The sequence below is a fragment of the Streptomyces sennicomposti genome (genome assembly GCF_019890635.1).
Lineage (GTDB): Bacteria > Actinomycetota > Actinomycetes > Streptomycetales > Streptomycetaceae > Streptomyces > Streptomyces sennicomposti.
In genome coordinates, this window is record NZ_JAIOAB010000035.1 from 1 (window position 1) to 57274 (window position 57274).

General features: G+C 74.2%; 49 protein-coding genes and 1 riboswitch (1 of these 50 cut by a window edge). Of the genes, 30 read left to right on the forward strand and 19 right to left on the reverse strand.

Annotated elements, in window-relative coordinates; all coding sequences use genetic code 11:
- The first annotated feature begins 301 nt into the window (after positions 1–301).
- Positions 302–1090 carry a carbon-nitrogen hydrolase family protein gene (locus K7787_RS19670; protein WP_009187578.1) on the forward strand — a complete coding sequence of 263 codons (789 nt, stop codon included), beginning with the start codon at positions 302–304 and terminating at the stop codon, positions 1088–1090.
- Positions 1091–1140: 50 nt separating this feature from the next.
- Positions 1141–2838: a flavin monoamine oxidase family protein gene (locus tag K7787_RS19675; protein WP_019983900.1), complete on the forward strand. Its 1698-nt coding sequence runs from the start codon at positions 1141–1143 to the stop codon at positions 2836–2838.
- Between the two features lie 16 nt (positions 2839–2854).
- Here the strand turns inward: K7787_RS19675 and K7787_RS19680 are convergent, their stop codons facing one another.
- The 3 genes from K7787_RS19680 to K7787_RS19690 form a co-directional block, all read right to left on the reverse strand.
- Positions 2855–3784, reverse strand: a complete 930-nt coding sequence (locus K7787_RS19680; RefSeq protein ID WP_223002385.1) for an LLM class F420-dependent oxidoreductase — start codon at positions 3782–3784, stop codon at positions 2855–2857.
- A gap of 111 nt (positions 3785–3895) precedes the next feature.
- Positions 3896–4591 (reverse strand): DUF5995 family protein, encoded by a 696-nt coding sequence (locus K7787_RS19685; RefSeq protein WP_169435819.1) that lies wholly within the window; start codon positions 4589–4591, stop codon positions 3896–3898.
- A gap of 149 nt (positions 4592–4740) precedes the next feature.
- The gene (locus K7787_RS19690; RefSeq protein ID WP_164391938.1) at positions 4741–6123 is read right to left on the reverse strand and encodes a uracil-xanthine permease family protein; all 1383 of its coding nucleotides are present in this window, start codon (positions 6121–6123) and stop codon (positions 4741–4743) included.
- 144 nt (positions 6124–6267) lie between these two features.
- Here K7787_RS19690 and K7787_RS19695 point away from each other — a divergent pair, with 144 nt between their 5' ends.
- The gene (locus tag K7787_RS19695) at positions 6268–6726 is read left to right on the forward strand and encodes a thioesterase family protein (protein WP_164391940.1); all 459 of its coding nucleotides are present in this window, start codon (positions 6268–6270) and stop codon (positions 6724–6726) included.
- Here the strand turns inward: K7787_RS19695 and K7787_RS19700 are convergent.
- Complete coding sequence (locus tag K7787_RS19700; protein WP_223002386.1) at positions 6686–7897, reverse strand: MFS transporter; 1212 nt, start codon at positions 7895–7897, stop codon at positions 6686–6688. The two genes, K7787_RS19695 and K7787_RS19700, sit on opposite strands and share 41 nt — an antisense overlap.
- Positions 7898–8040: 143 nt before the next feature.
- Here K7787_RS19700 and K7787_RS19705 point away from each other — a divergent pair, with 143 nt between their 5' ends.
- Entirely contained in the window at positions 8041–9240 is a 1200-nt protein-coding gene (locus K7787_RS19705) for an ROK family transcriptional regulator (RefSeq protein ID WP_223002387.1), read from the forward strand.
- Positions 9241–9778: 538 nt separating this feature from the next.
- Here K7787_RS19705 and K7787_RS19710 read toward each other — a convergent pair.
- The gene (locus tag K7787_RS19710; RefSeq protein ID WP_223002388.1) at positions 9779–10534 is read right to left on the reverse strand and encodes an SDR family oxidoreductase; all 756 of its coding nucleotides are present in this window, start codon (positions 10532–10534) and stop codon (positions 9779–9781) included.
- Between the two features lie 384 nt (positions 10535–10918).
- Positions 10919–11049: riboswitch (FMN riboswitch) on the forward strand.
- 154 nt (positions 11050–11203) lie between these two features.
- On the opposite strand from K7787_RS19710, the gene K7787_RS19715 reads away from it, so the two are divergent.
- The 9 genes from K7787_RS19715 (at position 11204) to K7787_RS19755 (ending at position 18616) form a co-directional block, all read left to right on the forward strand.
- The gene (locus K7787_RS19715; protein ID WP_169435814.1) at positions 11204–11833 is read left to right on the forward strand and encodes a riboflavin synthase; all 630 of its coding nucleotides are present in this window, start codon (positions 11204–11206) and stop codon (positions 11831–11833) included.
- The gene (locus K7787_RS19720; RefSeq protein WP_223002389.1) at positions 11830–12474 is read left to right on the forward strand and encodes a nicotinamide mononucleotide transporter family protein; all 645 of its coding nucleotides are present in this window, start codon (positions 11830–11832) and stop codon (positions 12472–12474) included. Before K7787_RS19715 ends, K7787_RS19720 begins: the two co-directional genes overlap by 4 nt.
- Positions 12471–13760: a bifunctional 3,4-dihydroxy-2-butanone-4-phosphate synthase/GTP cyclohydrolase II gene (locus K7787_RS19725; protein ID WP_009187567.1), complete on the forward strand. Its 1290-nt coding sequence runs from the start codon at positions 12471–12473 to the stop codon at positions 13758–13760. The genes K7787_RS19720 and K7787_RS19725 overlap by 4 nt, the downstream gene beginning before the upstream one ends.
- A 21-nt stretch (positions 13761–13781) precedes the next feature.
- Positions 13782–14267, forward strand: a complete 486-nt coding sequence (gene ribH / locus K7787_RS19730; RefSeq protein WP_009187566.1) for a 6,7-dimethyl-8-ribityllumazine synthase — start codon at positions 13782–13784, stop codon at positions 14265–14267.
- Between the two features lie 34 nt (positions 14268–14301).
- A complete protein-coding gene (locus tag K7787_RS19735; RefSeq protein ID WP_019983911.1) occupies positions 14302–14574 on the forward strand; it encodes a phosphoribosyl-ATP diphosphatase in 273 nt (90 codons plus the stop codon).
- Between the two features lie 48 nt (positions 14575–14622).
- Positions 14623–15471, forward strand: a complete 849-nt coding sequence (gene hisG / locus K7787_RS19740; RefSeq protein WP_009187564.1) for an ATP phosphoribosyltransferase — start codon at positions 14623–14625, stop codon at positions 15469–15471.
- A gap of 13 nt (positions 15472–15484) precedes the next feature.
- Positions 15485–15952 carry a PH domain-containing protein gene (locus K7787_RS19745; protein WP_009187563.1) on the forward strand — a complete coding sequence of 156 codons (468 nt, stop codon included), beginning with the start codon at positions 15485–15487 and terminating at the stop codon, positions 15950–15952.
- Positions 15953–16184: 232 nt separating this feature from the next.
- Positions 16185–17531 carry a hemolysin family protein gene (locus K7787_RS19750; protein ID WP_009187562.1) on the forward strand — a complete coding sequence of 449 codons (1347 nt, stop codon included), beginning with the start codon at positions 16185–16187 and terminating at the stop codon, positions 17529–17531.
- The gene (locus K7787_RS19755) at positions 17528–18616 is read left to right on the forward strand and encodes a hemolysin family protein (RefSeq protein WP_223002390.1); all 1089 of its coding nucleotides are present in this window, start codon (positions 17528–17530) and stop codon (positions 18614–18616) included. The genes K7787_RS19750 and K7787_RS19755 overlap by 4 nt, the downstream gene beginning before the upstream one ends.
- Before the next feature lie 97 nt (positions 18617–18713).
- Here K7787_RS19755 and K7787_RS19760 read toward each other — a convergent pair whose 3' ends face one another.
- Together K7787_RS19760 and K7787_RS19765 are read right to left on the reverse strand one after the other, a co-directional pair.
- Entirely contained in the window at positions 18714–20585 is a 1872-nt protein-coding gene (locus tag K7787_RS19760) for an AAA family ATPase (RefSeq protein WP_223002391.1), read from the reverse strand.
- Between the two features lie 570 nt (positions 20586–21155).
- On the reverse strand, positions 21156–21731 hold the full coding sequence (locus tag K7787_RS19765) for a uridine kinase family protein (RefSeq protein ID WP_043260582.1): 576 nt from the start codon (positions 21729–21731) through the stop codon (positions 21156–21158).
- 251 nt (positions 21732–21982) lie between these two features.
- Between K7787_RS19765 and K7787_RS19770 the strand changes: the two genes are divergently transcribed.
- The 6 genes from K7787_RS19770 (at position 21983) to K7787_RS19795 (ending at position 29277) form a co-directional block, all read left to right on the forward strand.
- Positions 21983–22933, forward strand: coding sequence for a hypothetical protein (locus K7787_RS19770; RefSeq protein WP_169437523.1), 951 nt, complete (start codon positions 21983–21985; stop codon positions 22931–22933).
- Positions 22934–23177: 244 nt separating this feature from the next.
- Entirely contained in the window at positions 23178–24632 is a 1455-nt protein-coding gene (locus K7787_RS19775) for an amino acid permease (protein ID WP_231573951.1), read from the forward strand.
- A 297-nt stretch (positions 24633–24929) separates the two neighbouring features.
- A complete protein-coding gene (locus K7787_RS19780) occupies positions 24930–26327 on the forward strand; it encodes a C39 family peptidase (protein WP_223002392.1) in 1398 nt (465 codons plus the stop codon).
- A gap of 157 nt (positions 26328–26484) precedes the next feature.
- Positions 26485–26634, forward strand: coding sequence for an SCO1431 family membrane protein (locus K7787_RS19785; RefSeq protein WP_019983919.1), 150 nt, complete (start codon positions 26485–26487; stop codon positions 26632–26634).
- Positions 26635–26697: 63 nt separating this feature from the next.
- Positions 26698–27396 (forward strand): TetR/AcrR family transcriptional regulator, encoded by a 699-nt coding sequence (locus K7787_RS19790; protein WP_282107275.1) that lies wholly within the window; start codon positions 26698–26700, stop codon positions 27394–27396.
- Between the two features lie 708 nt (positions 27397–28104).
- Positions 28105–29277 carry an acyl-CoA dehydrogenase family protein gene (locus tag K7787_RS19795; RefSeq protein ID WP_019983921.1) on the forward strand — a complete coding sequence of 391 codons (1173 nt, stop codon included), beginning with the start codon at positions 28105–28107 and terminating at the stop codon, positions 29275–29277.
- Between the two features lie 395 nt (positions 29278–29672).
- Here K7787_RS19795 and K7787_RS19800 read toward each other — a convergent pair whose 3' ends face one another.
- A complete protein-coding gene (locus tag K7787_RS19800; protein WP_223002393.1) occupies positions 29673–30110 on the reverse strand; it encodes a hypothetical protein in 438 nt (145 codons plus the stop codon).
- 269 nt (positions 30111–30379) lie between these two features.
- Here K7787_RS19800 and K7787_RS19805 point away from each other — a divergent pair, with 269 nt between their 5' ends.
- The 4 genes from K7787_RS19805 (at position 30380) to fxsA (ending at position 34570) form a co-directional block, all read left to right on the forward strand.
- The gene (locus tag K7787_RS19805; RefSeq protein ID WP_019983923.1) at positions 30380–30820 is read left to right on the forward strand and encodes an Lrp/AsnC family transcriptional regulator; all 441 of its coding nucleotides are present in this window, start codon (positions 30380–30382) and stop codon (positions 30818–30820) included.
- 157 nt (positions 30821–30977) lie between these two features.
- A complete protein-coding gene (locus K7787_RS19810) occupies positions 30978–32582 on the forward strand; it encodes an amidohydrolase (RefSeq protein WP_223002394.1) in 1605 nt (534 codons plus the stop codon).
- Between the two features lie 544 nt (positions 32583–33126).
- Positions 33127–33936, forward strand: coding sequence for a polyprenol monophosphomannose synthase (locus tag K7787_RS19815; RefSeq protein WP_009187550.1), 810 nt, complete (start codon positions 33127–33129; stop codon positions 33934–33936).
- 70 nt (positions 33937–34006) lie between these two features.
- Positions 34007–34570, forward strand: coding sequence for an FxsA family membrane protein (gene fxsA, locus K7787_RS19820; RefSeq protein ID WP_009187549.1), 564 nt, complete (start codon positions 34007–34009; stop codon positions 34568–34570).
- Positions 34571–34675: 105 nt separating this feature from the next.
- Here fxsA and K7787_RS19825 read toward each other — a convergent pair whose 3' ends face one another.
- From K7787_RS19825 to yczE, 4 genes are all read right to left on the reverse strand, one after another.
- Positions 34676–35050 (reverse strand): RNA polymerase-binding protein RbpA, encoded by a 375-nt coding sequence (locus K7787_RS19825; protein WP_009187548.1) that lies wholly within the window; start codon positions 35048–35050, stop codon positions 34676–34678.
- Positions 35051–35329: 279 nt separating this feature from the next.
- Positions 35330–36679, reverse strand: a complete 1350-nt coding sequence (locus tag K7787_RS19830) for an MFS transporter (protein WP_223002395.1) — start codon at positions 36677–36679, stop codon at positions 35330–35332.
- 52 nt (positions 36680–36731) lie between these two features.
- A complete protein-coding gene (locus tag K7787_RS19835) occupies positions 36732–37499 on the reverse strand; it encodes a glycerophosphodiester phosphodiesterase family protein (RefSeq protein WP_223002396.1) in 768 nt (255 codons plus the stop codon).
- On the reverse strand, positions 37496–38224 hold the full coding sequence (yczE, locus tag K7787_RS19840) for a membrane protein YczE (RefSeq protein ID WP_247721091.1): 729 nt from the start codon (positions 38222–38224) through the stop codon (positions 37496–37498). Before yczE ends, K7787_RS19835 begins: the two co-directional genes overlap by 4 nt.
- A 34-nt stretch (positions 38225–38258) precedes the next feature.
- Here yczE and K7787_RS19845 point away from each other — a divergent pair, with 34 nt between their 5' ends.
- A complete protein-coding gene (locus K7787_RS19845; RefSeq protein WP_223002398.1) occupies positions 38259–39758 on the forward strand; it encodes an SCO1417 family PLP biosynthesis transcription factor in 1500 nt (499 codons plus the stop codon).
- Positions 39759–39841: 83 nt separating this feature from the next.
- Here the strand turns inward: K7787_RS19845 and K7787_RS19850 are convergent, their stop codons facing one another.
- Together K7787_RS19850 and K7787_RS19855 are read right to left on the reverse strand one after the other, a co-directional pair.
- On the reverse strand, positions 39842–41500 hold the full coding sequence (locus tag K7787_RS19850; RefSeq protein WP_223002399.1) for an ATP-binding cassette domain-containing protein: 1659 nt from the start codon (positions 41498–41500) through the stop codon (positions 39842–39844).
- Positions 41501–41579: 79 nt separating this feature from the next.
- A complete protein-coding gene (locus K7787_RS19855) occupies positions 41580–41774 on the reverse strand; it encodes a hypothetical protein (protein ID WP_019983932.1) in 195 nt (64 codons plus the stop codon).
- 377 nt (positions 41775–42151) lie between these two features.
- Between K7787_RS19855 and K7787_RS19860 the strand changes: the two genes are divergently transcribed.
- Both K7787_RS19860 and K7787_RS19865 read left to right on the forward strand, forming a co-directional pair.
- Positions 42152–42544 (forward strand): ankyrin repeat domain-containing protein, encoded by a 393-nt coding sequence (locus K7787_RS19860; protein WP_009187542.1) that lies wholly within the window; start codon positions 42152–42154, stop codon positions 42542–42544.
- A gap of 335 nt (positions 42545–42879) precedes the next feature.
- Positions 42880–44298: a HEAT repeat domain-containing protein gene (locus tag K7787_RS19865; RefSeq protein WP_223002400.1), complete on the forward strand. Its 1419-nt coding sequence runs from the start codon at positions 42880–42882 to the stop codon at positions 44296–44298.
- A 156-nt stretch (positions 44299–44454) separates the two neighbouring features.
- Here the strand turns inward: K7787_RS19865 and K7787_RS19870 are convergent, their stop codons facing one another.
- Genes K7787_RS19870 through K7787_RS19890 form a run of 5 tightly spaced genes read right to left on the reverse strand, consistent with a single transcriptional unit; the run spans position 44455 to position 48979 of the window.
- Positions 44455–45345, reverse strand: coding sequence for a 5-oxoprolinase subunit C family protein (locus tag K7787_RS19870; protein WP_223002401.1), 891 nt, complete (start codon positions 45343–45345; stop codon positions 44455–44457).
- The gene (gene pxpB / locus K7787_RS19875) at positions 45345–46004 is read right to left on the reverse strand and encodes a 5-oxoprolinase subunit PxpB (RefSeq protein WP_223002402.1); all 660 of its coding nucleotides are present in this window, start codon (positions 46002–46004) and stop codon (positions 45345–45347) included. Before pxpB ends, K7787_RS19870 begins: the two co-directional genes overlap by 1 nt.
- Entirely contained in the window at positions 46001–46759 is a 759-nt protein-coding gene (locus K7787_RS19880; protein WP_223002403.1) for a LamB/YcsF family protein, read from the reverse strand. Before K7787_RS19880 ends, pxpB begins: the two co-directional genes overlap by 4 nt.
- Before the next feature lie 22 nt (positions 46760–46781).
- Positions 46782–47663, reverse strand: a complete 882-nt coding sequence (locus K7787_RS19885; RefSeq protein WP_247721092.1) for a putative hydro-lyase — start codon at positions 47661–47663, stop codon at positions 46782–46784.
- Complete coding sequence (locus K7787_RS19890; RefSeq protein ID WP_223002404.1) at positions 47660–48979, reverse strand: MFS transporter; 1320 nt, start codon at positions 48977–48979, stop codon at positions 47660–47662. Before K7787_RS19890 ends, K7787_RS19885 begins: the two co-directional genes overlap by 4 nt.
- A gap of 131 nt (positions 48980–49110) precedes the next feature.
- Between K7787_RS19890 and K7787_RS19895 the strand changes: the two genes are divergently transcribed.
- From K7787_RS19895 to K7787_RS19910, 4 genes are all read left to right on the forward strand, one after another.
- Positions 49111–49806, forward strand: coding sequence for a GntR family transcriptional regulator (locus K7787_RS19895; protein WP_223002405.1), 696 nt, complete (start codon positions 49111–49113; stop codon positions 49804–49806).
- A 191-nt stretch (positions 49807–49997) separates the two neighbouring features.
- Entirely contained in the window at positions 49998–51527 is a 1530-nt protein-coding gene (locus tag K7787_RS19900) for a hypothetical protein (protein WP_223002406.1), read from the forward strand.
- A gap of 399 nt (positions 51528–51926) precedes the next feature.
- Positions 51927–52817: a hypothetical protein gene (locus K7787_RS19905; RefSeq protein ID WP_164392199.1), complete on the forward strand. Its 891-nt coding sequence runs from the start codon at positions 51927–51929 to the stop codon at positions 52815–52817.
- Between the two features lie 38 nt (positions 52818–52855).
- Positions 52856–57274 carry the 5' portion of a coiled-coil domain-containing protein gene (locus K7787_RS19910; protein ID WP_223002407.1) on the forward strand. Its footprint extends 396 nt past the window's final position, so the window shows 4419 of its 4815 coding nt (coding positions 1–4419); its start codon is at positions 52856–52858; the stop codon falls past the right edge of the window.

A 57274-nucleotide genomic window follows, 5' to 3' on the forward strand; every position in this document is an offset into this window, starting at 1 on the left:
GGGGCCCCTTTGGGGGGGGCGGGGGGGGGGGGGGGGGGGGGGCAGGGGGGGGGGGGGCGGGGGGGGGGCCCCGGGGGGGGGCCCCTTTCCGTGGCCGGGGGGGGGGGGGGGGGGGGCCAAAGCCCGCGCCGCGACCCCCCACCCGCACACCGAACTCACGACACGCAACGAATCGCCGTACACCCCCCACCCCACGCAACAAACCCCCCACTCCCACGCAACGCCGACCGCTTGTACCCCCCATCCACCCACCCGTACCGTCTAACCGCCCCCCGAGAAGACCCCTCACCGTGAGGAACCCATGCGCACCGCCCTGCTCCAGAGCTCCGGCCGCCCCGGCTCCGTCGCCGAGAACCTCAAGGTCCTCGACGACGCCGCCGCCCGCGCCGCCGCCGCGGGCGCAGCCCTCCTCCTCGCCCCCGAGATGTTCCTCACCGGCTACGCCATCGGCGACGACATCGCCCGCCTCGCCGAACCCGCCGACGGCGAGGCCGCCGACGCGATCGCCGAGCTGGCGATGCGGCACGGCCTCGCGGTCGCCTACGGCTACCCGGAGCGCGCCGGCGAGGCCGTCTTCAACTCCGCCCAGCTGATCTCCGCCGACGGCGCCCGCCTCGCCAACCACCGCAAGACCCACCTCTTCGGCGGCTTCGAGCAGCGCCACTTCACCCCGGGCGGGCAGCCGGTCGTCCAGGCCGAGCTGAACGGCCTGACCGTCGGCCTGCTGATCTGCTACGACGTGGAGTTCCCGGAGAACGTGCGCGGCCACGCCCTGGCCGGCACCGACCTCCTCCTCGTCCCGACGGCGCTGATGCACCCGTACCAGTTCGTCGCCGAATCCGTCGTACCGGTGCGCGCCTTCGAGAACCAGATGTACGTCGCGTACGCCAACCGCACCGGCCGCGAGGGCGAGTTCGAGTTCACCGGGCTGTCCGCGCTGGCCGGCCCCGACGGCGTCGCCCGCGCCCGCGCCGGCCGCGACGAGGAGCTGATCCTCGCCGACGTGGACCCGGCCTTCCTGGCCGCCTCCCGCGAGGCCAACCCGTACCTCACCGACCGCCGCCCCGGCCTGTACGGGTCCCTCGTCTGAACCTCCCCCAGCCCGCACCCCGTTCTTCCCGCGCAAGGAGTCCGCACCCCATGACGTCCACGGTGCCCAACGCCGTCGAGCACGCCGACGAGCAGCAGCCGCCGATCACCATGTTCGGCCCGGACTTCCCCTACGCCTACGACGACTTCCTCGCCCACCCGGCCGGCCTCGGCCAGATACCCGCGACCGAGTTCGGCGCCGAGGTGGCGGTCATCGGCGGCGGCCTGTCCGGCATCGTCGCCGCCTACGAGCTGATGAAGATGGGCCTGAAGCCCGTCGTCTACGAGGCCGACCGCATCGGCGGCCGGCTGCGCACCGTCGGTTTCGAGGGCTGCGACGAGTCGCTGACCGCCGAGATGGGCGCGATGCGCTTCCCGCCGTCCTCCACCGCCCTCCAGCACTACATCGACCTGGTCGGCCTCACCACCCGCCCCTTCCCCAACCCGCTGGCCGAGACCACCCCCTCGACCGTCGTGGACCTCAAGGGCGAGTCGCACTACGCCGAGACGATCGACGACCTGCCGCAGGTCTACCGGGACGTCGCCGACGCCTGGAACCGCTGCCTGGAGGAGGGCGCCGACTTCTCCGACATGAACCGCGCCATGCGCGAGCGGGACGTCCCGCGCATCCGCGAGATCTGGGCGAAGCTGGTCGAGAAGCTCGACAACCAGACCTTCTACGGCTTCCTCTGCGACTCCGAGGCGTTCAAGTCCTTCCGGCACCGCGAGATCTTCGGCCAGGTCGGCTTCGGCACCGGCGGCTGGGACACCGACTTCCCGAACTCCATCCTGGAGATCCTGCGCGTCGTCTACACCGAGGCCGACGACCACCACCGCGGCATCGTCGGCGGCTCCCAGCAACTGCCGCTGCGCCTGTGGGAGCGCGAGCCGGAGAAGATCGTCCACTGGCCCTACGGCACCTCGCTGAAGTCGCTGCACGTGGACGGCGAGCCGCGCCCGGCCGTGACCCGGCTGCACCGCACCGCGGGCAACCGGATCACCGTGACGGACGCGAGCGGCGACATCCGCACCTACCGGGCGGCGATCTTCACCGCGCAGTCCTGGATGCTGCTGTCCAAGATCCAGTGCGACGACGAGCTGTTCCCGATCGACCACTGGACGGCGATCGAGCGCACCCACTACATGGAGTCCAGCAAGCTGTTCGTGCCGGTGGACCGGCCGTTCTGGCTGGACAAGGACGAGGAGACCGGCCGGGACGTCATGTCGATGACGCTGACCGACCGGATGACCCGCGGCACGTACCTGCTGGACGACGGGCCGGACAAGCCCGCCGTCATCTGCCTCTCCTACACCTGGTGCGACGACAGCCTGAAGTGGCTGCCGCTGTCCGCGAACGAGCGGATGGAGGTCATGCTGAAGTCGCTCGGCGAGATCTATCCGAAGGTCGACATCAGGAAGCACATCATCGGCAACCCGGTGACGGTGTCCTGGGAGAACGAGCCCTACTTCATGGGCGCGTTCAAGGCCAACCTGCCCGGCCACTACCGCTACCAGCGGCGCCTGTTCACGCACTTCATGCAGGACCGGCTGCCCGAGGACAAGCGGGGCATCTTCCTGGCCGGCGACGACATCTCCTGGACTGCGGGCTGGGCCGAGGGCGCCGTGCAGACCGCGCTGAACGCGGTGTGGGGCGTGATGCACCACTTCGGCGGGAGCACCGACGCCACCAACCCCGGCCCGGGCGACGTCTACGACGAGATCGCCCCCGTCGAACTCCCCGAGGACTGACGCCGGCCGCGGGCGGTCACAGTCCGGCCGCCCGCGCCGTCGCGTACACCTCGGCGGCGACGTCCGTCAGTTCCCCGGCGTCGCGCGTCGTGCTCTGCAGATCGATCAGGACCTCCTCCAGGCCGAGTTCCGCGTAGGGCAGGACGTCCGCCACGATCTGCTCGGCGTCCCCGTGGAAGGGCCGCCGGCCGTCGCCCTCGTGGGCCTTGGCCGAGTAGCGGGCGTTGACCCGGAGCACGGTGCGGATCGGCTGCTGCCGGCCGCGCTCGGCGGCCAGGTCCTGGAGCGCGTGCCACTGGTCGGCGACCTGCTCCACACCGGAGGCGGTCGGCAGCCAGCCGTCGGCGTGCTCGACCAGCCGCTCGCGCGCCTTCCCGGTGCCGGCGGCCAGCAGGATCGGGATGGGCCGGGCGGGCTTGGGGCCGACCGCGGCCGAGTCGATCGTGGTGATCTCGCCCCTGTAGCGCACCGGGTCCGGGCCCCACACCGCGCGGCAGACGTCGATCACCTCGTCCAGCACCCGGCCGCGCTCCTTGATCGGCCGGATGCCCGAGGCCGCGTACTCGTCCAGGGACCAGCCGGTGCCGAAGCCGGCCAGCACCCGGCCGCCGCTGGCCGCGTCCAGCGAGGCGAGGGACTTGGCGAGCTGGAAGGGCTGGTGCAGCGGCGCGACGAGCACGCTGCTGCCGAGGCTCACCCGCTCGGTGGCCGCGGCGGCCAGGGTGAGCGTGACGAGCGGGTCGGCGACATGCCGGTACGCGTCGGGCCAGGGCAGGCCCTCGATGCCGTACAGGCCCTGGGTGGCGGGCTCCGGGAACAGGGCGCGCTCGTACACCCAGAGGCTGTCGTAGCCGATGCGCTCGGCGGCGCGGGCCACCTCGGGCACGTCCTTGCCGAGGTCGTACTGACGGTTCTGCGGGAGACCCAGTCCCAGCCGTGTCGCCATGCCGGTGTGCTCCTTCGTGATCGTCGGTGTCCACCGGACAACGTACAGTGATCACGCGGAGTTCCGAGGTGCCCGGCCGGATTTCCCGGCGGGTGCGCGAGGTCGGTGAAGTCAGTGCGGCAGCGGGGTGAGCATCATGCGCCCGGCGAAGCCGACCGCCGCGTCCAGCCGCTCGGTGAACTCCTCGGCCACGTCCGGCAGCCGGCGCAGCGCCCACAGCGCCCGCGCGGTCGACCAGGCGGCCTCCCGGGCCCGCTCCAGGCTCCAGGCGCCCAGCAGATGGGTCAGCGGATCGGCGAGCTGGAGCAGGTCGGGACCCGGCATCAGCTCCTCGCGGACCCGCTCCTCCAGCGCGGCCAGGAGATCGCCGACGCGGTCGAAGTCGCTCTCCAGGTCCGCCGGTTCGCACTCCAGGGCGTCGCAGGCGTCCACGACGGCGAGGGCCAGGTCGTGGCCGATGTGCGCGTTGACGCCGGCCAGCGCGAACTGCAGCGGGCGGACGCCGGGATGGCGGCGGAACTGGAACAACGGCCGCCAGCAGGCGGGCGGGCGGCGGCCGTCGGCCGCCGCGTCCACGGCGGCGAGGTACCGCTCGGCGAACCGCACGTCCAGCGTCGCGGCGGCGCGCGGATCGGCGAACCGCCCCGCGGCCAGACGGTGGTCGACGGCCTCGGTGACGGCGAGGTAGACGCGGTTGAAGACCGCGATCCCGTCCCGCTCCGGCAGCGCGCCGGCCAGCGCGCGCATCCGCGCGAGGGCCGCGTCCACGGTGTCCGGGCGGCGGGTGAGTCGTGCCGATTGCCCCATGGGGGCAGCGTCCCAGCCCCGCCCCGCCCGGACGCCCAACGGCCCCGCCGCTTCCCCAGAACGGGCGAATCCCCGCCCGTCCGGACACCGCCCGGCCGACCGGCCCTTCACGCGACCGGATCGGGCGGGCGGGGGGACGGAGCGGACCGCTAGGCCCGTTCCTCCGCGTCGTACGACGACGTGCCCTCGTCCAGCAGCGGCTCCTGCTTCTTCAGGTGCGCGGGCGCGAAGGCGCGCAGCGCGTGGTAGCCGGTGATGACGACGATCGTGCCGAGGGCGATACCGCTCAGCGAGAACGTGTCGGTGAACTTCATGCTGACGTTGCCGACGCCGATGATGATGCCCGCGGCGGCCGGCACCAGGTTCAGCGGATTGCGCAGGTCCACCTTGGCGTTGAGCCAGATCTGCGCGCCGAGCAGGCCGATCATGCCGTACAGGATGACGGTGATGCCGCCGAGGACGCCGCCGGGGATCGCGGCGACGACCGCGCCGAACTTCGGGCACAGCCCGAACAAGAGCGCGAAGCCGGCGGCGGCCCAGTACGCGGCGGTGGAGTACACGCGCGTGGCGGCCATCACGCCGATGTTCTCGGAGTACGTGGTGTTGGGCGGCCCGCCCACCGCCGTGGACAGCATCGAGGCGACGCCGTCCGCCGAGATGGCGGTGCCGAGCTTGTCGTCCAGCGGGTCGCCGGTCATCTCGCCGACCGCCTTCACATGCCCGGCGTTCTCCGCGACCAGCGCGATCACCACGGGCAGCGCCACCAGGATCGCCGACCAGTGGAAGGCCGGCCCGTGGAAGGTCGGCAGCCCGATCCAGTCGGCCTTGCCGACCCCGGACAGGTCCAGGCGCCAGTGGTCGGTGAGCTTGCCGGACCCGTCCACGGAGTGGATCTGGCCGAAGACCCGGTCGAGGGCCCAGGACAGGGCGTACCCGAAGACCAGGCCGAGGAAGATCGCGATGCGCGACCAGAAGCCGCGCAGGCAGACGACGGCCAGCCCGGTGAACAGCATCACCAGCAGCGCCGTCCACTGGTCCTGCGGCCAGTAGGTGGAGGCGGTCACCGGGGCGAGGTTGAAGCCGATCAGCATCACCACCGCGCCGGTGACGACCGGCGGCATCGCGGCGTGGATGATCCGCGCCCCGAACCGCTGGACGGCGAGCCCGATCAGGAACAGCACCGCGCCGACGACGAACACCGCACCGGTCACGGTCGCGCTGGTGCCGCCCTGCGCCCGGATCACCGCGGCGACGCCCACGAACGACAGCGAGCAACCCAGGTAGCTGGGGACCCGGCCGCGGGTGGCGAGCAGGAAGATCACCGTCGCGACGCCGGACATCATGATCGCGAGGTTGGGGTCGAGGCCCATGAGCACGGGGGCCACGAAGGAGGCGCCGAACATGGCCACGACGTGCTGGGCGCCGAGCCCGACCGTGCGGGGCCAGGAGAGCCGTTCGTCGGGCCGGACCACCGCTCCGGGTGCGGGCGTGCGCCCGTCACCGTGCAGTTTCCAGCGCACGCCGAGGTCCATGGTGGGGTTTCGCTTTCTCTGTACGTGAGGTGTCCGAAAACCATTGTCGGGGGTGCCGGGCGATGCTCCGTTCGAAAGCCCCTCTGAGCGACCGCTTAGGATGGGTGGCGTACCACCGCCCCACCGCACCCCAGGAGCACCGCCGTGACCGTCGAAGCCCCCGCCGTCCCCGCCCTGACGTACGGCCGGCTGATCCCCGTCGACGTGCACTTCGACGACCTGGACGCGCTCGGCCTGCTGCACAACGCGCGCTATCCGCTGCTGGTGGAACGCGCCTGGTCCGAGCTGTGGAGCGGGCACGGCTTCCGCTTCGAGGGCGACTGGGCCGCCGCCGGGGACGCCTGCAACGCGGTCAAGGAACTGCGCATCACCTACGACGCCCCGGTGACCCGGCCGGGTGAGTACGCCGTCCACCTGTGGCTGGAACGGCTCGGCACCACGGGGCTGACGTACGGCTTCCGGTTCTGCTCGGCCGACGGCGCGGTGACGTACGCGCACGGCACACGCGTGCTGGTCCGGCTGGACTCCGCGACGCTGCGGCCCGCCCCGTGGAGCGAGCGGTTCAGGACCGCGGGCCGGGAACTGCTGCGGCCGGCGGAGTGACCTTCGGGCGGTCCCGGTCGCCCGCCCGCAGCACCCCGGCGAACGCGGCGAGCCCGCACGCCAGCACGGTCACCAGCCCGAACGACACCACCAGGCTGGTCGCCTCGGCGAGCCCGCCGATCGCGCTCGGCGCGACCAGCCCGGAGGTGTACGTGATGGTCGCGACACCGGCGATGGCCTGACTGGGGTTCGGGCCGCTGCGCCCGGCCGCCGCGAAGCACAGCGGTACGACGACCGCGATGCCGAGGCCCATCAGCGCGAACCCGGTCATCGCCACCGCCGGATGGCCCGCCAGGACGACCAGCAGCCCGCCGAGCACGGCCAGCACGCCGCCGGAGCGCACCGTGCGCACCGACCCGAACCGGTCCACCACCCGGTCGCCCGCGATCCGGGCGACGGCCATGGTGAGGGTGAAGCCCGTGGTGCAGGCCGCGGCCAGCCCCGCCGAGGTGTCCAGCTGGTGGCGCAGGTACACCGCCGACCAGTCCAGGCTCGCGCCCTCCGCGAACACCGCGCAGAACCCGATCGCGCCGATCAGCAGCGCCGACTTCGGCGGCAGCGCGAACCGCGGCGGCGGCTCCTCGTCCTCGGCCGGCTGGAGGTCCAGGACCCAGGAGCAGGCCACCTGCCCCAGCAGGGTCAGCACCCCGGCCGCCAGGACGTGGTGGAGGCGGGCGTCCGCGCCCAGGTGCGCGGCCAGCGTGCCGGCCGCCGAGCCGATCAGGGCGCCCGCGCTCCACATGCCGTGCAGCCCGGACATGATCGAGCGGCCGAGCCGGTTCTCCACCTCCACGCCGAGGGCGTTCATCGCGACGTCCGACATCCCCGCCGAGGCGCCGTAGACGAACAGGGCCAGGCAGAGGATCGGCAGGTTGGGGGAGAGGGCGGGCAGGACCAGCGACAGCGTCCACAGGGCGAGCAGGCCGCGCAGCGCGGCACGGGCGCCGAAGCGGTGGCTGACCCGGCCCGCCAGCGGCATCGCGAGGGACGCGCCGAGCGCGGGGAACGCCAGTGCGAGCCCCAGCTGGCCGGCGCTGACCGAGGCGTGGTCCTGGATCCACGGCACCCGGGTCGCGAACGATCCGGTGACGGCGCCGTGCACGGCGAACACGGCCGCCACGGCGTACCGGGCGCGCCGCACCTCGCGCTGTTCGTAGACCACCGCTGTCATTCTCCGGCCCCTCCTGGACGCTGGGCCGCTCCGGGGAGACGGCCGGCGTGCTGAACGCGACGTAAACTATCAGGGACCCTTCCTGATGGATAGGGGAATTGCGGCCGCCCGGCGCGGCCCGCCGATCTGGGAGGATTCCCGGCATGCCCGCACCCGCATCCCCGAGCACCGCCCGGGCCATCAACGACCGGCTTGCCCTGCGCCTGCTGCAGCAGGAAGGACCGTTGACGGCAGGGCAGTTGAAGCAGCTCACCGGTCTGTCCCGACCGACCGTCGCCGACCTCGTGGAGCGCCTGACCGTCTCCGGGCTGATCACCGTGGTGGGGGAGTCCGGCGAGCAGCGGCGCGGCCCGAACGCACGGCTGTACGGCATCGTCGCCGACCGCGCCCACCTGGCCGCCCTCGACGTGCGCACCGAGAGCGTGACCGTCACCGTCACCGATCTGCTGGGCCGGGAACTGGCCGAGGCCTCCGCGCCCGTCGGCGGCGACACCGGCACCGGAGTCGCGGTGGAGCAGTCCGTCACCCTGGTGGAGCGGGCGGCCAAGGAGGGTGGGGCGGAGCGGCTGCACACCGTCGCCATCGGCGCGCCCGGCCTGATCGACCCGGTCACCGGCGAACTGCGCGACTCCACGGGCCTGCCCGAGTGGCACCGCCGCCTGGTGGCCGCCCTCCAGGAACGCCTGCCGCGCGCGGCCGTCATCGTGGAGAACGAGACCAACCTCGCCGCGCTGGCCGAGCAGCGCGACGGCGCCGCCCGGGGGCGCGACACCTTCGTCCTGCTCTGGCTCGGCCACGGCACCGGCGCGGCCGTCGTCCTGGACGGCGCGCTGCGCCGCGGCGCGTCCGGCGGCACCGGCGAGATCGGCTTCCTGCCCGTCCCGGGCACCGGCGGCCTGCCCTCGGCCACCGACTGCACGGGCGGCTTCCACTCCCTGGCCGGCGCGGCGGCGGTCACCGAACTCGCCCGCGCGCACGGGCTGACCGGCGCGTCGGCGGCGGAGCTGGTCCGCCGGGCGGCCGCCGCGGACACCGCCCGGGCCGCGTCCTTCCTGGACGACCTCGCCGACCGCGTCGCCCTCGGCGCCGCCTCCGTCGTCGCCGTGCTGGACCCCGGGTGCGTGGTCCTCGGCGGCGAGGTCGGCCAGGCCGGCGGCGAGGCGCTCGCCGGGCGGGTCGCCGACCGCGTCCGGCGGATGTCGCCGCTGCCCCTGGAGGTACGGCCGGGCGCGCTCGGCGGCGGCGCGGTGCTGCGCGGGGCGCTGATCACGGCGCGGGACCGCGCCCAGGACGAACTGTTCGCCCCGCCGGGCCAGGGCGGCGGGGGCCGCTCGAGCGGGTAGACGGACGGAGCCGGTGCGGGCACGCCGCCTGAGCGTGCGGGTACGCCGCCCGCCGGGCCGGGTATGTCGCCCGAGCGTGCGGGGACGCCGCCCGCCGAGTCGGGCATGTCGCCCGAGCCTGCGGGCACGCCGCTCGCCGGGCTGGGCATGTCGGCCGAGCGTGCGGGGACGCCGCTCGCCGGGTCGGGCATGTCGCCCGAGCCTGAGGGCAAGTCGCCCGCCGGGCTGGCCATGCCGCCCGGGCCTGCGGGTACGCCGCCCGCCGGGGTCCCACGCCGCCCCCGGGGTCGGGCATGCCGTCGCCGTCAGTTCAGGGCCTCACCCGACGGAGACCGGCCCCCGACCTCGGCCTCCGACCCTCATGCTCCGGACCGGGGCATCGAACCAGGTCCCGACCCTCATGCTCCGGACCGCGGCAGGATCCACAGCAGGCTCCGGACCCCGGCAGGCTCCGGACCCCGGCAGGATCCGGCCCCCGGCGCCGCACCAGGTCCCGCCCCGACCCCTCCCGCGCCCCGTCACCAAGCCCGCGGTGCCCTCACCTCTCCAGTGCCGGTCCGAAACGCGCCGTCAGGAACTCCTCGAACGTCCGCTTCCCCACCGCCCGGCGCGGAGCGAGGTGCCCGCCCTCGCGGAAGCTCCGGTACGCCCGGCCCGGGAGCGGCAGGTTGAGGATCGGGCGGCGCCGGCCGACGGCCCGCAGATAGGCGCGGGCGAGGGACTCCAGGGAGCGCACCTCGGGGCCGCCCAGGTCGGGGACCCGGCCCGCGGGCGCACCCACCGCCAGCTCCGCCAGCCGGTCCGCGACCTCGGCCACCTCCACCGGCTGGTCGCCCACCGCGGCCGGGAGCAGCATGACCGGCGGCTTGGCCAGCCGCTCGAAGAGGTCCACCAGCAGGTCGTGGAACTGCGTGGCGCGCAGCAGTGTCCAGCCCAGTCCCGACTCCACGACCAGCCGCTCCACCGCGTGCTTCGTCTGGTAGTAGCCGAACGGCACCCGGTCGACGCCCACGATGGAGACGCAGGCGAGATGGGCGACCCCGGCCCTGCGCGCCGCCGCGATCAGATGGCCGGCCGCCTCCTCGTCGCCGCCCCGCGGCGAACTCGCGCAGTGCACGACCGTGTCCGCGCCCGCCACGGCCTCGTCCAGCGCGGGGCCGCCCTCGCGCAGATCGACGGCGTAGGGGCGGCTGTGCCGGCTGAGCACCCGTACCTCGTGTCCGTCCGCGCGCAGCCGCTCGGCGACGAGGCGGCCGAGCGTTCCGGTGCCGCCGGTCACCAGGATCGTGCTCATGCTGCTCCCTCCGGACAGCGGCGTCCCCGCTGGAACGTCCGCGGCGTACGAAGCTACAGCTTGGCCCCCTTCACGGCGGTCCGCACCCGCACCCGCGCGGCGGCCCCGAGCCGCGGCCGGGGCCGCTGACTTCCGGCCGGTACGGACCTGTTGACCCAGCTGGTCTAGTCCTTTTAGGGTCTGACTTCTGCACAGACCGGTCCGGCGGCGGTGACGACGGCCCTTGCCCGCCGCCGGACCTTTTCAGCCGTTGTGCGGCCCGGTCCAGCCGTTGTGCGGCCCGGGACCGCCGGCCCCTTGCGAAGCTGCGCTCTGTGAGCGAGCCCACACCGATCGTCCGGATCGACGCCTTGCGGCCGTGGCACACTGGGGCTGTACCAGTAGCAGCGCACTCCGGGGTCGGTGAAAGTCCGAACCGGCGGTTACAGTCCGCGACCCGGTCGCTTCCAGCGGCCGGTTGACCAGGTGAAATTCCTGGACCGACGGTTAAAGTCCGGATGGGAGGCAGTGCGCGGCGGGCGAGCATGCACCTGTGCGCGCCGCCGTCCTCGGGCTCGCCCTCACGGGCGGGGCCCCGTCCGGCGTCGCCCCGAGTGCTTGTCGTCCGTGTTCTCTGTCGTCATCGACAGCCCCGGAGTCCGTGCCCGAAGAGGCAGGAGGACCCGGGAAGTGTTCACCGGAATCGTCGAAGAGCTGGGTGAGGTCACCGCCGTCGAGAACCTCGGCGACGCCGCCCGCTTCCGGCTCCGCGGCCCCGTCGTGACCCAGGGCGCGCAGCACGGCGACTCCATCGCCGTGAACGGGGTCTGTCTCACCGTCGTCGAGCACGAGGGCGACGAGTTCACCGCCGACGTCATGGCGGAGACCCTCAAACGCTCCAGCCTCGGCGTCCTCGCCGTCGGCTCCCGGGTCAACCTCGAACGCCCCACCGCCGTGGGCGCCCGCCTCGGCGGCCACATCGTCCAGGGCCACGTCGACGGCACCGGGACGATCCTGGAGCGCACCCCCTCCGAGCACTGGGAGATCGTGAAGATCTCGCTGCCGGCCGACCTCGCGCGCTACGTCGTGGAGAAGGGCTCCATCACGGTCGACGGCATCAGCCTCACCGTCGTCGAGGCCGGCGCCGACCACTTCACGGTCAGCCTCATCCCCACCACCCTCGCCCTGACCACGCTCGGCCTCAAGAAGGCCGGCGACCCGGTCAACCTCGAAGTGGACGTCGTCGCCAAGTACGTCGAGCGCCTGCTCGGCGACCGCGCGCGGCCGACCGGTGACGCAGCGCGGGAGGCCGGCGAGTGAACTGGCTCAACTCCGAGGCCTTCACCGTCCTCGGCCAGCAGATCAAGTGGTCCGACATGATCGGCAACGTCATCGGCCTGATCGGCCTGGCGTTCGGCTGGCGGCGCTCCATATGGAGCTGGCCCACCCAGTTCCTGTCCGGCCTGATCCTCTTCGCCGCCTTCTCCACCGCCCACCTCTCCGGCAGCGCCGGCAAGCAGATCGTCGTCATGGTCGTCGCGGTCTACGGCTGGTGGCAGTGGAACCGCGGCAAGGGCCGGGGCGAGGACGGCCACATCGCCGTACGCTTCGCCACCTGGCGCGAACGCGCCGTGCTGCTCGGCGCCGCCGCCGTCGGCACCCTCGCCGTCGCCGCCCTCTTCAAGGCCTACCCGTCCCTGTCCTGGGACCCCTGGCCGGACGCCTACATATTCGTCGGCACCATCGTCGCCATGTACGCCCAGGCCCGCGGCATGGTCGAGTTCTGGTTCGCCTGGCTGCTCGTCGACGCCGTCGGCGTCCCGCTCAACTTCGCCAACGGCTTCGCCTTCTCCGGCTTCGTCTACGTCCTCTACGGCGCGCTCGTCCTGTGGGGCATGCGCGACTGGTGGCTGCGCTCGCGCAAGGCCGCGCGGCCCGTCCCGGAAGGAGCGCCCGCATGACTGCGGCACCCATCCTCTACAGCTCCGACAACGTCGAGGACTTCGCGCTCGACCCGATCGAGCAGGCCGTCGCGGACATCGCCGCCGGCCGCCCGGTCGTGGTCGTCGACGACGAGGACCGGGAGAACGAGGGCGACCTCGTCATCGCCGCCGAGAAGGCGACCCCCGAGATCGTCGCGTTCATGATGAGCGAGTGCCGCGGCCTGATCTGCGCCCCCATGGAGGGCGAGGAACTGGACCGGCTCCGGCTCCCGCAGATGGTGGAGCAGAACACCGAGTCCATGAAGACCGCCTTCACGGTCTCCGTCGACGCCTCCGCCGCGCACGGCGTCACCACCGGCATCTCCGCCGCCGACCGCGCCACCACCCTCCAGCTGCTGGCGAGCGGCACGGCCGAGCCCACCGACCTGGTCCGCCCGGGCCACGTCTTCCCGCTGCGCGCCCGCAGCGGCGGCGTGCTCGTCCGCGACGGCCACACCGAGGCCGCCGTCGACCTCGCCCGGCTCGCGGGGCTGCGCCCGGCCGGCGCCATCGTGGAGATCGCCGGCGAGGACGGCCGGATGCTGCGCCTGCCCGAGCTGGTCGTCTTCGCCCGCAAGCACGGCCTGACGATCATCTCCATCGAGGACCTGATCGCCTACCGCAGGAGCAGCGAGCCCACCGTCCGCCGCGAGGCCGAGGTCCGCCTGCCCACCGCGCACGGCACGTTCACCGCGTACGGCTACCGCTCCACCGTCGACGGCGTCGAGCACGTCGCCCTCGTCCACGGCGAGATCGGCGACGGCCGCGACGTCCTGGTCCGGGTCCACTCCGAGTGCCTGACCGGCGACGTCTTCGGCTCCCTGCGCTGCGACTGCGGCCCCCAGCTGGACGCCTCCCTGGACCGCATCCAGCGGGAGGGCCGCGGCGTGGTGGTCTATCTGCGCGGCCACGAGGGCCGCGGCATCGGACTGATGTCCAAGCTGCGCGCCTACGAACTCCAGGAGCGCGGCCGCGACACGCTCGACGCCAACCTCGAACTCGGCCTGCCCGCCGACGCCCGCGACTACGGCGCCGGCGCGCAGATCCTCAAGGACCTCGGGGTGCGCGCCGTCCGCCTGATGACCAACAACCCCGACAAGAGCGACGCGTTGCTGCGCCACGGCATCGAGGTCACCGGCCGCGAGCCGATGCCCGTCCAGGCCGGCGAGCACAACCTCCGCTACCTGCGCACCAAGCGGGACCGGATGGGTCACGACCTGCCCTGGCTGGACACGCCCGCCGTGTCCACCTGCGGCAACCAGTAAGCACCAGGAACGAGGAGACACGTGAGCGGCAAGGGTGCACCGGAACTGTCCGTCCGCAACGTCGGGGACCTCAGGGTCGCCGTCATCGCGGCGCAGTGGCACGAGAAGGTGATGGACGGACTGGTGGACGGCGCGCTGCGCGCCCTGCACGACCTCGGCATCGACGAGCCGACCCTCCTCAGGGTCCCCGGCAGCTTCGAACTGCCGGTGGTGGCCAAGGTGCTCGCCGGCCGCGGCTACGACGCGATCGTCGCCCTCGGCGTGGTCATCCGCGGCGGCACGCCGCACTTCGACTACGTCTGCCAGGGCGTCACCCAGGGGCTGACCCAGGTGTCGATCGACACCGGCGTCCCGGTCGGCTTCGGCGTGCTCACCTGCGACACCGAGGAACAGGCCCTGGACCGGGCCGGCCTGGAGGGCTCCACCGAGGACAAGGGCCACGAGGCGGTCACCGCGGCGGTCGCGACCGCGGCCACGCTCCGTTCAGTATCCGAACCCTGGCGGTGAGTCGCACCCGACAACGGCTAGGGTGGGGGACACCATGTCCAAGAAGACGTTCGAGGAGCTCTTCACCGAGCTCCAGCACAAGGCCGCCCAGGGCGATCCCGCCACCTCCCGCACCGCCGAGCTGGTCGGCAAGGGAGTCCACGCCATCGGCAAGAAGGTCGTCGAAGAGGCCGCCGAGGTCTGGATGGCCGCCGAGTACGAGGGCAAGGAGGCGGCCGCCGAGGAGATCTCGCAGCTGCTGTACCACGTCCAGGTGATGATGGTCGCCCGCGGCATCTCCCTTGACGACGTCTACGCCCACCTCTGAGACACCAGCACCCCCACCCCGTACACCCGAACGAAGGAAGCCGACCTCATGCTGCGCATCGCCGTCCCCAACAAGGGTTCACTCTCCGGCCCTGCGGCGGACATGCTGCATGAGGCCGGCTACCAGCAGCGCCGCGAGTCCAAGGAGCTGCGGATCGTCGACCCGACCAACGAGGTCGAGTTCTTCTACCTCCGCCCCCGCGACATCGCGATCTACGTCTCCTCCGGCCGCCTCGACATCGGCATCACCGGCCGCGACCTGCTCGTGGACTCCGGCGCCGGCGCCGAGGAGATCCTGCCGCTCGGCTTCGCCCGCTCCACCTTCCGCTTCGCCGCCAAGCCCGGCGCCGCGAGCGGCATCGAGGACCTCAAGGGCAAGACGGTCGCCACCTCCTACGAGGGCATCGTCGCCGGGCACCTCGCCGACAGCGGCATCGACGCCTCCGTCGTCCACCTGGACGGCGCCGTGGAGACCGCGATCGAACTCGGCGTCGCCGAGGTCATCGCCGACGTGGTGGAGACCGGCACCAGCCTGCGCAACGCGGGCCTGGAGGTCTTCGGCGAGCCGATCATGCACTCCGAGGCCATCGTGATCCGCCGCACCGGCGCGGACGCCGAGGACCCCAAGGTGCAGCAGTTCCTGCGCCGCCTCCAGGGCGTCCTGGTGGCCCGTACGTACGTGATGATGGACTACGACTGCCGGGTCGAACAGCTGGAGAAGGCCGTCGCGCTGACCCCGGGTCTGGAGTCCCCGACCGTCTCCCCGCTGCACAACGAGGGCTGGGTCGCCGTGCGCGCCATGGTCCCGGCCAAGGAGGCCCAGCGGATCATGGACGACCTGTACGCCATCGGCGCCCGGGCCATCCTGACCACGGCCATCCACGCCTGCCGTCTGTAAGGGGCGCCCCGAGATGTCCGACCTGCCCGAGCTTCCCGTCACCTTCCGCCCCGCGGTCACCCGTGTGGTGTTGCTCACGGCCGGCATCGCGATCTTCGCGGTGATCACGGCCGTGGCGGTCCTGCTGGAGCCGCTCACCCCCGGCGAGCGCATCAGCTTCGTCTTCACCGGCGCGCTGCTGTTCGGCGTGCTGCTGATGCTCTCCCGGCCCAAGGTCGTCGCCGACGACTCCGGCGTCACCGTCGTCAACATCGCCAGCCGACGCCGCCTGGAATGGCCGGAAATCCTCCAGGTGAACCTGCGTCCGGGTGACCCGTGGGTGTTCCTCAACCTCAGCGACGGCACCAGCCTGCCCGCGCTCGGCATCCAGCCCGGCATCGCCAAACAGCGCGCGATCGCCGACGCCCGGGCCCTGCGCACCCTCGTGGAGGCCCGCTCCCTCCACGACCCCGAGCGGTCCGCGGGCACCTCCCAGGGCTGACCGGGTGACGTCCGACCTGACGCATCCGGCCGCATCTTGACTAATCTGGTGGCGGAGACGTTTTCGCTGCGTCTCCGCCCCTGAGCCCCGCCCGGTGCCAGGGGCTCCTGCTACCCGAGGAGTGACTCCCTCCGGCGATGGACGGATCGTCCTGCAGTACCTGCGCCGCCCCCTGCCGACATAGCGCGCACCGCGACACCGCGGTCCCCGCGCGCGCGGAGGCGGCGGCATCATGACCATCCCCCTGCTGCTCCTCGCAGCGGCATTCCTGCTCATCCTGGCCAACGGCTTCTTCGTCGCCGCCGAATTCGGACTGGTGACCGTCGAACGCGCGGACGCCGAGAAGGCCGCCGCCGACGGCGACAAGAGGGCCCGCACGGTCGTCGAGTCGCTCGGCGAGCTGTCCTTCCAGCTCTCCGGCACCCAGCTCGGCATCACCATCACCTCCCTGGTCGTCGGCATGCTCGCCGAGCCCGCGCTCGCCGCGCTGCTGCGCGGCCCCTTCACCGCCGTCGGCGTGCCCGACGGCGTCGTGCCCGGGGCCGCCGTGCTCATCGGCATGCTGCTCGCCTCGGCGGTGCAGATGGTGATCGGCGAACTGGTGCCCAAGAACTGGGCCGTGTCCCGGCCGCTCCAGGTCGCGCGCTTCGTCGCCGGCCCGCAGCACCTGTTCTCGCGCCTGTTCCGCCCGGTCATCTCCGCGCTGAACACGGTGGCCAACCGGCTGGTGCGCGCCCTCGGCGTCGAACCCGCCGAGGAACTGGCCTCCGCCCGCACCCCCGGCGAGCTGGTCTCGCTGGCCCGCCACTCCGCGCGGGCCGGCGCCCTCGAACAGGACACGGCCGACCTGTTCGTGCGCACCCTGTCCCTGGGCGAGCTGACCGCGCAGCACGTGATGACGCCGCGCGTGAAGGTCAGCGCCCTCCAGGTCTCGGCGACCGCCGAGGACGTGGTCAACCTGACCCGCGCCACCGGTCTGTCGCGCTTCCCCGTCTACCAGGAGAAGATCGACGAAATCGTCGGCATGGTCCACCTCAAGGACGCCCTCGCCGTACCGGCGCAGGAACGCCTGCGCACCCCGGTCGGCCGGATCGCCCGCCCGGCGCTGCTGGTCCCCGAGACCCTGCCCGTGCAGCCGCTGCTCGCGCAGCTGCGCAACGAGCAGCCGATAGCCGTCGTCGTGGACGAGTACGGCGGCACGGCCGGCGTCGTCACCCTGGAGGACATCGTCGAGGAACTCGTCGGCGAGGTGCGCGACGAGCACGACGCCAAGGACGTGCCCGAACTGGCGCCCGCCCCGCCCGAGGACGGCCGGCCCGCCTGGGACGTCGATGGCGGCTGCCGCGTCGACCTGCTGAGGCGCATCGGCCTGGAGGCCCCCGAGGGCCCCTACGAGACGGTCGCCGGCCTGGTCGCCGACCTGCTCGGCCGGATCCCGGCCCCCGGCGACCGCGCGGAGCTGCCCGGCTGGCGGCTGTCGGTGCGCGAGGTGGGCCACTACCGCGCCGAGCGGGTCCGCCTGGTGCGGACCGGCCGCCCGGCCGAGGCCGTCGCGACCGGGACGGAGGCCGCCCGATGAGCGTGCTCCAACTGGTCTTCGCCGCGCTGCTCGTGCTCGTCAACGGCTTCTTCGTCGGCGCCGAGTTCGCGCTCGTCTCCGTCCGCCGCAGCCAGATCGAACCGCTCGGCACCGCCCGCGCCCGCCAGGTGCTGCACGGCCTGGAGCGGCTGCCGCAGATGATGGCCGCCGCACAGTTCGGCATCACCGTCTGCTCGCTGACGCTCGGCGCCGTCGCCGAACCCACGGTCGCGCATCTGCTCGAACCGGTGTTCAGCTGGATGCGGCTGCCGCACGGCCTGATCCACCCCCTCGGCTACGTCCTCGCGCTCGCCGCCGTGGTCTTCTTCCACCTCGTCATCGGCGAGATGGTGCCGAAGAACCTGGCGATGGCCGCCCCCGAGAAGGCCGCGCTCTGGCTCGCCCCCGGGCTGGTCGCCTTCGCCCGCCTGTGCAAGCCCGTCACGGTGGCGCTCGGCGCCTGCGCCCAGGGCATCCTGCGGCTCTTCCGCGTCGAGCCCAAGGACGAGGTGGAGGCCGTCTTCACCAGCGTCCAGCTCGGCCGGCTGGTGGAGGACTCCGGGCAGGCCGGTCTGCTGGACCCGGAGGAGCAGGAGCGGCTGGAGGACGCGCTGGAACTGGGTTCCCGCCCGGTCCTGGACGTGCTGCTGCCCCGCGAGAAGCTGGTGACGGTCCCGCCGTCGGTCACCCCCGGCGAGATCGTCGCGCTGACCGCCCGCACCGGCTACTCCCGCTTCCCGGTCACCGCGCGGAACGGTTCCTTCATGGGCTTCCTGCACGTCAAGGACGTCCTCGACGCGGAGGACTCCGACCGGGCCGTACCGCAGCGGATATGGCGTCCCATGCCGACGCTGAGGTCCGAACTCCCGCTGGACGACGCCCTGACGGTCATGCGCCGCGCCGCCACCCATCTGGCGCAGGTCGCGGACGCCTCCGGCCGGGTGCTCGGCGTGGTGGCCCTGGAGGACGTCCTGGAGCTCCTCGTCGGCGAGGTCCGCGACCCCGCCCACCGCATCGCCACCGAGATCCGGCTCACCGAGCCGAGGGGCAGCGGGGAACCGGAGGAGAGAGTCCTGGCGACCTAGCCGGCGTACGGGCCGCCTGGAGTCCGTAGTACGGGCTGTCCCGAGTACGGGAGTACGGGCTGTCCGGAGTACGGGGGCGGGGCCGCGGGGTCCGTCGTCACAGTGCCGACGGATCCTGCGGCCCCCGCCCCGACAGCACCTCGCCGTAGGCCTGCATCAGGTCCGGCAGCCGCAGGGTCGCCAGATCGTCCCGGGACAGCTCGCCCGGGTACGCCGACAGCCTGAGGTCGCGGTAGGCGCAGCTCTTCTCGTACAGCGTCCGCAGGAAGCGCCCGTTGCCCAGCTCGTCGATCCAGTCCTGGTCGACCACGTGCCCGGCGATCGAGCGCAGCTCGTCCAGCGCCTCGTCGTCCCACACATCGCCGTTCTCCGCGGCGAGCACCTTGCCGATCTCGGTCAGCTCCAGCGGCCGGTACGACGGGAAGTCCACCCGGGTGGTGAAGCGGGACGACAGCCCGGGGTTGGCGGCCAGCAGCCGGTCCATCCCCTCCGGATAGCCGGCCAGGATCACCACCAGGTGGTCGCGGTTGTCCTCGGCCCGCTTCAGCAGCACCTGCAGCGCCTCGTCGCCGTAGGCGTCGCCCTTGCCGTACCCGGAGTTGGACAGCGAGTAAGCCTCGTCCACGAAGAGGACCCCGCCGATCGCCGAGTCGATCAGCTCGTTGGCCTTGACCGCCGTCTGCCCCAGGTACTCGCCGACCAGGTCGGCGCGCTGCGCCTCCACCAGATGGTCGCCGCCGAGCAGCCCGAGCGCGTAGAACACCCGGCCCAGGATGCGGGCGACCGTGGTCTTGCCGGTCCCCGACGGGCCGGAGAAGACGAAGTGCCGCTTCGGCGGCTGCACCGGCAGCCCCTGCCCGGCCCGCAGCCGGGCCATGTTGAGCTGTGCGGACAGCGCCTTGACCTGCCGTTTCACCGGCTCCAGCCCGACCATCCGCTCCAGCTCGGCGAGCGCCTGCTCCAGCAGCGCCGGATCGGTCGGACCGCTCGGCGGCGGCCCGGCGGCGGAGGCGGCCCGTTCGCGCACCGCCGGATCGGCCACCGGCGGGAACGCGGCGCCGGGCGGCGGCTCGGGTTCGCCGCCGAGCCTCAGATCGCGGCCCTCGGCGCCGAAGACCGGGTCCAGCAGGTCCGGTCCGTCCACCGTGTCCTGGCCGCCGGCCCCGGAGAGCGTGATCGCCGCGAGGTCGGCCGCGTCGTCGTACCCGTCGCCCTCGGCTATCGCCGCCAGCCGCGCCGAGGTGTCCATGAAGGCCGGGTCCACCCGGTGCACCGCCCGGTACAGCGGCAGGGCCGCGGCGCTGCGGCCGGTGCCCTCGTGCGCCCTGGCCAGCCAGTACCGCAGCTCCTTGCGCTGCGGCTGCTCGCTGCGGCACCGCATCAGCGCCGCCGCGAGCAGCGGCTCGGCCTGCCCGAACATCTCCAGCCGCACCCGGGCCATCCCGCCGAACAGCCCGGCCTCGATGCCGAGCATCGGATCGTCCACCAGGGGGTCGGTGTGCCGGACGAGCTGTTCCCAGTCCTTGACCAGATAGGCGCGGCAGGCGTGCAGGAACCGGACCTGGGGATCGGTGTCCACGGGCGGCAGACCGGCCAGCGCCCGGTCCAGCTCGGGCACATGCCGCCCGTCCAGCCAGTGCGAGGCGTGGGCGAGCAGCAGATCGCGCGGGCTCTCCAGCACCGGCTGCACCCACCAGCCCAGCCAGTACCAGGAGTTGAGGCTGCGGCGGTGCCGGGAGCGCTGCTCGCCGAAGCGGTCGCGGTGCCGGAACATCCTCAGCAGCGCGGTCGTCGTGTCGACGCGCAGCGCGTGCAGCCCGAGCCAGCCGTCGGCCATGCCGGGGTCCATCCGCACCGCGGCCCGGAACTCCTCCTCCGCCTGCGGATAGGCGCCCATGGTGTAGGCGTCCACGCCTCGCAGCCAGGCCAGGTCGGCCGGGGCCTTCGTGCCCTGCGTGCCGAAGTCCATCACGTCCCCCACAAACCGTGCCCCCGTAGGTTCGCCGCCGGACCGTCGCCCGGCGGCTGCCTCTGGTCGAACCGCTGTGCCGCGGACCGGAGTTGCAGGTGCGCGAAGCAGCCGCTCGAAGGTCGCACCGAGGGCATCGTACCCGTGGGGGCGGCGCCCGCCGTAGGGTGCCGCAGGGGGCGTTCGACGAGGTGGGAGCGCGGGGCGCGCGCCCCGTCCGGTCACCCACGGTGATCACATGGCCCCGCGCGGCGCTCGTGGACCGGCTTCAGGGCAGAACGAAGCCCCCGGTCACGGGGGAACAACCGGGGGCTTCGCGTCAGCGGGCGGTCCTCGATGACCGCACATTGAGAACGTAAGACCTGTACGGCCCCCGGGTCAAGCGGAGTTGGGGCACTGCGCCGAGTTCCCCGGCGGGGATCTTCACAAGTTCAGCACACTGCCGATGATCCGTCACGGTGCGTCATTTCCTGGTCCGGTCCAAGGGGCGCGACGGGGCCGGGGACCGGGACCGATTCCGGGACGCGCCAGCGGATCAGGGTCCGGTGCGGTTGCGGGCGCACGGCCGGATCAGCGGCCGGCGGCCGGTCCCGGCGCCACCTCGTACCCCGACTCCCGCTGCCGCACCAGGAGGTCGGCGAACGGCCGGGACGGATCGGCCGCGAAGTGCCGCCGTTCCGCCGCAGTCCACCCGGTCCAGAACTCCCGCTGCTCCTCGCCGTCCCGCGCCCGGCCCCGCGCCCAGGACTCCTCGCGGGGCAGCTCCATCCACAGCAGCCGGGCCAGATACGGGCGCAGCGCCCGGCGGCCGGCGCCGACGCCCTCGACCAGGATCACGGGCGCGGGCGCCAGCGCGCGGGGCGGCGAGAAGCGCCGGGCGCGCCAGTCGTAGGGGGAGTAGTGCGCGGTGGCCCCGCGCGCCAGCGGCTCGATCACCTCGGTCAGCAGCCGCCCGTCCCAGGCGAACAGCTCCTCGTGGCTCGCGATGTCGTCCAGGTGCAGTACCGGGGCGCCGCCCAGGGCCGCGGCCAGGCGCCCGGCGAACGTGGACTTCCCGGAGCCCGCGTGCCCGTCGACGCCGACCAGGCGGACCGGGCCGCAGGACGGCGGAAGGCGGCGGAGCTGAGCGGCGAGGGCGCGGATCACGGTTCCCGGAGTGCGTGGGCGAGGCGGCTGGCATATATCGCCGGAACATTCTAGGGGCCGTACGCGCCGGACCGTGCCCCGCCCCGAATTAGTGGCGGATTGAACCATCCGGTGAGCGCCCGTCACACCACGCCGGAATCACGCCGATCCGGCGGTGAACATGTCGGAATTCGCGTTCCGGTTGTGCCCCGTGCTGAGTAAAGTGCCGGTGGTGCAACCATGAGGTGCCGTACGGGGACGGACGGGGGAAGATGGCCGCCGGGTTGTTCGAAGGGCAGTACGTCTGGCATCCGGCGGCGGACGACCGGACGCTCGCGAGCGTCTGCGTCGACGTCCGGGCCGGCCGCTGGGCCCGCGCGCGGACCGCCCTCGCCGAGACCCGCGGCGACCACGCCCTGCGCGCCCACCGTTCCCTGGTGCTGGCCTCCGAGGCCGCCGACTCCGACCTCGCCGAGCGCTGGCTGGCCGAGGAGCCCGCGCCCGAGGCCGCGCTGCTGTGGGCGAGGGTCGCGGTGCTGCGGGCGCTGCGCGCCGCCGACGCCCGCGACGACCGGGCCGAACCACTGGAGCGGATAGCGCTGTCGGCCTGTGACCGGGCCTCCGCGGCCGACCCCGCCGACCCCACGCCCTGGGTCGCCAAGCTGGCCATGGCCCGGCTGCACCGGCTGCGCGACCCGGCCCCGCGCGGCCTGCTCACGGCGCCGCCGGGACCCTGGCGGCTGTTCGCGCACATCCTGTCCCTCGACCCCTGGCACCGCGAGGCCCACCACCGCTTCCTGGCCTTCTTCTTCGCCCGCTACGGCGGCTCGGTCAACGCCGCCTGGGACGTCGCCGCCTTCCTGGCGCAGCGCGCGCCCGCCGACTCCGCGCTGCGGCTGCTGCCGCTGGTCGCCCTGGTGGAGAGCTTCGATCCCGCGCGGCTGCTGGCCGACCGGGTCTGGGAGCAGCCGCAGTGGCGCTCCACCGCCCTCGCCGTCCACCGCGACTGGCTGCCGGCCGTGGCCGGCTACCGCTTCACCCCGGTGCTCGACCTGGCCTACCTCGCCCACGCCCTGGTCATGTCCCGGCGCGAACCCGAGGCCCGGGCGGCCCTGACCGCCATGGGGCCCTACGCCTCCCGCATGCCGTGGTGCGTCTTCGGCGACCCCGTCGAACAGCTCTCCCGGGCCCGGCGCGCCTGCGGTCTGCCGGTGCCCCCTTGAGGCCCCGAGCCCTGAGCCCGTGAGGCCCCGGGGTCCCGAGCCCCTGGGACCCCGAGCCCTCGAGCCCGCCCCGCGCCGGTGTCGCCCGCCGGGGGAGACCCGACCCGAATCAGCCACTCACCGAGAGGAAGGCCCCGCCGTGTCACCACGCAGAACGGCCCAGCGCGTCAGGACCACCGGAACCCACCGGGCCCGCGGCGGGGCGGAGGTGAACGCGCTCGACGACGACGCCACCCTGCACGCCATGGGCTATCCGAGGAAACTCACCCGGCGTTTCAAGGCCTTCGACAATTTCGCGATCTCCTTCACCATCATCAATGTCTTATCGGGAATTTTCTCGTCCTTCGGATTCGGAATGAACGCGGGCGGCCCGCGCGTTCTCGTGTTCGGCTGGATAGGCGTCTCCGTGATGGTGCTGTTCGTCGGCGCGGCCATGGCGGAAGTCGCCTCCGCCTATCCGACGAGCGGCGCGCTCTATTTCTCCGCCGGGAAACTCGCCAAGCGGCACAAGGGCGCCTGGTCCTGGTTCACCGGCTGGCTCAACTTCGTCGGCCAGATCGGCGGCACCGCCGCCACCGGCTACGCCGCGGCCACCTTCATCCAGGCCTTCCTCGCCCTCCAGTGGTCGTCGTACCGGCCCACCGCCCACCAGACGGTGCTGATCACCGCCCTGATCATCGTTCTCCAGGGCCTGGCCAACACCCGCGCCGTCCACCTGGTCGCCGTGCTCAACCGGATCTCCGTGTGGTGGCTGCTGATCGGGCTGGTGGTGATCGTGACCACCCTCGTCGCCGTGCCCGACCAGCACCGGCCGGTCTCCTTCGTCACGCATTTCGCGAACAACACCGGTTTCACCAGCGGCCTTTACGGCGGCATGCTCGGACTGCTGGTCACCAGCTGGACCTTCACCGGCTTCGACGGCAGCTTCCACATGTCCGAGGAAACGGTCCGCGCCACCGTCAACGCCCCCAGGGGCATCACCCGAGCCATCGGCTGGTCCGCGCTCACCGGACTGGTCCTCATGCTGGCCCTCGTCACCGGCATCGGCGACTACGACCGGCAGGCGAGCGCGGACGCGCCTCCGGTGCAGATCCTCATCGACGCCCTCGGCCAGGCCACCGCGAAGGCGCTCCTGCTGATCGTCATCGGGGCGATGCTCTTCTGCGGTCTGGCCAACCTCACCAGCAACACCCGGCAGATCTTCGCCTTCTCCCGGGACGGCGCCATGCCCGGCTCCCGCTGGTGGCACTCGGTCTCCCCGCGCACCCGCACCCCGGTCAAGGCGGTCTGGCTCGCGGTGGCCTGCTCGCTCGCCCTGGTCCTGCCCGGCTGGTGGTCGCACACGGCGTTCACCGCCATCGTCAGCGTCAACGTCGTGGGGCTCTTCCTCGCCTACGCCGTCCCGATCCTGCTGAGGCTGCGGCTCGGCGACGAGTTCCGGCCCGGCCCGTGGAACCTCGGCCGCTGGGGCCGGCCGGTCGGCGTGGTCGCGGTCACCTGGATCGCGCTGAGCAGCGTGCTGTTCATGCTGCCGCAGGCCGCGCCGCTGACCGTCGACTCCTTCAACTACGCGCCCATCGCCCTCGCCGTCGTCCTGCTGGTGGCCACCGTCTGGTGGTTCGCCACCGCCCGCCGCCGCTTCCAGGGACCGGTGAGCTACGGCCGCCCGGACGAGGTCGCGGCGATGGATCTGATCTGAGGCCCAGGGGGACAGGGGCCGGGGGCCGGGGGAGCGCCCGGGAAGCACCGTTCCGCCGGACGGCCCCCGGACCTCGGCCCCCGGACCCCGTCTCCGTCCCCGGACTCGGGACGGGGACGGGGGCGGCCGGGGAAGCGGGACACACCCGCTGGTCACGCCAGTGGTCGAGACCAATATTGGTGGGCGTGGCGTGCGCCGTAGTGCTGGCAGGAGCAGGCCGCCGCGGCCATAGTGGGCGCAACGCCGTGCACGGACCGCCCATCCGCCCCGACTCGGACACCCGGGGGTTCCCCGCCCATGAGCAGATCCGAACAGCCGTCCCGCAGAACCGTGCTGACCGCCGCGATGGCCGCCGCCGTCGCGGGCCCCACGCTCGTCGCCGGCGCCGCCGCCCCGGCCGCCGCCGCGGACACCCACCGCGGCCCCGCCGTCCCGGCCCGCCACGGCCGTCACGACCCGGCCCGCCCGGTCGACTACCGCGCCTGGACGACGTACGCCGACTGGTACGAGGGCGTCTTCCGGGGCGCCCGCGCGGTGGCCGGCGCGCGCCCCGCCCTGGAGATCGCCGCCCCGGCGGGCAGCACCGACTACACCGACCCGCACACCGGCGCCACCGCCCGCTGGGAGTACGCCACCTGGACCGGGCCGCTGCACCGGCTCCCCGTCCCGGCCACCGAGGCGATCGCCTCCTGGAACGCGGACACCCCGGCCGGCACCTGGCTCCAGGTGGAACTGCGGGGCACCTACTCCGACGGCACGGACACCCCCTGGTACGTGATGGGCCGCTGGGCGGCCGGGGACCAGGACATCAAGCGGACCTCCGTGGACGACCAGAGCGACGGCCGCAGCACCGTCTGGACGGACACCCTCGCGATCGACGACCCGGCCTCCGGGCTGCGGCTGGCCGCGTACCGGCTGCGCCTGACCCTCTACCGGCGGCCCGGCACCCGGCTCACCCCGCTCGTCCGGCGGATCGGCGCCATGGGCTCGGACGTCCCCGACCGCTTCACCGTCCCCGCCACCACGCCCGCCGGCCCCGCCCGGGAACTGGCCGTGCCGCGCTACTCGCAGGAGATCCACGCCGGCCAGTACCCCCAGTACGACAACGGCGGCGAGGCCTGGTGCAGCCCGACCTCCTCGCAGATGATCATCGAGTACTGGGGCGGGAAACTGACCCCCGAGCAGCTCTCCTGGGTGGACCCGTCCTACGCCGACCCGCAGGTCTGCCACGCGGCCCGCTCCACCTACGACCACCAGTACACCGGCTGCGGCAACTGGCCCTTCAACGCGGCCTACGCGGCGACCTTCAAGGACCTCCAGGGCGTGGTCACCCGGCTCGGCTCGCTCACCGACCTGGAGACGCTGATCGCGGCCGGCATCCCGGCCATAACGTCACAGTCGTTCCTGAAGACCGAGCTGACCGGCGCCGGGTACGGCACCTCGGGCCATCTGATGACGGTCATCGGCTTCACGGCGGACGGCGACGTGATCGCCAACGACCCGGCCTCGCCGAGCGACGACGCGGTACGGCGCGTGTACGCCCGACGTGAGTTCGAGAACATCTGGCTGCGCACCAAGCGGTACAACGCCTCCGGCCAGGTCGCCTCGGGCAGCGGCGGCGTCTGCTACCTGTACTTCCCGGCGTTCCCCACGCCCCAGCAGGTCCGGGCGCTGGCGGCGGTGGGCGTGCGCTGACCGGACCCGCGGCCCGCGGCCCGGCCCCCCGGGACCGGCCTGTGAGCAAGCTCTCGGCCGCGGGCGCCCGCGGAAGTGGCAAGGTGGACGGCGGGACGAGGGGAGACGTTCCGCGGCGGGGGAGTCCCACCAGCACGTCGAAACCCTGCGAGAGACCATGACCGCGCACTCGGCCACCGCCGCCCCGCCCCGCGTCCGCACCGGCGGCCCCCAGGACGACGACGGCCCGAAGATCCTGGAGCACGTCCTCGGCTGGACCCTCGTCGTGGTGATCGCGATGCTCGTCACCCAGCTCGGTCTGCTGTGACCTGACCCATACCGGACCTGCCATACTGCGGTGGACCGACCGCAGTGGGAGACCGGGGCCGAATTGAAGACGAGTCAGCAGCGCGAGACCGCCCTTCCCCGCACGCTCGGCTCCCCCCGGCCCGCACCGGCCCCCGGCCGGGTGCGCGGCACCCAGCGGTCCGCGACCCGCCGCGCCGAACTCATAGCCATCGGGCGACGGTTGTTCGCCGACACGTCCTACGACGCCCTGTCCATGGACGACATCGCCCGGCAGGCCCAGGTCGCCAAGGGGCTGATCTACTACTACTTCCGCTCCAAGCGCGGCTACTACCTCGCGATCATCGAGGACTCGGTCGCCGAACTGGTGACCTTCGCGGCGAGCGGGCAGGAACTGCCGGCCGTGGAGCGGGTGCACCGCACCATCGACGGCTACCTGCGCTACGCCGAGCACAACCAGGCCGCCTACCGCACCATCGTCAGCGGCGGCGTCGGCTTCGACACCGAGGTGCAGGCCGTCCGCGACGGCGTGCGCGAGGCGATCGTCGCGACCATCGCCGAGGGCGCCTACGGGCGCACCGCCGTCACGGCGACGGCCCGGATGGGCCTGATCGCGTGGGTGTGCGGCGTCGAGGGCGCCACCCTGGACTGGATCGCCCGCCCCGAACTGTCCCGCGAGACGATGCGCGACCTCCTGGTCAAGACCCTCGGCGGCGCCCTGCGCGCCATCGAGGAACTGGACCCCACCCACCCGACCCCGCCCCCCGCCCGCCGGGACGTCTGACCCGCGCCCGCCGGCCCGCCGGCCCGGCTGACCCGAGAGTCGCCGGGGGCCTGCCGCCCGTCCCGCCGGAACGCCCGCCCCCGCCGTCCGCCGGGACGGGCTGACGCGCGTCCCGCCCGGCTCACCGTCCGGCCGCCGATTCGGGCCGCTGCCCGGCTTCGAGGGCACGGGCGACGCTTGACGGCTCGCTGCCAGGCGCCCGGGGCCGACCGCACCAGCGTCCACCCGAACCGCCCAGCACGCTCGGGCCGCCCGGCCCTGGAGCCCGACCACCCGGACTGCCGGCCCGGCCGAGGTGCCGGCCCGCCCCGACGGGCGGCCGAGCCCCGAGAATCCGGCCGCTGCCCGGCCCCGGCCCCGGCCCGGAGGCGGCGCGGGTCCCGGAGGCCGGGACCGCCGAGATCCCCGAATCGCCCCACCGGACGTCCGCGCCCGCGGGCCTCCGGCAGGGGGCGGCGAAGGCGGTTGAACCGGGTACTCCTCCCGCTCCCGTGCGACCCCGGGGAAAGGCGGCTAGTCTTTCTTGAAGTAAGCGCTCGTTAACCGGTGACTCCGTGCCTGCGATCGGGCATACTCACAGCGCACAGCCGCTGGTCAGCCGCTTCCGAGACCCGGGAGGGCGAGCATCGAGCGGCCCGAGGAACACCCGGCGGAGCCGCCCCAAGAAGGTGCTGTCCGCCAGTGCCCGACAGGGAGGAGAGCGTCGCCATGCCCGACCGCGCCCCGCAGCCGGTGGACCGGCAACTGCCCACGGAAGAGGCCCGGGACCTGATAGCGCTCGTCCGCGACATCGCGCACCAGGAGATCGCCCCGAACGCGGCCGAGGAGGAGGACGCCGGACGCTTCCCGCGCGAGGTCTTCACCCTCCTGTCCCGCTCCGGTCTGCTCGGCCTGCCCTACGACTCCGAGTACGGCGGCGGCGACCAGCCCTACGAGGTCTACCTCCAGGTCCTGGAGGAACTGGCCGCGGCCCGCCTCACCGTGGGACTCGGCCTCAGCGTGCACACCCTCGCCTCGTACGCCCTCGCCACCTACGGCACCAAGGCGCAGCAGGTCGAACACCTGCCCGCGATGCTCGGCGGCGGCCTCCTCGGCGCGTACGCCCTCTCCGAGCCCGCCTCCGGCTCCGACGCCGCCTCGCTGCGCACCAAGGCCGTACGCGACGGCGACGACTGGGTGATCACCGGCACCAAGTCCTGGATCACCCACGGCGGCATCGCCGACTTCTACACGGTGATGGCCCGTACCGGCGGCGAAGGCCCCCGCGGGATCACCGCCTTCCTGGTGCCCGGCGACGCCGAGGGACTGACCGCCGCGGCGCCCGAGAAGAAGATGGGCCTCAAGGGCTCGCCCACCGCGCAGATCCACCTCGACGGCGTACGGGTCGGCGACGACCGGCGCATCGGCGAGGAGGGCCAGGGCTTCGCCATCGCCCTGTCCGCCCTCGACTCCGGCCGCCTCGGCATCGCGGCCTGCGCGATCGGCGTCGCCCAGGCCGCCCTCGACGAGGCGACGGCCTACGCCACCGAGCGGCGGCAGTTCGGCCGGCCGATCGCCGACTTCCAGGGGCTGCGCTTCATGCTCGCCGACATGGCGACCCAGATCGAGGCGGGCCGGGCGCTGTACCTGACGGCGGCGCGCCTGCGCGACGCGGGCCGGCCGTTCGCGCGGGAGGCCGCCATGGCCAAGCTGTTCTGCACGGACACGGCCATGAAGGCGACCACCGACGCCGTCCAGATCCTCGGCGGCTACGGCTACACCGCCGACTTCCCGGCCGAGCGCTACATGCGCGAGGCCAAGGTGCTGCAGATCGTCGAGGGCACCAACCAGATCCAGCGCATGGTCATCGCCCGTCACGTCGCGGGTCCCGAGACCCGCTGAACTGCGCGAGCCCCCGGAACGGCGCCGCGAGCCGGACCCACTCCGGATCGTGGCGCCCCGGCAGGGTGCGGCCCCGGTCGCTCCAGACGCGCACCAGCTCACGGTAGATCGGCGGGTCCGCGGGCGGCGCGGCCGGGACCGGGACCGTCGGCGGCGGCACCAGGACGCGACGCCGGCGCCCGCCCGCAGGCTCGATGGAGGTCATGCCTGGGCAACGCGGGGCCGTACGGACAGGTCACCGCGCCCCGGAATCGGGCGTCAGTTCAGCGCCGTCCGCCCCCGGGACCGGCCGCGGACGGCCGCCCGGCCCCACGGCGCGGCGAACGAGCCGCACCACGGCGGCATACGGGTGCCGTGGTGCGGGGCGGAGCGGGTACGGGTGCCGCGGGCGGCCGTCAGGCGGCGTCGCTGCGCATCGTCGGCACGCGCATCGGGCGCGAGCCCGGGCCGCCGACGTGCGAGAAGGGCTGCGTCCGCCAGTCGAGCCCCTGAGGGAGCGTCAACAACAGGGCGGTGTCCTGCTCCTGGGGCTCCACCGACTCGTCGGCGGGCCGGGCGTCACCGGCGCCGCGGCCCGTGCCGGGGCAGACCGTGAGCCCGAACGGGTTCCACGGCGAGGCGCACAGCGCGTGCTCGGGCAGGACTTCCTCGTCCGCCAGCAGGGCGATGGGCTGCGCGCAGTCCGGGCAGATCACCCGGTACATCTCGAAGGTGTCGTAGGCGTCGAGTTCCTCGCCGTCGAAGTCGTCGGGTTCGACGCCCTCCGGCTGGGGCTCGGCAATCGGCTGCTGCCGCCTGGGCGCGGATCGACCAGGGCGCTTGAGACTCTGCATGGGTTTCTCCCCCTAAGGCTGGGCCGTGAAGGCACTGCGGCCTCGACCACAGCAAGCACTTCCCGTCCGGTCTCTGAGGTAATCACGAGAACATCACGGAGCGCGCCACTGGGATGTGGTGTTGGTCACATGCCGCGTGCGCGTGCCCGACGCGACTGTTTTGTCCCCCCGCGCGCATCGGCCCGCGGCCGCCCGCGCGGGCGCGCGCGGGCATGACCCGCGCCGCCGAGGTATCCGAGGAGATCAACGGCACTGTAGGTTCTTGCGCCATGGAGGAGCTGGACCGACAGATCGTGCAGCTGCTCGTCAAGGACGGGCGGATGAGCTACACCGACCTGGGCAAGGCCACGGGCCTGTCCACGTCTGCCGTGCACCAGCGGGTGCGGCGGCTGGAGCAGCGTGGCGTCATCCGCGGCTACGCCGCGGTCGTCGACCCCGAGGCCGTGGGGCTGCCCATGACCGCCTTCATCTCGGTCAAACCCTTCGACCCCAGCGCCCCCGACGACATCGCGGACCGCCTGGCGGGCGTCCCGGAGATCGAGGCGTGCCACAGCGTGGCCGGCGACGAGAACTACATCCTCAAGGTGCGTGTGGCCACCCCGCACGAACTGGAGGAGCTGCTGGCCCGGGTCCGCTCCCTGGCCGGCGTCTCGACCCGCACGACGGTGGTCCTCTCCACCCCGTACGAGTCCCGCCCGCCCCGCATCTGACGCGGCCCCGGCCCCGGCCCGGACCCACGGCGTACGGCGCCCACCCGCCGCACACCGCGCCCGGCCCGCCCCCCTCGCGCCGCCCGCCGCGGTCCTCCGCGCCCGTGCGGGCGACCTGCGTGCCGGCCTCGCGGGCGCACGCGCGAGACTGGTGGGCATGAGTGAGCGCACCGCCGAACCGCAGACCGTCCTACTCCGCCGCGGCGAGGTCCACAGCCCCGCCGACCCGTTCGCCACCGCGATGGTCGTCGAGGCGGGGCAAGTCGCCTGGGTCGGCTCGGAGGGCGCGGCCGACGCGTTCGCCGACGGGGTGGACGAGGTGATCGACCTGGACGGCGCCCTGGTCACCCCGGCGTTCACCGACGCCCATGTGCACACCACCGCCACCGGCCTCGCGCTCACCGGACTGGACCTGTCCGGCGCCCCCTCCCTGGAGGCGGCCCTCGCCCGGGTGCGGGAGTTCGCCGCCGCCCGCCCGGACGACCGCGTCCTGCTCGGCCACGGCTGGGACGCCGCCCGCTGGCCCGGCGGCCGCCCCCCGACACGCGCCGAACTGGACGAGGCCACCGGCGGCCGCCCGCTCTACCTCAGCCGGATCGACGTCCACTCCGCGGTCGTCAGCACCGCCCTGCTCGACCTGACGCCCGGCGACCTCGGCCCCGCCGACGGCCCGCTGACCGCCGCCGCGCACCACGCCGTGCGCGCCGCCGCGTTCGGCGCCGTCACGGCCGAGCAGCGCACCGAGGCGCAGCGCGCCGCGCTCGCCCACGCGGCGTCCCTGGGCATCGGCTCCGTGCACGAGTGCGGCGGCCCGGACATCTCCTCGGAGGACGACTTCACCGGCCTGCTGCGCCTGGCCGCCGCGGAACCGGGCCCCCGGGTCGTCGGCTACTGGGCCGAGCAGGACGTCGACAAGGCGCGCGAACTGGGCGCGGTGGGCGCCGCCGGCGACCTGTTCGCCGACGGCTCCATCGGCTCGCACACCGCCTGCCTGCACACGCCGTACGCCGACGCGGACCACACCGGCACCGCCTACCTGGACGCCGCCGCCGTCGCCGCCCATGTCGTCGCCTGCACCGAGGCGGGCCTGCAGGCCGGTTTCCACGCCATCGGCGACGCCGCCGTCACCGCCGTGGTCGAGGGCGTGCGCGCCGCCGCCGAGAAGGTCGGCCTGGCCCGTGTCCGCGCCGCCCGGCACCGCGTCGAGCACGCCGAGATGCTCACCGCGGACACCGTCGCCGCCTTCGCCGAGCTGGGCCTCACCGCCTCCGTGCAGCCCGCCTTCGACGCGCTGTGGGGCGGCGAGGACGGCATGTACGCGCAGCGCCTGGGCGCCGAGCGGGCCCGCATGCTCAACCCCTTCGCGGCGCTGCTGCGCGCCGGCGTCCCGCTCGCCTTCGGCTCCGACAGCCCCGTCACGCCGCTCGAACCGTGGGGCGCCGTCCGGGCCGCCGCCTTCCACCGCACCCCCGAGCACCGGATCTCCGTCCGCGCCGCCTTCACCGCGCACACCCGCGGCGGCTGGCGGGCGATCGGCCGGGACGACGCGGGCGCCCTGGTGCCCGGCGCGCCCGCCGACTACGCCGTGTGGCGCACCGGCGAACTCGTCGTCCAGGCCCCCGACGACCGGGTGGCGCGCTGGTCGACGGACCCGCGCTCCGGCACCCCCGGCCTGCCCGACCTCGGCCCGGGCCGTGACCTGCCCGTCTGCCTGCGGACCGTGGTGGGCGGCCGGACCGTCTTCGTACGGCCGGGCGAGTGATCTCCTGACCCCGCGCGACCGCGCTCGGCGCCCCGTTATGCGTCGCACGACCTGCGTATCCACGGGCGCCGGCGGGGCGGCGGGGCCGCCGGGACGGCCCGGCGGCGTGTTTGACAGGCGGCGGCGCGGGGCCGGTAGGTTCTGCCGGGTCCACCACCGGACGCCCGGCCGCGGGACGTCCGCACCCGCGTCGCAGCGCCGCTGGGTCAGGGACGGTGTGCCGCACCGGGTCACCGTCGCTGGCAGCCAGGCTCAGCGACCGCGTCGGCGGGGCACGTTCCGGACGGTCGGCAGGGTGTGACCCGGGTGGGGCCCGGTCGCTCAGTAGACAACGGCTTCAGGCCGATCCGCAGCCAGCGGGTCCCAGGTCGGCCCGAAGGGCGCCGGGCCCCCATCCGCAGCACGACGGCACCCGCGGCACACCCGCCCGGGCGCCCTCCGGGAGGCTTCCCGGCGGTTGCGTCACAGTACGCACGTCGTGTCGCATCCCCCCAGGCCGTGGCCACTATGGTGGACCTCTGCGTACGGACATGAAGGGGCAGTAGTGAACCACGGCGACGGCACCCCCGCGGCGGGAGCCCAGGAGAGGCGGTTCGGTCCGCTCGGCACGGCGTTGGTGATCATTCCGACCTACAACGAGGCGGAGAACATCAAGACGATCGTGGGCCGGGTGCGCGAGGCCGTCCCCGAGGCACATGTCCTCGTGGCCGACGACAACAGCCCCGACGGCACCGGCAAGCTCGCCGACGAGCTGGCCGCCGAGGACGAGCAGGTGCACGTCCTGCACCGCAAGGGCAAGGAAGGACTCGGCGCCGCCTACCTGGCGGGCTTCCGCTGGGGCCTGGAGCGCGACTACGGCGTGCTGGTCGAGATGGACGCCGACGGCTCCCACCAGCCCGAGGAACTGCCCCGGCTGCTGACCGCCCTCAAGGGCGCCGACCTGGTGCTCGGCTCCCGCTGGGTGCCCGGCGGGCGCGTGGTGAACTGGCCCAAGGGCCGCGAGTTCATCTCCCGCGGCGGCAGCCTGTACTCGCGTCTGGCGCTGGACCTGCCCCTGCGGGACATCACCGGCGGCTACCGCGCCTTCCGCCGGGAGACCCTGGAGGGCCTGGGCCTGGACGAGGTCGCCTCGCAGGGCTACTGCTTCCAGGTCGACCTGGCCCGCCGCGCCGTGAAGGCCGGCTACCACGTGGTCGAGGTGCCCATCACCTTCGTGGAGCGCGAACTCGGCGACTCCAAGATGAGCCGCGACATCCTCGTCGAGGCGCTGTGGCGGGTCACCACCTGGGGCGTGGGGGAGCGGGTCACCAAGCTCACCGGCCGCACCGCCAAGCCCCAGGACGGGAAGGCCTAGCTAGGGCCTGATCCGAACCAGAGGCCCAGCCCTTATCCGGCACTGAGCAGCTCCCAGGCACACTGGAAGCATGACGACAGGCGCTCCGACCTCTCCCTCCTCCGTCCGGCCACGGCGTTCCCGGCTGCGCAGGTATCTGCCGCTGGGCCTCGCGGCGTGGCTGGTGCTGGAGATCTGGCTGCTGACCCTGGTCGCGGGCGCGGCGGGCGGCTTCACGGTGTTCCTGCTGCTGCTCGCCGGGATCGTGCTCGGGGCCGTGGTGATCAAGCGGGCGGGCCGCCGTGCCTTCCAGAACCTCAACGAAGCGCTCCAGCGCGGCGACGCCCCCTCGGCGCGCCGCGGGGGCAACGGCCTGATGATGCTGGGCGGCCTGCTGCTGATCATCCCCGGCATGCTCTCGGACGTCGCCGGACTCCTCCTGCTGCTCCCGCCCGTCCAGCGGGCCGTCGGCCGCCTCACCGAGCGGGCGGTGGAGCGCGGGCTCCGCACCGTCGCGCCCGGCACCCTCGGCGACGCCTTCCAGCAGGTCCGCATCCACCGCCCCGACGGCAAGGTCGTCCAGGGCGAGGTGATCCGGGACGACGAGCAGCCGGGCGGCGCGTCCCGCGAACAGCGCCCGCCGCTGACCCGTTGAGCCGCCGCGGACGCAACGGAACGGGCGTCGTACGAGATCTCTCTCGTACGACGCCCGTTCCGCGTTCTCGGGAGCATCGCGGCCGAAGCCGCGCCCCCACGGGGACTACGCGCTCTTGCGGCTGTCCCGAGGATGAACGGCGATGTTCATCGCGCCCGACCGCAGTACGGCCAGACGCTCCTCGAGGACCTCTTCGAGCTCCTCACGGGTACGCCGCTCCATCAGCATGTCCCAGTGCGTACGCGCCGGCTTGGCCTTCTTCTCCTCCGGACCGTCGCCATCCACCAGGAGTGCCGGGGCCCCGCAGACCTTGCACTCCCACTCCGGCGGGATCTCCGCCTCGACCGAGAAGGGCATCTCGAAGCGGTGCCCCTTCTCGCATGCGTACTCCACGGCCTGGCGCGGAGCCAAGTCGATACCGCGGTCCGTCTCGTAGCTGGTCACCACGAGGCGCGTGCCGCGAAGAGCTCGCTCACTCATGAATCGTGCCTCCCGGGCTTGTCGCCCACAGGACAGGTGTCGCTGTCGTCGTCATCCGGTCAACGTCCGGTCGGCGGTAAAGATTCCCGTTCCGATGTCCCGTTCCGGGTCATGTGTCGCCGTCGTAGCCGCAGCCTTGTCAACCAGTGCAGTACCCACCGGCGCCCGGTTTGTCACATCTGCAATGAGATGTCACCCAGCGTTTCGGCATCTTTGACGCGCAGTAACGGTACGCCTGGCAGGCCAAACGCGTACACTACAGCCCTTTCGCCGTGAGTGCTAAATCCGGTCCGGAACCGGATTGCCCGCGTCCCGGATCGCCCGCCCCACCGGCACCCGCGCCAGCAGCACGAAGCCGATCACGAAGAACGCCACCAGCGAGACGATCGCGTCCCGGTAGCTCCCGGTGAGCTGGTACGTCACCCCGAACAGCAGCGGCCCCAGCCAGCTCATCCCGCGGTCGCTCATCTCGTACGCGGAGAAGTACTCGGCCTCCTTGCCGGGCGGGACGAGGTGCGAGAACAGCGACCGGGACAGCGCCTGGCTGCCGCCGAGGACCAGCCCGATGCCGGCCGCCAGCACGAAGAACCACACCGGCGCCCCAGCCGGCAGGAAGAACCCGGCCGCCAGGGTCGCCGTCCAGGCGATCAGCGACCCGAGGATGGTCCGCTTCGCCCCGTACGCCCGCGCCAGCCGCCCCATGCCGAGGGCCCCCGCCACCGCCAGCACCTGCACCATCAGCACCGCCGTGATCAGCGTGGACTGACCGAGTCCCAGCTCCTCCGAGCCGTACACGGAGGCCTGGGAGATCACCGTCTGGATGCCGTCGTTGTAGATCAGGTACGCCAGCAGGAAGGCCAGGGTCAGCGGCCGCTCGCGCATGTCCCGCACGGTGGCCGCCAGCTGCTGCCAGCCCCGTACTCGCGGCGCGGCGGCGGCCGGCGCCCGGCGGTCGCGCAGCCGCCGCAGCGGCACGAGGGTGAACACGCCCCACCACAGCCCCGCCGAGGCCAGGCAGATCCGCACCGCCGTCGCCTCCGACACGCCGAAGGAGTCGTGGCCGGTGAACAGGACCAGATTCGCCACCAGCACCAGCGATCCGGCCGCGTAACCGAAGGCCCAGCCCCGCGAGGACACCGCGTCGCGCTCCTCGGGCGGCGCGATCTGCGGCAGATAGGAGTTGTAGAGGACCATCGAGACGGCCACCGACGCGTTCGCGACGATCAGCAGGAGGCCGCCCAGCAGATAGCGGTGCCCGTCCAGGAAGAACAGTCCCGTGGTGGCCGCGGCCCCCGTGTAGGCGGCCGCCGCGAGCAGGGGCTTGCGGCGGCCCGTGCGGTCGGCCGCCGCGCCCGCCACCGGCATCACCACGATCGCCACGACCACGGACGCCGACACGCAGTAGGCGAAGAACGACCCGGCCCGCACCGGGACCCCCAGCGGATGCACGAACCCGTCCGGGTCCGCCGCCGCCCGCGCGACCGAGGTGAGATAGGGGCCGAGGAACACGGTGAGCACGCTGGTCGAGTAGACGGAGCACGCCCAGTCGTAGAAGTACCAGCCGCGCTGCTCGCGCCGCCGCTCGGCGGCGTCCTCGCCGGCCTGTGCCCGCACGGTGCCGATGCCCACCCGTGCCCTCGCTTCCCCGCCTCCGGTGCCGCGCGCCCCTGAGGCGGGCGCCTCAGAACCAGACGCCCCGCTCCCGCATGACCTCGCGCAGCGTGTCGATGTGATCGGTCATGATGCCATCGACGCCGAGGTCCAGGAGCCGGTGCATCCGCTCCGGTTCGTTGATCGTCCACACGTGCACCTGGAGACCCAGCGCGTGGGCGGCGCGGACGAACAGCCGGTCGGCCACCGGGACGCCCGACTGCGCGACCGGCACCTGCGCGGCGACCGCCGACCGCCGCAGCACCGCCGGCACCCCCCAGGAACGCAGCCGCAGCCCCAGCACCCCGCGCGTGCCGTACGACGTCGCAAGGCGCGGCCCGGCCAGCCGCTGGGCCCGCACCACCCGCGCCTCGGAGAAGGAGCCCACGCACACCCGCGACCAGGCGTCCATGCGCTCGATCGTCTCCAGCAGCGGCCGCAGCGCCGGCTCCGCCTTCACGTCGACGTTCCAGCGCACCTCGGGGAAGGTCTCCAGCAGCTCCTCGAAGAGCGGCACCGGCTCGCGGCCCGCCACGCGCGCGTGCGCCACCTCCGCCCACGGCAGGTCCGCGATCCGGCCCGCGCCGTCGGTCACCCGGTCCAGGGTCGCGTCGTGGAAGGCGACCAGCCGGCCGTCCGCCGTGGCGTGCACATCGGTCTCGATGTACCGGTAGCCGAGTGCGACCGCCCGCCGGAACTGCGCCACGGTGTTCTCCAGCCCGTCGGCGGCGCCGCCGCGGTGAGCGAACGGGATGGGCCCCGGATGGTCGAGATACGGATGGCGTACGAGCGTGGTCACGGACGCAGTATCGCCCCTTCGGGTGACGTCGCGGCAACGGCCGGGCGGCCCGCGCCCGCCGCCGGAACGGCGAACAGCCGCAGGAAGAACTGCGCCAGCGGTCCGATCGACACCGCGTACAGCAGGGTGCCCACGCCGATCGTGCCGCCGAGGGCGAACCCGGTGGCGACCACCGCCACCTCCACGACCGTCCGCATCAGCCGCACCGAGCGGCCGGTGCGCCGGTGCAGCCCGGTCATCAGCCCGTCGCGCGGGCCCGGACCCAGCCGGGCGGCGATGTACAGGCCGGTGGCCGCGCCGTTCAGCAGGACGCCCCCCAGCAGCAGCGGGACGCGGACGGTCAGCGTGTGCGCCTCGGGCAGTACGGCGAGGGTCCCGTCCATCGCCACGCCGACCAGGAAGACGTTGGAGACCGTACCGAGGCCGGGCCGCTGCCGCAGCGGTATCCACAGCAGCAGCACCACGGCGCCCACGACGATCGACACCACCCCGATCGTCAGACCGGTCAGCTCGGCGAGCCCCTGGTGCAGCACGTTCCACGGCTCCAGACCGAGCCCCGCCTCGACCAGAAGGCCCGAACTGGCGCCGTACAGCACGAGGCCCGCGTAGAGCTGGATCAGCCGCCGTCCGAGGCGGTCGAGACGGTCCCGTCTGGACAAGATGTCCCCCCTGGTGGTGGAAGTGGCCCGGTGCGTGACACTCTGTGGCTTGAGAACGAAAGCCATCCATGGCCAATTCGGGGAAGGTGGACTGGTACGCATGGCGCAGTGGACCTCGGCGATGGGCGCCGCACAGCTCGCCCGGCTGCTCAACTCCCAGCAGGAGCGCCCGGCCGGCCCCGGCGCCCGCCGCCCGCCCGCCTACCGCGCGCTCGCCGACGGCATCCGCCTGCTGGTCCTGGAGGGCCGCGTCCCGGTGGCCGCCCGGCTGCCCGCCGAGCGCGAACTCGCCCTGTCCCTGTCCGTCAGCCGCACCACGGTCGCCGCCGCCTACGAGGCGCTGCGCACCGAGGGCTTCCTGGAGTCCCGGCGCGGGGCGGGCAGCTGGACCGCCGTCCCGGCCGGCAACCCGCTGCCGGCCCGGGGCCTCGAACCCCTGCCGCCGGAGGCGCTGGGCTCGATGATCGACCTCGGCACCGCCGCGCTGCCCGCCCCCGAGCCGTGGCTCACCCGCGCCGTGCAGGGCGCGCTGGAGGAACTGCCGCCCTACGCCCACACGCACGGCGACTACCCGGCCGGCCTGCCCGCGCTGCGCTCGATGATCGCCGAGCGGTACACCGCGCGCGGCATCCCCACCATGCCCGAGCAGATCATGGTGACGACGGGCGCCATGGGCGCGATCGACGCCATCTGCCACCTCTTCGGCGGCCGGGGCGAGCGCATCGCCGTCGAGTCGCCGTCCTACGCCAACATCCTCCAGCTGATGCGCGAGGCGGGCGCCCGGCTGGTGCCGGTGGCGATGGCCGAGGGGCTCACCGGCTGGGACCTGGACCGCTGGCGCCAGGTGCTGCGGGAGGTCGCGCCCCGGATCGCCTACGTCGTGGCCGACTTCCACAACCCCACCGGCGCGCTCGCCGACGAGGACCAGCGTCGCCGTCTGGTGGAGGCGGCGCGGTCGGCCGGGACGGTGCTCGTCGTGGACGAGACGATGAGCGAGCTGTACCTGGAACCGGGCCTGGAGATGCCGCGGCGGGTCTGCGGCTTCGACCCGGCGGGCTCCACGGTGATCACCGTCGGCTCCGCCAGCAAGGCCTTCTGGGCCGGCATGCGCATCGGCTGGGTCCGGGCCGCCCCCGACGTGATCCGCAGCCTGGTCGCCGCCCGCGCCTACGCCGACCTGGGCACCCCCGTGCTGGAGCAGCTCGCCGTGAACTGGCTGTTCAGCACGGGCGGCTGGGAGCAGGCGGTCGAGCTGCGGCGGGGGCAGGCCCGCGACAACCGGGACGCGCTGATCGCGGCCGTCCGGCGCGAGCTGCCCACCTGGGAGTTCGAGGCGCCGCAGGGCGGCCTGACGCTGTGGGTGCGCACCGGCGGGCTCTCGGGCTCCCGGATCGCGGAGGCGGGCGAGCGGGTGGGCGTACGGGTCCCCTCCGGCCCCCGCTTCGGGGTCGACGGCGCCTTCGAGGGCTACGTCCGGCTCCCGTTCACCGTCGCCGGAGCGGTGGCGGAGGAAGCGGCCACCCGCCTGGCCGCAGCGGCCCACCTGGTCCGGACGGGCACCCCGATGAACGGCAACTCCCCGAGGACGTTCGTGGCATGAGCCGAACCGTGGGCAGCCGTGCCTCCCCCCCCCGCCCCGCCGTACTTTGAAAGCGACGTAAGCACCTCCGCCTCACCGCCCCCTCAAGAAGCCTCCCCCACCGCCTTCGCCGCCTCCGCCACCGCTTCCTCCGCCTCGGCCACGGCCTCCGCCCCCGCGGCCTCCACCGAGCCCTCGGAGGTCCCGCCGCCGACGGAAGCGGGTTCCGGCACCGTCTCCCCGTCCGCAGGCGTCGTCTTCGGCGGCAACAGCTCCTCCACCGCCCGCCGCAGCGCCCCGCTGATCGAGTCGTCGTACGGATCGGGCGTCGCCGGCACCTGCAGCCGGTGCACCGCCCCGTTCCCCAGCCGCGCGTACCCCCGCCCGGGCGGGACGGCCGGCGGCGCGGTGGTGTGCGGCGGCGCGCCCAGCACCGCCTTGAGCTGCTCCGCCGTCGCCGGCCCGAGCACGACCCGCGCGCGCGTGTGCTGCCTGAGCGCCTCCCCGAGCGCGTCCGCGCTGTCGAACTGCTCGGCCACCACGACCGTCACGTTCACCGCGCGGCCGTGCCGCAGCGGCACCTGCAGCAGTGCCTGCGGGTCCTTGCGCCCGTCCGCGGCGGCCAGATGCGTGAAGGAGGTCGGCCGGTCCAGCAGCAGCCACAGCGGCCGCCGGGTGTCGTCCGGCGGCGCCTGCCCGGCCTGCCGGGCGCGGTTGACGGCGATCAGCCGGCGCTCGGTCTCGGTGGCCGCCCACTCCAGGCTCGCCAGCGCCCCGGAGAGCCCGCACTCCACCGCGAGGACCCCGTCCCGGCCCACCAGACAGGCGTACTCGCCGGTCCCGCCGCCGTCGACGATCACCACGTCGCCGTGCTGGAGCGCCTGCAGCGCGATGGAGCGCAGCAGCGTGGAGGTGCCGCTGCCGGGCTGCCCCAGCGCCAGCAGATGCGGCTCGGTGGAGCGCGGCCCGGTGCGCCAGACGACCGGCGGCACGTCGCGCTGCTCGGCGCCGTAGGCGAGGGGCAGGGTGCGCTGCACCTCGCTGGGGTCGGTGAAGCCGAGCACGGTCTCGCCCGGCGCGGTGACGAACCGCTGGGCGGGAACGCCGGTCGGCAGCGGGGCCAGCGCGGTGACCGTCAGCTCGTTGGCCTCCTCGTCCCAGGTGAACAGGTACTCGCGGCCACGGCCGGCCTTCGCGGTGAGCAGATGCTCGATCCGCGCGCGGGACTCCGGCTCGCCGTCGGTGAAGTACGCCGGGTAGCGGATCAGCAGGTGGCAGACGCGGCCGGAGTCGTCGAACTCGTAGCCGGGGAAGGCCTTCTCCCAGGCGCCGCCGTGCGCGTACAGCGGGGCCGGGTCGTCGGCGGCCGAGAAGTACGGGACCAGGGCCTCGTACAGCGACGCCAGGCGCCGGGTGCGCGGCTCGTCGGGGTCCTCGGCGGGTTCGGCCGGGGCGCGGTCCCGGCCCTGCCAGGCCGCCGCCGCCGTCACCGCGACGGCGGCGAGCAGCGGACCGTACGGCAGCACGACCACGGTCAGGCACAGGGCGGCCACCACGAACAGCAGCGGCCCGCGCCGGTCCTTGGGCGTCTCGGCCCATCTGCGCCGGCCGGCCGCGGCGAGCCGGCCCAGACCCCGGGCGACGGTGATCAGCGGGTGGAGGATGTCCGTGGCGCTGTCGGCCGCCGTCCGGGCCAGCTCCCGGCTCCGGGCCAGCTGCGCGCCGCCTGTGCTCAGAATGCGGGGGAGGGGCCGCCGGGCCACTGCTGCCTCCTGGGGGTGCGGACGGTCGGTGGGGGTGTCCCCTGGACGGCGTCTGCCTCGGTCCTCGGGGCGGTCGGCGTCAGAACCGCATGCCGCCGAGGAGGCTGGCCAGGCTCTCGCCGCCCGCTCTGATGCTCGGGGCGATGGCCGTGCTGGCCAGGTAGAAGCCGAAGAGGGTCGACACGCACGCGTGGGAGGGCTTCAGCCCGTCCTTGCGGAAGAAGATGAAACCGATGACGCCGAACAGGACGACGCCTGAGATGGAGAGGATCATGTGAATCTCCTGGTGTCGAAAGGGGGACAGTCACCCTGAGTCCTTCCAGGATCACAGCATGTATCCATATGACAAAAGGTGCAAGCGGGTGAAAAACGCCCGTTTTCCCTCGCGCGGCCGAGTCGGCGGGTGTGGCGCTCGCCCCGCCCTGTTGCGCGCGCCCGGCTCCCCGGTGATCTTTGCCTCCCGGCATCCCGGGTGCGGCGCCGCGCCAGCCAGTACCCTGGCGATTCACCCGTACGGCCGAGCACCGCTCGCGCGGCCGTACGCTTGCTCCCCGCAGTCCCCGGCTGCGACCAGCAGGTTCCGAGCAGTACCCCGCAGTCCCAGTAGTACCCAGCAGTCCCCAACGCTCGCAGTGAGAGGCGGTCCGGCCGATGAGTGATGCCCTCGACCCCGAGGTCGTGGAGCTGGCGACCAAGATCTTCGATCTGGCCCGGCAGGGCCCGGCCGACGCGCTCGTCGCCTACGTCGACGCCGGCGTCCCGGCCAACCTCACCAACGACCGCGGCGACTCCCTCCTGATGCTCGCCGCCTACCACGGCCACGCCGACGCCGTCCGCGCGCTGCTGGCCCGCGGAGCCGACGCCGACCGCGTCAACGACCGGGGCCAGACGCCCCTCGCCGGAGCGGTCTTCAAGGGCGAGCAGGACGTCATCGAGGCCCTGCTGGAGGCCGGCGCCGACCCCTCCGCGGGGACCCCGTCGGCCCTCGACACGGCCCGTATGTTCGGCCGGACCGAGCTGCTGCGGCTGTTCGGCGAGCAGTGAGCCCAAGGGCCGTCCAGCACGCCGTGAGCTGCTGAAACGGCCCGCCGACCAGGCATGACACACAAAACGGGGGAGGCGGTAGCAGGCCGCCGGAAATTTCGGTCGCGGCAGCGCGGACGCCGGGTCATCATGACGTCGTGATTCACGGACGCGACGGACGGGCAGAGCTTGCCGGACCGCGCGGACCGTGACGCGGTCCGCATGGGCCACCGACGAGAGGCAGAGGAAGATGGTCTACAGCAAGCAAGAGACGGCGGGCGCCCCGACGTGTTGTCACGTGGCCAGGTAGGAGCTGTTCCCCGGTTGCGTCGACGCTTGATGTGAGGCTGTTTCCCATGTTCGATCCGGTCATAGCGCCCAGCGGCACGCTGCTCGGCCTGCTCCAGCGGGGCCGCGGCGACGGCACACTGCACGCGCTCACCGCACCACGCGCCGAGGCGCTCGCGGCACTCGACCACTGTGTGCTGCACGACCCCCGGCACGACTGGCAGGTGGAGAACCGCTCCCTGTACTACGCCCGCCTCTACCTCGACCTGAACGGCGAGCTGGACGCGATCGAGGCGCACCTCTTCGACCCCGAGGACGCCCTCGACACCGATGAGTCCCGCACCGGACTCGCCCTCGCCGTTCTCGGCCACCTGGCCTCCTACGGCAGGCTCGACGCCCTCGCCCTGCTGCGCCGATACGCCGCCGGCGGCGCCAACTGGGCGTGGGCCCTGGACGAGCTGGCGCTGCGCGACGACGACGCCGGACTGCGCTCGCTGGCCGCCCCGGTCCTCGCCCGCTTCGCCACCGACGCCGAGGGCGAGGCCGCGCTGGCCGCCGCCGTGCGCGACGCCTTCGAGCCCCGGCCCTGGCGGCTGTGGGCCGAGGACCCGCGCGAGTCGATCGCCCGACGCGTCCGCGCCGCCCACGAGACCGGCTGCTTCGACCGCTGGCAGCGGCAGATGAGCCCCACCGGCCCCCGCCCGGGCTGGAGCGTGCAGGCCGTGTTCGACTGGGCGCAGCAGGGCCTGGAACGCGGCGCCGCCCTCCACGTCCCGGCCGCCCGCTGCCTGAGCGCCGTCGCCGGACCCGAGGACCGGCCCGAGATCCTGCGGGCCGCCCGGCACGGCTCCGACGGCGCCCGCTGCACCGCCCTGCGCTACCTCGCCGACGGCGACGATCCCGTCGCCCTCGATCTGATCGAGGCCGCGGTGTCCGACGGCTCGGCCGTCGTGGCGGACGCCGCACTCGACGCCTTCGAACGCATGCGCGGCGCGGTGGCCGTGGACCGCGCCCGCGGCTGGGCCCGCCGCCCCGACCCGCTGGGCGCCGCCGCCGGCCGCATGCTCGCCTGCCGCGGCGAGGTGCGCGACCGCGAACTCGTCCTCGCCGCCCTCCGCGAGGCCGTCCGGGGCGAGGGCCCCGACGCCGCCACCCTGTGGACCCTGGTCGACGGCGCCGGACGGCTCGGCATCGCCTGCGCGGCGCCCGTGCTGCGCCACGTCTACCGCGAGACCGCCTCCTCCCATCTGCGCCATCGCGCCGCCCGCGCGCTGGCCGCCACCGACCCCTCCTTCCCCGCGGGCTTCGCCGTCGAATGCCTGTGGGACTGCGAGGAGACCACCCGCGAACTCGCCGCCCGGCACGCCGAGACCGGCGACACCCGGGTCGTCGACCAACTGCGCCGGCTCGCCGCCGACCCGGCCGAGGAGGCGGAGGTGCAGACCGCCGTGCGCAGCCGGATCGGCCCGGACACGCCGACCGTCTGACCGGACCGGACCGGACCGCGCGCGGCGAGGAAGCGTTCGCGCCAGCCCGCCAGCCCGCCAGCCCGCCAGCCCGCCAGCCCGCCAGCCCGCCAGCCCGGCAGGCCGAGGGACGGGCGACGGGCGACGGGCGACGGGCGACGGCCGCGGGCATGGCCCTCAGCGCCGCCGCACCCCCACCGCCCGCCGCCGCACCGGCACGAACCGGACCGGCGTGCCCGGGACCGCCTGGGCCGCGGCGGGCAGGTCGGCGGCGTGGACGACCGCGACCACCGGATAGCCGCCGGTGGTCGGGTGGTCGGCGAGGAAGACCAGCGGACGGCCGTCGGGCGGCACCTGCACCGCTCCCAGGACCATTCCCTCGCTGGGCAGCTCGCCGGGCCGGGACCGCTCCAGCGCGGGCCCCTCGGTGCGCAGCCCGATGCGGTTGCTCGCCGACGACACGCGGTAGGGGCGCGAGGCGAGGACCCGCAGCGCCTCGGGGGTGAACCAGTCGTCGCGCGGCCCGAGGGTCACCCGCAGCACCAGCTCGGCCGCGGGCCCCGGCTGCGGGGCGACATCCACGTGCGCGTGGCGGTCGCTGGGCGGTCCCAGGGGCAGCACCGTGCCGTCCGCGAGCGGCGCGGGCCCGAGCCCGGAGAGCAGATCGGTGGAGCGGCTGCCGAGCACCGGCTCCACGGCGACCCCGCCGGACACGGCGACGTAGGCGCGTATCCCGCGGACGGCCGCGCCCACCTCCAGCACCGCGCCCGCCGGGACCCGTACCGGTGCTCCCCAGGCGGCCGGACGGCCGTCCAGCCGGACGGGGCAGGGGGCGCCCGTGACCGCCACGGTGACCGCGGAGCGGGGCCGCAGGGCGCAGCCGTCGAGCGTGGTCTCCAGGACGGCCGCCCCGCGCGGGTTGCCCGCCAGCCGGTTGGCCAGGGCGGCGGCCGGCGCGTCCAGCGCCCCCGAGCGGGGCACCCCGAGGTGCGCGTGGCCGGGACGCCCCTCGTCCTGGACGGTGGTCAGCGCCCCGGCGCGTACGACGACGAGCGCGCGGTCGCTCATCACGCCCCCACCCGCCCCGCCTGCCGCGGCAGGCCCACCCGCCCCGCCGAGTCCATGGGAACGAAGCGCACCCGTGTGCCCGGCGACAGCAGGGCGGCCGGCACGCGCGCGTGGTCCCACAGCACCGCGTCGGTGGTGCCGATCAGCTGCCAGCCGCCCGGCGACGAGCGCGGATAGACCCCCGTGTACGGCCCCGCCAGCGCCACCGCCCCGGCCGGCACCGCCGTGCGCGGAGTGGCCCGGCGCGGCACCCGGCAGCGCTCGGGCAGCCCGGTCAGGTAGCCGAAGCCGGGGGCGAACCCGCAGAAGGCGACCCGGAACTCGGTGGCCGCGTGCACGCGCGCGACCTCCTCCTCGCGGACCCCCCAGTGGGCGGCCACGTCGGCCAGGTCCGGGCCGTCGTAGCGCACCGGCAGCTCCACGGTCCGTCCCCCGCGCGGGACTGCCGACGGCACCGTCGCGGCGGCCAGTTCGCGGGCCGCCCGGTCCGGTTCGGCGAGGCCGTCGAGCAGGACCGTACGGGCCGCCGGGACGATCTCGGCCACCCGCAGCAGGCCCTGCGCGCGGCGGCGCAGCAACTCCGCGTGCAGGGCCTCGGCCTCGTCCCCGGAGTCGACCTCCACGAGCAGGGCGTCCGGGCCCACCGGCAGCACCCTCATGCGAAGGCCTCCACCCGCACGCCCGCCGCCTCCAGACGCCCGCGCACCTGCCGGGCCAGCTCGACCGCGCCCGGCGTGTCGCCGTGCAGGCACAGCGAACGCGCCCGTACGCCGACGACCTCCCCCCGGTGCGAGACGACCGTCCCGGAGCGGGCCAGACGCACCGAACGCTCCAGGACGGCGACCGGATCGGTGATCACCGCGCCCTCCAGGCCGCGCGGCACGAGCGTGCCCTCCTCGGTGTAGGCGCGGTCCGCGAACGCCTCGGTGACCGGGGGGAGTCCGGCCTTGTCCGCCAGCTCCAGCAGCCGCGAACCCGGCAGCCCCAGCACCGGCAGCGCGGCGTCCGCGAGCAGCACTCCTTCGACGACCGCGCCCGCCTGCTCCTCGTCCCGCACGACCCGGTTGTAGAGGGCGCCGTGCGGCTTGACGTACGCCACGCGCGCGCCGGCCGCCCGCGCGAACACCTCCAGGGCGCCGATCTGGTAGGCGACCTCGGCGGCCAGTTCGGCGGGCGGCACGTCCATCGCGCGCCGCCCGAAACCGGCCAGGTCCCGGTAGGAGACCTGCGCGCCGATCCGCACCCCGCGTTCGGCCGCCAGTTCGCACACCCGCCGCATGGTGACCGCGTCCCCGGCGTGGAAGCCGCAGGCCACGTTGGCGCTGGTCACGACGGACAGCAACTGCTCGTCGTCGGTCAGCCGCCAGCGGCCGAAGCCCTCACCGAGGTCGGCGTTCAGGTCGATCGAGGTCATGGCTCACTCGCTCGCGTCTCTCTCAGGCCACGCGGTACTGCTCGTCGCGGGCGTCGGTCAGGAACATCTGCCCCGGGGCGTGGGTCAGGGCGAACGGCGGCCGGGACGCCATCACCGCCGCCTGCGGGGTCACCCCGCAGGCCCAGAACACCGGCACGTCGCCGGGCTCGGCGTCCACCGGGTCGCCGAAGTCGGGCCGCCCGAGGTCCCCGATGCCGAGCCCGGCGGGCACGCCGCAGTGCACGGGGCCGCCGTGCACCGCCGGGAGCAGACTGCTCTCCCGGATCGCCGCCGACAGGTGCGCGGGCGGCACCGGGCGCATCGAGACCACCATGGGGCCGTGCAGCCGCCCCGCCGGACGGCACTGACGGTTCGTCACGTACATCGGGACGTTGCGGCCCTGCTCCACGTGCCGGATCGGCACGCCCGCCGACGCCAGCGCCCACTCGAAGGTGAAGCTGCAGCCGATCAGGAACGTCACCAGGTCGTCGCGCCAGTGGTCGCGCACATCGGTCGGCTCGGCCACCAGCTCGCCGTGCCGCCACACCCGGTAGCGCGGCAGATCGGTGCGCAGGTCCGCGCCCTCGGCGAGCACCGTCGTGGCGGAGCCGGCGTCCGTGACGTCCAGGACCGGGCACGGCTTGGGGTTGCGCTGGCAGAACAGCAGCATGTCGTACGCCCAGTCGGCCGGGACCGAGATCAGGTTCACCTGCGTGTGCCCCGCGGCCACCCCCGCCGTCGGCCCCGTCAGCCCGTCCCGGAAGCGCTCCCGGGCCTCGCGCGGGCTCCACGCGCGCGCGTGTTCGTCGGCGGCCACCACAGGGCGGTCCTGCGCCGGGGAGGCGGGCCGCTCCTGCGCGGCCCCGGCGGGGAGGCGGTCACCCGTCACGTCCGTGCGGCTCATGCCAGCTCCTTCCCGCGGGTCTCCGGCAGCCCCAGCAGCGCCAGGGCCGCGACGCCGTAGCCGATCGCGCCGAAGACCAGCGCGCCGCCCACTCCCCAGCTGTCGGCCAGGAAGCCCACCAGGGTGGGGAAGACGGCGCCCACCGCGCGCCCGGTGTTGTACGTGAAGCCCTGGCCGGTGCCGCGCACCGCGGTCGGGTACAGCTCGCTGAGATACGAGCCGAACCCGCTGAAGATCGCCGACATGCAGAACCCGAGCGGGAAGCCCAGCACCAGCAGCAGGGCGCCGGAGCCGCCGGGGACGTGGGCGTACGCCAGCACGCAGATCGCCGACAGCAGCGCGAACAGCCAGATGTTGCGCCGCCGGCCCAGCCGGTCGGTGAGGTGACCCCCGGTCAGATAGCCGACGAAGGCCCCCGAGATGAGGAACGTCAGGTACGCGCCGGTCCCGACGACCGACAGCCCGCGCTCCGTCTTCAGATACGTCGGCACCCAGGTCGCCAGCGTGTAGTAGCCGCCCTGCACGCCGGTGGAGAGCAGACAGGCGAAGACCGTGGTGCGCAGCAGACCCGGCTCGGCCGCCGTACCCGGCCGGAAGAGCGCCGTGAACGAGCCGCGCCGCGGGCTCTGTTCCCGCACCGCCATCGCCTGCGGCGCGTCGTGCACCCGGCGGCGCAGCCACACCACCAGCAGCGCGGGCAGCGCACCGGTCCAGAACATCACGCGCCAGGCCCACTCGTCGCCGGCCACCGAGAACACCAGCGTGTAGACGACCGCCGCCAGCGCCCAGCCGACCGCCCAGGAACTCTGCACCGCGCCGAGCGTCCGGCCCCGGTGCCGTGTGCTCGCGTACTCGGCGACCAGGATCGCGCCGACCGCCCACTCGCCGCCGAAGCCGAGGCCCTGCAGGGCGCGGAAGACCAGCAGCGTCTCGTAGGTCGGCGCGAAGCCGCAGGCGACGGTGAACACCGCGTAGGTGACCACCGTGATCATCAGCGCGCGGACCCGGCCGATCCGGTCCGCGACCACCCCGGCCACGGCGCCGCCGACCGCCGAGACGACCAGGGTGACGGTGGTGAACAGGCCCGTCTGCCCGCTGTCCAGACCGAAGTACGCGGCCAGCGCCACCATGCTCAGCGGCAGCGTGAAGTAGTCGTAGGAGTCCAGCGCATAGCCGCCGAACGCGCCCGCGAAGGCCCGGCGGCCACGGGGGTCCAGGGCCCGCCACCAGCCGGCCGGACCGCCGTCGGCGGCGTGCCCGCCCGGTCCGGAGCGGGAATGGGACGTCAGCGCCTTCTGTGGAGGGGTCGTGCTCATGGGCACCTCGCAACCGAGAGGGGAAGGGTGCTGGGACTGAGCCGTGCGATGGGCAGCAACGTAGAGGATCGTTCAACGATCCTTCAATACCCCCGTTGTCTCGCCCTGTTGTCTGCGGTTGAATTCCGGGCATGGCTGAGCAGCTGACGCCACTGGCCGACGACCGGGCCCTGCTGGGCCGCACCAGCACCGCCGAGCGGGTCTCCGACATCCTCAGGAGCCGCATCGCCGAGGGCTACTTCCCGCCCGGCACCCGGCTGTCCGAGGACAGCATCGGCGGGGCGCTCGGCGTCTCCCGCAACACGCTGCGCGAGGCGTTCCGGCTGCTCACGCACGAGCGGCTGCTCGTCCACGAGCTGAACCGCGGGGTGTTCGTCCGGGTGCTGGCCGTCGAGGACGTCGAGGACATCTACCGCACCCGCCGGCTCGTGGAGTGCGCCGTCGTACGCGGCCTGGGGGAGCCGCCGTACGCGCTGGACGGGCTGTCCGAGGCCGTGGCGGAGGGCCGGCGGTCCGCGCGCGAAGGTGACTGGAAAGGGCTGGGCACCGCCAACATCCACTTCCACCGCGAACTGGTCGCCCTCGCGGGCAGCGAGCGCACCGACGAGCTGATGTGCAGCGTCTTCGCCGAACTCCGCCTCGCCTTCCACGTCGTGGACGACCCGCGGCGGCTGCACGAGCCCTACCTCGACCGCAACGAGCAGATCCTGCGGGTGCTCTCGGCGGGGCAGCGGCGCGAGGCGGAGCGCCTGCTCGCCGTCTACCTGGACGACTCCCTGGAGCGGGTCGTCGAGGTGTATCGGCGCCGGGTGGGCGAGGAGGCGTAGGGGCGGGCCGCGGCGTCCTGTGCCCTCGGGGGCGGCGACCGAGGCGGGGCGTGGCGGCCCGGAGGCCGGGAACGACGGCGGCCCGCGCCGGAGCGGCCGGGCGCGCCGCCGCAGGCGGGCCGGGGCCGTCGCGGGGCGGCTGGTCTGCGCCGTTTGGGTCGTTGTCAGACCGAGGACCTAGTCTGTGCACCGTGACTTCGCCTGCATCGACGGACAGCGTTCCGCCCCAGCTCAGCGCGGGGCCGCGCCCCGCACCGGGCCCGGCCGCCGACGAGGGACTGGCGCGGCGGCTGCGCGCGCTCGCCTGCACGGCGCCGCTGCACGACCTCGACGCCCGCAAGGCGAACCTCGCGGGCGAGTACTCGGTGTACGGCATGGCCGAGATCGCGCTCGCCGGCATCGACCTGGTCACCCTCAACATGGACTTCGACACCGGCGCCGACCACGACCAGATAGTGGCCCGGCTGATCCCGCGCGTCGCCGCCCAGGCCCCCGGCCGCCCGGCCGCCGAGCACGAGCGGGTGGCCCGCTGGGTCCTGGAGAACCTGATCAACGTCGGCAGCGTCGACCGCGGCTTCCGCGCGGTGTACGGCACGTTCGGGCCGGACGGCGCCTATGTGCGCCGCGACTACGACTTCAAGCTCATCGAGGAGGTGCCGGGCCCCGGCGGCAGCGTCTACCTGCGCACCACCGACGAGGCGGTCAACGTCCTCGTGGGCGCCCTGGACACCGATGTCACCAGCGCGCAGATCGCCGCCGAGGTCAAGCTCGAGGTGCTCATCAACCGCGGCCGCCTCGCCGACGCCCAGCTCGCCGCCGAACAGGCCCGTTACCGCACGGTGCAGTACTCCGAGACCCTGCGCCGCGCCCTGGAGGCCACCCGGCGCAACGTCCGCGCGGTGGACTGGCTCAACACCGTGCCCGACATGATCGCCGAGGCCCTGGACCACGTCGCCGACCGCTACCGGCACGAGAACGCGATCCTGACCAACATCCGCCGGGCCCGCGACGAGACCGAGGAGCCCGAGCACAAGCGGCGCGCCGCAGAACTCGTCGACATCGTCAAGGACTGCATCCGCCGCCACACCCAGCTGCAGTCCCGGCTGCTGGAGGCCGGCCCCCTGTTCCGCGCCGAACAGGACCGCCAGGCCTTCGCCACGCCCCTGACCAGCTCGGGCACCGACCTCTACGGCCATCTGCTCGCCCCCACCCTCCCGCTGCCCCTGGAGCAGGCCCGACGCGTCACGGACGCCTTCTTCGCCCGCGGCACCGGCCTGCGCACCCCGGTGTCCGTGCGGGTCGCCGACCTGGTGGACCTGCTGCTGACCCCGCCCCTGGAGCGCGAGCACCTCGGCGCGGAGATGCCCGAGCCGGACCTCATCGCCACACCGGACGACAGCAGGTTCAGCGAGGAGCAACTGGCCGCCGCCATGGACCTGCTGGACCTGCCGGCGGACGCGCCCAGGCGGCTGTCCGGGCTGCTGGCCGAGGCGCGGCGGACCGGCGACTCCGATCTGGCCTACCTGGTCGCCCTGCTCGCCGTGCACGCCGCCAGCCCCCCGGTCGGCACCGCCTACCGGCAGGGCGAGCAGAAGCTGCTGTTCGCCGTGGACGACGGCACCGAGCTGGACGACCCCGAGTTCGGCGGCGCCGACCTCGTCGTCGGCACCGCGCTGCTGGACGCGGCCGGGATGGCCGCGGACCGGACGGAGGCGGCGTGACCACTTCGCCGCCGGCGTCCGGGAGCCGCGGTGCGCCGCCGGGCCGCGACCGGACGTCCCCGCGCCCCCGTACGTCCCCGCGCCCCCGTCGGGACGCCGGCTCCGGGGCCGCGTACCGCCCGGAGAGCGCTCGCACCCGGGCCACGTACCGCCTTAACGGCGCCGGCTCCCGGGCCACGTACCGCCTTAACGGTGTCGGCTCCCAGGCCCCGTACCGGCTCCGGGACGCCGGCTCCCAGGCCACGTACCGGCTTCGGGGCATCGGCACCGAGGCCGCGTACCGCCCTGGGGACGCGTGCGCACGCCGTACCCCCTTCGGGGCGTCCGCCTCCGAGCCCGGGGACCCGTCCCGGGCGCCCGCCACCAGAACCATCCGCGAGACCGAGGAGTTGTGTGTCCGTGACCGAGCACGTCGACCGGAGTGAGCCGGACCTCGACGGCGCGCCCACGTCGGCCGCCGTCACGCCCGCCGACGCCGCCGACGCGGCCCGACTCGTCGCCTTCGGGCTGCAGCCCAAACTGCAGCCCGCCCGCGACCAGGAGTACGCCGAGCTGCTGCGCCGCCACCGCGAGGACCCGGCGTTCGCCCGGCTCGCCGACGCCGTGGCCGCCGGCCTCGGGCTCGTCGTCCTGGAGGTGTCCCCGCGCGCGGGCATGGCGGTGACCGCCGCCGAGGACTCGGTGTTCGCCGTCCGCATGGGCGACTACGCGCGCCGCGCCGCCACCGACTCCGGCGACCGGTTCCTGCACGGCCTCGCCCACCTCGCGGTGGCCGCCCTCGCCTTCCCCCGCCCCGAGGACCTCGCCGACGACGCCTACATCGGACGCGTCACCGTCAACGGCGTCGACGCCTTCGTCCGCCAGGCCTGCCGCCGCCTGGAGGAACGCGCGGAGGAGCAGGGCGAGAACACCGACCCGGCCACCGACGCGCCCGGCCTGGAGGCCGCCTGGCGGATCTGGGCCAGGCGCAGCGCCACCGGCGCCACCAAGGACGCCCGCCGGCCCGCCGCCTCCACCACCGGCATCGTCGCCAAGGCCCTGGCGTTCCTCACCGACTCCGGGTTCCTGCAGCGCACCGGCGACGAGAGCGGCGGCACCTACCGCACCACCGCCCGCTACCAGCTCCAGGTGCGCGACCTGGCGGGCGCCGCCGCCATGGCCGAACTCCTCGACCTCGGCATCGTCCCCGTCACCGACGGCACACCGAGCCTGCTGCCCGCCGAGGACTCCGACGACCTGGAACTGGTGGCCGACGCCGGCCTGCCGTTCCACGCGCCCACCCAGCCCTGAACCCTGCCGAACCGCACGAAGACTGACGAGAGTCCGCCATGTACGAGCTGTCCCGGGTCCGCCTCTACTCCATCGGACCCGCCGGTGCGCGCTACGCCGACACCGTGCTTGACCTGCGGGGCGTGGGCCGGCCGGTGCCCGACCCCGCGCCCACCCAGGCGGAGTTCTTCGAGGAGGAGCCGGTCGGCCCGCCGCGCCGCCCCGCACCCGCCGGCGTGCTCTTCCTGGAGAACGGCGGCGGCAAGTCGGTCCTGCTCAAGCTGATCTTCTCCGTGATGCTGCCCGGCCACCGCAACACCCTCGGCGGCGCCAGCTCCGGCGTGCTGCGCAAGTTCCTGCTCGCCGACGACTGCGGGCACGTCGCGCTGGAGTGGCAGCACGTGCAGACCGGCGAGTGCGTGGTCGTGGGCAAGGTCAGCGAGTGGCGCGGACGCCAGGTCTCCAACGACCCCCGCAAGTTCGCCGAGGCCTGGTACTCCTTCCGGCCCGGCCCCGGCCTCACCCTGGACAACCTGCCCGTCGCCGAGGCCACCTCCGTACGCCCGCCCGCCGAGGGAGTCTCCGGCGCCCGGGGCCGGCGGCGCACCATGAAGGGCTTCCGCGACGCCCTCACCGAGGCCGGCAAGGCCTACCCGCACCTGGAGGTGCACTGGGAGGAGATCCACGACCGCTGGATCGAACACCTCGGCGACCTCGGCCTCGACCCCGAACTCTTCCGCTACCAGCGCGAGATGAACGCCGACGAGGGCGAGGCGGCCGGCCTGTTCGCGGTGAAGAAGGACTCCGACTTCACCGACCTGCTGCTGCGCGCCGTCACCGACACCCGCGACACCGACGGCCTCGCCGACCTGGTCAGCGGCTTCGGCAACAAGCTCGGCCGGCGCTCCGAACTGATCGCCGAACGCGACTTCACCGCCGGCTCGGCCGACCTGCTCGGCCGGATCGTCGAGGCCGCCGAGGCCCGCACCCGCGCGCGCGACATCCACGCCGCGGCCGAACGCCGCACCCGCACCCTGGTACGCCGGCTGTCCGCCCGGGCCGTGCAGGAGCGGGTCCGGGCCGCCGACCTCGCCCAGCAGGTCACCGCCGCCGCCCACACCGTCACCCAGTGCGAGAGCGCCCGCGAACGCAGCTCCCTGATCGCCGCCGAACTCGCCTACCGGCACGCCTCCCTCGCGCTGGCCGCGGCCGAGAAGTCCGCCGCGGCCCAGAAGCGGGAACTGGCCGACGCGCGCACCCTGCACTCCGCCTGGCAGGCAGCCGAGGCCGTGCTGCGCCACCGCGCCGCCGCGGACCGGGTGGCCCGCGTCTCCGCCGCGATCCAGGAGGCCGAACGGGACGCCGCGCCCGCGCTCGCCGCCCGCGCCAAGGCCGCCGTCGACCTCGTACGGGCCCTGCACGCGGCGGCCGAGAGCGCCGAGACCCTCGCCAACGAGGGCGAGGAGCGCTCCGCGCAGCTCCAGGAGACCGGCGAGACCGCCCACCGGGACGCCACCGCCGCCGCCACCGAGGCCCAGCGCGCCCGCAGCGAGGCCGGCCATCTGCGCCAGCGGCTGGCGGAGGTCGAACAGGAGACGGCGGAGGCCGTCCGGGCCGGCTGGCTGGACGACAGCACCCCCGACGCCGACCCGGCGCGCGCGGCGCTCGCCGCCAGCGACGCCGAGAAGACCGCCGTCGCCGCCTGGGACCAGGCCCGCGAGACCTCCCGCAAGGCCTCCGAAGGCGCCCGTGAGGCGGCCTCGGCCGAGTCCCGCGCCGAACTCACCGCCGCCCGCGCTGCCGACGCGGCGGCCGCGGCCCGGCGGGCGTACGAGGCCGAGCACCGCACCGCCGAGGCCCTGGCGGCCGAGGAACGGCTCGCCGAACTGCTGAGCCTGCCGGCCGCCGCCCCCACCGGACGGGCCGGGGTCCCCGGCCCCCGCACGGCGGTCGAGGACCCGCTGAGTGGGCCCGCGCGGGCAGCGGCCACCGGAGCGACGGGGACGGGCACACGGCCGGACGGCGCGGACGCCGCGCCGCAGGGCCGCGCGGACGGCGATACGGCCGTGCCGGCGCCCGGCACCGGCGGGAACGGCTCCACGGCCGCGAGCCGGGCGGGCGCGCCGGCCGGCCGCGCACCCCGCCCCCTCGCCGACGGCCCCCTCACGGTGGAGGACCTGGACCGCTTCGCCGACGAGCTGCGCGAACTCCTCGACACCGCCGTCTCCTCCGCCGAACGGCACCTGTTCGAACTGCGCACCGCCGCCGCCGACGACGCCCGCATCCTCGGCGCGCTCGGCGACGGGGGGCTGCTCCCGCCCGGGCCCGACGTCCTGGCCACCGTCGAGTTCCTCGGCGAGCACGGCATCCCCGCGCTGCCCGGCTGGCGCTACCTCGCCCAGGCCGTCGACCCCGCCGACCACGCGCGCGTGCTGGCCGCCCGCCCCGAACTCGTCGACGGCGTCATCATCACCGACCCCGACACGCACGCGCGGGCCCGCGCGGCCCTCGCCGACGCCGCCCTGCTGCCCCGGTCCGCCGTGGCCGTCGGCACCGCCGCCGCCCTGCTCGCCCCCACCCCCGCCGAGAACCTCACCGAGGGCGCGATCTTCCTCGTCACCCCGAACCCGGCCATGCACGACGAGCACGCCGCCGACGAGGAACGGCAGGCGCTGCGCGCGCGGGCGACCGAGCGGGACGAGGAGATCCGCCGGCTCGCCGCCCGGCTCGGCAAGGATCGCGAACTGGCCGCCCGGCTCGCCTCCTGGCGCACCGGCTGCCCCGCCGGACGCCTGAGCGAACTGGCCCGGGCCGCCCACGACGCCCGCGCCTTCGCCGAGGAGTCCGAGGCCGAACTGGCCGAGGCCCGCACCGCACGCGCGGAGGCCGAGGAGGCCGCCGCCGAGGCCGCGCAACTGCGCGACGAGCGCCAGGAGGCCGCACAGAAGGCCCGCCGCGCCGCCGACGCCCTCGCCGGGCTCGCCTTCCGGCTGCGCGAGCGCGCCGGCTGGCAGGCCAGGCTCCGCGAACTCGCCGACGAGGCCGCCGAGTCGGAGGCCCGCGCCCAGGCCTGTCTGGACCGGGCCCGCGCCGCCGACGAGGACCGGAGGGCCGCCCAGCGCGCCGCCGACGACGCCCGCCGCACCGCCCGCGCGCTGCGCGCCGAGCGCTCCGAGATCGCCGGCGCCCCCGACGACCTGCCCGAGACCGACGGGGACGGGCCCAAGGCGTCCCTGCCGGCCCTGCGCGAGGCCTACCGCGCCGCCTCCCAGGTCTACGAGAAGGTCGGCGTCGGCGCCGATCTGCGCGCCGAGCAGGCGCGCGCGGAGAGCGACGAGAGCGCGGCCCGCGCCGAACTCGACCGGCTCAGCAACAAGGTCCGCACCCGTGCCGAGCAGCTCCTGCAGTCGCCCGACGGCTCCGACGGGCCGTCCCGGCAGGCCGCCGCGGCGCGGGCCGAGGAACTGGTGCAGCTCCTGGAGACCCGTATGTCCTCCGCGAGCGAACAGCTCGGCCGGCTGCGCGGCGAGGCCGAACGCCTCGCCCCCGAGGACGGCGAGCGGCACACCGAGCTGCCCGAGGAACTGCTCCCGCGCGACGCCGAGCACGCCCAGGCGCTGCTGCGCACGGCCACCGCCGAACTCGCCTCCCGCACCGAGGCGTTGGCCCAGGCCCGCGACGCGCACACCGAACTGCTGGAGGCCCACCGCGCCGCCGAGGACGCCGCGGGCGGCTTCGACGAGATCGCCGCCATGCTCCGCGACCTGCTGCGCGAGCACATCGCGGAGGACGAGCAGGAAACGCCGGAGCCTTACCCGGGCAGCCCCGAGGCGGCCCGGCAGGCCGCCGCCGAGGCCCGCCGGTCGCTGCGCGGCTGCGCCGCCGACCTGTCCGCCGCCGAGGCCGCCGTCCGCGAGGCGAGCGACGTCCTCGTCCGGCACGCCAACTCCACCCGGTACGAGCAGGTGCGCACCCCCGCCCGGCAGCAGATCCGCGAACTGCCCGCCTCCGCCCTGCCCGAGCACGCCCAGAAGTGGGCCGAGGCCTTCGCGCCCCGGCTGCGCGTCCTCACCGACGAACTCGCCCAGCTGGAACGCAACCGCGACTCGATCGTGGACCGGCTGCGCGGCCTGGTCGAGTCCGCCCTCGCCACGCTCAGGTCAGCCCAGCGCCTGTCCCGGCTGCCGGAAGGACTCGGCGAGTGGTCCGGACAGGAGTTCCTGCGCATCCGCTTCGAGGAGCCCGACCAGGCCACGCTCACCGAGCGCCTGGGCGAGGTCATCGACGAGGCGACCCGGGCCGCCGTGAAGAAGAACTCCGACCTGCGGCGCGACGGCATGTCCCTGCTGCTGCGCGGTGTGGCCGCCGCGCTCCAGCCCAAGGGCGTCGCCGTGGAGATCCTCAAGCCGGACGCGGTGCTGCGCGCCGAACGCGTCCCGGTCGGGCAGATGGGCGACGTCTTCTCCGGCGGCCAGTTG

Bases quoted from the DNA above. Each gene is read 5' to 3' on its own strand.
- K7787_RS19670 (WP_009187578.1), top strand. From the start codon at position 302: ATGCGCACCGCCCTGCTCCAGAGCTCCGGCCGCCCCGGCTCCGTCGCC.
- K7787_RS19675 (WP_019983900.1), top strand. From the start codon at position 1,141: ATGACGTCCACGGTGCCCAACGCCGTCGAGCACGCCGACGAGCAGCAG.
- K7787_RS19680 (WP_223002385.1), bottom strand. From the start codon at position 3,784: ATGGCGACACGGCTGGGACTGGGTCTCCCGCAGAACCGTCAGTACGAC.
- K7787_RS19685 (WP_169435819.1), bottom strand. From the start codon at position 4,591: ATGGGGCAATCGGCACGACTCACCCGCCGCCCGGACACCGTGGACGCG.
- K7787_RS19690 (WP_164391938.1), bottom strand. From the start codon at position 6,123: ATGGACCTCGGCGTGCGCTGGAAACTGCACGGTGACGGGCGCACGCCC.
- K7787_RS19700 (WP_223002386.1), bottom strand. From the start codon at position 7,897: ATGACAGCGGTGGTCTACGAACAGCGCGAGGTGCGGCGCGCCCGGTAC.
- K7787_RS19705 (WP_223002387.1), top strand. From the start codon at position 8,041: ATGCCCGCACCCGCATCCCCGAGCACCGCCCGGGCCATCAACGACCGG.
- K7787_RS19710 (WP_223002388.1), bottom strand. From the start codon at position 10,534: ATGAGCACGATCCTGGTGACCGGCGGCACCGGAACGCTCGGCCGCCTC.
- K7787_RS19725 (WP_009187567.1), top strand. From the start codon at position 12,471: ATGACTGCGGCACCCATCCTCTACAGCTCCGACAACGTCGAGGACTTC.
- K7787_RS19735 (WP_019983911.1), top strand. From the start codon at position 14,302: ATGTCCAAGAAGACGTTCGAGGAGCTCTTCACCGAGCTCCAGCACAAG.
- hisG (WP_009187564.1), top strand. From the start codon at position 14,623: ATGCTGCGCATCGCCGTCCCCAACAAGGGTTCACTCTCCGGCCCTGCG.
- K7787_RS19745 (WP_009187563.1), top strand. From the start codon at position 15,485: ATGTCCGACCTGCCCGAGCTTCCCGTCACCTTCCGCCCCGCGGTCACC.
- K7787_RS19750 (WP_009187562.1), top strand. From the start codon at position 16,185: ATGACCATCCCCCTGCTGCTCCTCGCAGCGGCATTCCTGCTCATCCTG.
- K7787_RS19755 (WP_223002390.1), top strand. From the start codon at position 17,528: ATGAGCGTGCTCCAACTGGTCTTCGCCGCGCTGCTCGTGCTCGTCAAC.
- K7787_RS19760 (WP_223002391.1), bottom strand. From the start codon at position 20,585: ATGGACTTCGGCACGCAGGGCACGAAGGCCCCGGCCGACCTGGCCTGG.
- K7787_RS19770 (WP_169437523.1), top strand. From the start codon at position 21,983: ATGGCCGCCGGGTTGTTCGAAGGGCAGTACGTCTGGCATCCGGCGGCG.
- K7787_RS19775 (WP_231573951.1), top strand. From the start codon at position 23,178: ATGGGCTATCCGAGGAAACTCACCCGGCGTTTCAAGGCCTTCGACAAT.
- K7787_RS19780 (WP_223002392.1), top strand. From the start codon at position 24,930: ATGAGCAGATCCGAACAGCCGTCCCGCAGAACCGTGCTGACCGCCGCG.
- K7787_RS19785 (WP_019983919.1), top strand. From the start codon at position 26,485: ATGACCGCGCACTCGGCCACCGCCGCCCCGCCCCGCGTCCGCACCGGC.
- K7787_RS19795 (WP_019983921.1), top strand. From the start codon at position 28,105: ATGCCCGACCGCGCCCCGCAGCCGGTGGACCGGCAACTGCCCACGGAA.
- K7787_RS19800 (WP_223002393.1), bottom strand. From the start codon at position 30,110: ATGCAGAGTCTCAAGCGCCCTGGTCGATCCGCGCCCAGGCGGCAGCAG.
- K7787_RS19805 (WP_019983923.1), top strand. From the start codon at position 30,380: ATGGAGGAGCTGGACCGACAGATCGTGCAGCTGCTCGTCAAGGACGGG.
- K7787_RS19810 (WP_223002394.1), top strand. From the start codon at position 30,978: ATGAGTGAGCGCACCGCCGAACCGCAGACCGTCCTACTCCGCCGCGGC.
- fxsA (WP_009187549.1), top strand. From the start codon at position 34,007: ATGACGACAGGCGCTCCGACCTCTCCCTCCTCCGTCCGGCCACGGCGT.
- K7787_RS19825 (WP_009187548.1), bottom strand. From the start codon at position 35,050: ATGAGTGAGCGAGCTCTTCGCGGCACGCGCCTCGTGGTGACCAGCTAC.
- yczE (WP_247721091.1), bottom strand. From the start codon at position 38,224: ATGGCTTTCGTTCTCAAGCCACAGAGTGTCACGCACCGGGCCACTTCC.
- K7787_RS19845 (WP_223002398.1), top strand. From the start codon at position 38,259: ATGGCGCAGTGGACCTCGGCGATGGGCGCCGCACAGCTCGCCCGGCTG.
- K7787_RS19855 (WP_019983932.1), bottom strand. From the start codon at position 41,774: ATGATCCTCTCCATCTCAGGCGTCGTCCTGTTCGGCGTCATCGGTTTC.
- K7787_RS19860 (WP_009187542.1), top strand. From the start codon at position 42,152: ATGAGTGATGCCCTCGACCCCGAGGTCGTGGAGCTGGCGACCAAGATC.
- K7787_RS19865 (WP_223002400.1), top strand. From the start codon at position 42,880: ATGTTCGATCCGGTCATAGCGCCCAGCGGCACGCTGCTCGGCCTGCTC.
- K7787_RS19870 (WP_223002401.1), bottom strand. From the start codon at position 45,345: ATGAGCGACCGCGCGCTCGTCGTCGTACGCGCCGGGGCGCTGACCACC.
- pxpB (WP_223002402.1), bottom strand. From the start codon at position 46,004: ATGAGGGTGCTGCCGGTGGGCCCGGACGCCCTGCTCGTGGAGGTCGAC.
- K7787_RS19880 (WP_223002403.1), bottom strand. From the start codon at position 46,759: ATGACCTCGATCGACCTGAACGCCGACCTCGGTGAGGGCTTCGGCCGC.
- K7787_RS19885 (WP_247721092.1), bottom strand. From the start codon at position 47,663: ATGAGCCGCACGGACGTGACGGGTGACCGCCTCCCCGCCGGGGCCGCG.
- K7787_RS19890 (WP_223002404.1), bottom strand. From the start codon at position 48,979: ATGAGCACGACCCCTCCACAGAAGGCGCTGACGTCCCATTCCCGCTCC.
- K7787_RS19895 (WP_223002405.1), top strand. From the start codon at position 49,111: ATGGCTGAGCAGCTGACGCCACTGGCCGACGACCGGGCCCTGCTGGGC.